The 57,671-nt window shown below is 45.0% G+C and carries 42 protein-coding genes (1 of these 42 running past the window's edge); 15 read left to right on the plus strand and 27 right to left on the minus strand.

Annotated features, from left to right (window positions below; translation table 11 throughout):
• Positions 1 to 251 precede the first annotated feature (251 nt).
• Genes LAY57_RS16635 through LAY57_RS16645 form a run of 3 tightly spaced genes read right to left on the minus strand, consistent with a single transcriptional unit; the run spans position 252 to position 1,810 of the window.
• Positions 252 to 764, minus strand: coding sequence for a Spy/CpxP family protein refolding chaperone (locus tag LAY57_RS16635; RefSeq protein ID WP_249067905.1), 513 nt, complete (start codon positions 762 to 764; stop codon positions 252 to 254).
• A gap of 6 nt (positions 765 to 770) precedes the next feature.
• Complete coding sequence (locus LAY57_RS16640) at positions 771 to 1,238, minus strand: hypothetical protein (RefSeq protein ID WP_249067906.1); 468 nt, start codon at positions 1,236 to 1,238, stop codon at positions 771 to 773.
• Positions 1,235 to 1,810 carry a sigma-70 family RNA polymerase sigma factor gene (locus LAY57_RS16645; protein WP_420839093.1) on the minus strand — a complete coding sequence of 192 codons (576 nt, stop codon included), beginning with the start codon at positions 1,808 to 1,810 and terminating at the stop codon, positions 1,235 to 1,237. The genes LAY57_RS16640 and LAY57_RS16645 overlap by 4 nt, the downstream gene beginning before the upstream one ends.
• A 145-nt stretch (positions 1,811 to 1,955) precedes the next feature.
• Between LAY57_RS16645 and LAY57_RS16650 the strand changes: the two genes are divergently transcribed.
• The gene (locus tag LAY57_RS16650; RefSeq protein WP_249067907.1) at positions 1,956 to 3,203 is read left to right on the plus strand and encodes an FAD-dependent monooxygenase; all 1,248 of its coding nucleotides are present in this window, start codon (positions 1,956 to 1,958) and stop codon (positions 3,201 to 3,203) included.
• A 67-nt stretch (positions 3,204 to 3,270) separates the two neighbouring features.
• Here LAY57_RS16650 and LAY57_RS16655 read toward each other — a convergent pair whose 3' ends face one another.
• Complete coding sequence (locus LAY57_RS16655) at positions 3,271 to 7,422, minus strand: HEAT repeat domain-containing protein (protein ID WP_249067908.1); 4,152 nt, start codon at positions 7,420 to 7,422, stop codon at positions 3,271 to 3,273.
• Positions 7,423 to 8,075: 653 nt separating this feature from the next.
• The gene (locus LAY57_RS16660) at positions 8,076 to 8,366 is read right to left on the minus strand and encodes a type II toxin-antitoxin system Phd/YefM family antitoxin (RefSeq protein ID WP_249067909.1); all 291 of its coding nucleotides are present in this window, start codon (positions 8,364 to 8,366) and stop codon (positions 8,076 to 8,078) included.
• Positions 8,367 to 8,434: 68 nt separating this feature from the next.
• Here LAY57_RS16660 and LAY57_RS16665 point away from each other — a divergent pair, with 68 nt between their 5' ends.
• Positions 8,435 to 9,280, plus strand: a complete 846-nt coding sequence (locus tag LAY57_RS16665; RefSeq protein ID WP_249067910.1) for an RpnC/YadD family protein — start codon at positions 8,435 to 8,437, stop codon at positions 9,278 to 9,280.
• Positions 9,281 to 9,325: 45 nt separating this feature from the next.
• On the opposite strand, the gene gor is transcribed toward LAY57_RS16665, so the two are convergent.
• Positions 9,326 to 10,723, minus strand: a complete 1,398-nt coding sequence (gene gor / locus LAY57_RS16670; protein WP_249067911.1) for a glutathione-disulfide reductase — start codon at positions 10,721 to 10,723, stop codon at positions 9,326 to 9,328.
• Between the two features lie 46 nt (positions 10,724 to 10,769).
• Here gor and LAY57_RS16675 point away from each other — a divergent pair, with 46 nt between their 5' ends.
• From LAY57_RS16675 to LAY57_RS16700, 6 genes are all read left to right on the plus strand, one after another.
• The gene (locus tag LAY57_RS16675) at positions 10,770 to 12,359 is read left to right on the plus strand and encodes a mechanosensitive ion channel family protein (RefSeq protein ID WP_249067912.1); all 1,590 of its coding nucleotides are present in this window, start codon (positions 10,770 to 10,772) and stop codon (positions 12,357 to 12,359) included.
• A gap of 12 nt (positions 12,360 to 12,371) precedes the next feature.
• Positions 12,372 to 13,181 (plus strand): SAM-dependent methyltransferase, encoded by an 810-nt coding sequence (locus tag LAY57_RS16680; protein ID WP_249067913.1) that lies wholly within the window; start codon positions 12,372 to 12,374, stop codon positions 13,179 to 13,181.
• Between the two features lie 146 nt (positions 13,182 to 13,327).
• Positions 13,328 to 14,206, plus strand: a complete 879-nt coding sequence (locus LAY57_RS16685) for a tetratricopeptide repeat protein (RefSeq protein WP_249067914.1) — start codon at positions 13,328 to 13,330, stop codon at positions 14,204 to 14,206.
• A 73-nt stretch (positions 14,207 to 14,279) separates the two neighbouring features.
• On the plus strand, positions 14,280 to 14,558 hold the full coding sequence (locus tag LAY57_RS16690; RefSeq protein WP_249067915.1) for a hypothetical protein: 279 nt from the start codon (positions 14,280 to 14,282) through the stop codon (positions 14,556 to 14,558).
• Between the two features lie 134 nt (positions 14,559 to 14,692).
• Positions 14,693 to 15,073 (plus strand): nuclear transport factor 2 family protein, encoded by a 381-nt coding sequence (locus LAY57_RS16695; protein ID WP_249067916.1) that lies wholly within the window; start codon positions 14,693 to 14,695, stop codon positions 15,071 to 15,073.
• A gap of 131 nt (positions 15,074 to 15,204) precedes the next feature.
• On the plus strand, positions 15,205 to 21,957 hold the full coding sequence (locus LAY57_RS16700) for an ATP-binding protein (RefSeq protein ID WP_249067917.1): 6,753 nt from the start codon (positions 15,205 to 15,207) through the stop codon (positions 21,955 to 21,957).
• Here the strand turns inward: LAY57_RS16700 and LAY57_RS16705 are convergent.
• The 3 genes from LAY57_RS16705 to LAY57_RS16715 all read right to left on the minus strand — a co-directional run bounded on the left by LAY57_RS16705 (position 21,944) and on the right by LAY57_RS16715 (position 24,381).
• Positions 21,944 to 23,203, minus strand: coding sequence for a cation:proton antiporter (locus LAY57_RS16705; protein WP_249067918.1), 1,260 nt, complete (start codon positions 23,201 to 23,203; stop codon positions 21,944 to 21,946). The two genes, LAY57_RS16700 and LAY57_RS16705, sit on opposite strands and share 14 nt — an antisense overlap.
• Positions 23,204 to 23,408: 205 nt before the next feature.
• Positions 23,409 to 23,615 (minus strand): hypothetical protein, encoded by a 207-nt coding sequence (locus LAY57_RS16710; RefSeq protein WP_249067919.1) that lies wholly within the window; start codon positions 23,613 to 23,615, stop codon positions 23,409 to 23,411.
• Positions 23,616 to 23,763: 148 nt separating this feature from the next.
• The gene (locus LAY57_RS16715; protein WP_249067920.1) at positions 23,764 to 24,381 is read right to left on the minus strand and encodes a WG repeat-containing protein; all 618 of its coding nucleotides are present in this window, start codon (positions 24,379 to 24,381) and stop codon (positions 23,764 to 23,766) included.
• Between the two features lie 119 nt (positions 24,382 to 24,500).
• Here LAY57_RS16715 and LAY57_RS16720 point away from each other — a divergent pair, with 119 nt between their 5' ends.
• The gene (locus LAY57_RS16720; protein WP_249067921.1) at positions 24,501 to 24,779 is read left to right on the plus strand and encodes a hypothetical protein; all 279 of its coding nucleotides are present in this window, start codon (positions 24,501 to 24,503) and stop codon (positions 24,777 to 24,779) included.
• A 54-nt stretch (positions 24,780 to 24,833) separates the two neighbouring features.
• Here LAY57_RS16720 and LAY57_RS16725 read toward each other — a convergent pair whose 3' ends face one another.
• The 10 genes from LAY57_RS16725 to miaA all read right to left on the minus strand — a co-directional run bounded on the left by LAY57_RS16725 (position 24,834) and on the right by miaA (position 37,630).
• Positions 24,834 to 25,421, minus strand: coding sequence for a Uma2 family endonuclease (locus tag LAY57_RS16725; protein WP_249067922.1), 588 nt, complete (start codon positions 25,419 to 25,421; stop codon positions 24,834 to 24,836).
• Positions 25,422 to 25,642: 221 nt separating this feature from the next.
• On the minus strand, positions 25,643 to 26,989 hold the full coding sequence (locus LAY57_RS16730; RefSeq protein WP_249067923.1) for a (Fe-S)-binding protein: 1,347 nt from the start codon (positions 26,987 to 26,989) through the stop codon (positions 25,643 to 25,645).
• A gap of 50 nt (positions 26,990 to 27,039) precedes the next feature.
• Positions 27,040 to 28,365 (minus strand): FAD-binding oxidoreductase, encoded by a 1,326-nt coding sequence (locus LAY57_RS16735; protein ID WP_249067924.1) that lies wholly within the window; start codon positions 28,363 to 28,365, stop codon positions 27,040 to 27,042.
• A 2-nt stretch (positions 28,366 to 28,367) separates the two neighbouring features.
• Positions 28,368 to 29,027: an HD domain-containing protein gene (locus LAY57_RS16740; protein WP_249067925.1), complete on the minus strand. Its 660-nt coding sequence runs from the start codon at positions 29,025 to 29,027 to the stop codon at positions 28,368 to 28,370.
• Between the two features lie 41 nt (positions 29,028 to 29,068).
• A complete protein-coding gene (gene glcD, locus LAY57_RS16745) occupies positions 29,069 to 30,541 on the minus strand; it encodes a glycolate oxidase subunit GlcD (RefSeq protein WP_249067926.1) in 1,473 nt (490 codons plus the stop codon).
• Positions 30,542 to 30,760: 219 nt separating this feature from the next.
• A complete protein-coding gene (locus LAY57_RS16750; RefSeq protein WP_249067927.1) occupies positions 30,761 to 30,985 on the minus strand; it encodes a hypothetical protein in 225 nt (74 codons plus the stop codon).
• A gap of 138 nt (positions 30,986 to 31,123) precedes the next feature.
• Entirely contained in the window at positions 31,124 to 33,112 is a 1,989-nt protein-coding gene (locus tag LAY57_RS16755) for a serine/threonine-protein kinase (RefSeq protein WP_249067928.1), read from the minus strand.
• Between the two features lie 234 nt (positions 33,113 to 33,346).
• Entirely contained in the window at positions 33,347 to 34,051 is a 705-nt protein-coding gene (locus tag LAY57_RS16760; protein ID WP_249067929.1) for a carbonic anhydrase, read from the minus strand.
• A 269-nt stretch (positions 34,052 to 34,320) separates the two neighbouring features.
• Positions 34,321 to 36,576 carry a tetratricopeptide repeat protein gene (locus LAY57_RS36260; RefSeq protein WP_249067930.1) on the minus strand — a complete coding sequence of 752 codons (2,256 nt, stop codon included), beginning with the start codon at positions 36,574 to 36,576 and terminating at the stop codon, positions 34,321 to 34,323.
• Positions 36,577 to 36,715: 139 nt separating this feature from the next.
• Positions 36,716 to 37,630, minus strand: coding sequence for a tRNA (adenosine(37)-N6)-dimethylallyltransferase MiaA (gene miaA / locus LAY57_RS16770; protein WP_275994082.1), 915 nt, complete (start codon positions 37,628 to 37,630; stop codon positions 36,716 to 36,718).
• 165 nt (positions 37,631 to 37,795) lie between these two features.
• Between miaA and gyrB the strand changes: the two genes are divergently transcribed.
• The 3 genes from gyrB to LAY57_RS16785 all read left to right on the plus strand — a co-directional run bounded on the left by gyrB (position 37,796) and on the right by LAY57_RS16785 (position 43,264).
• Positions 37,796 to 41,038: a DNA topoisomerase (ATP-hydrolyzing) subunit B gene (gene gyrB / locus LAY57_RS16775; RefSeq protein ID WP_249067931.1), complete on the plus strand. Its 3,243-nt coding sequence runs from the start codon at positions 37,796 to 37,798 to the stop codon at positions 41,036 to 41,038.
• 526 nt (positions 41,039 to 41,564) lie between these two features.
• A complete protein-coding gene (locus LAY57_RS16780; RefSeq protein WP_338022427.1) occupies positions 41,565 to 42,353 on the plus strand; it encodes a methyl-accepting chemotaxis protein in 789 nt (262 codons plus the stop codon).
• A 188-nt stretch (positions 42,354 to 42,541) separates the two neighbouring features.
• Positions 42,542 to 43,264, plus strand: a complete 723-nt coding sequence (locus LAY57_RS16785) for a biliverdin-producing heme oxygenase (RefSeq protein WP_249067932.1) — start codon at positions 42,542 to 42,544, stop codon at positions 43,262 to 43,264.
• A gap of 164 nt (positions 43,265 to 43,428) precedes the next feature.
• Here the strand turns inward: LAY57_RS16785 and LAY57_RS16790 are convergent, their stop codons facing one another.
• The 5 genes from LAY57_RS16790 to LAY57_RS16810 all read right to left on the minus strand — a co-directional run bounded on the left by LAY57_RS16790 (position 43,429) and on the right by LAY57_RS16810 (position 51,985).
• Positions 43,429 to 43,755: a Mo-dependent nitrogenase C-terminal domain-containing protein gene (locus LAY57_RS16790; protein WP_249067933.1), complete on the minus strand. Its 327-nt coding sequence runs from the start codon at positions 43,753 to 43,755 to the stop codon at positions 43,429 to 43,431.
• Between the two features lie 457 nt (positions 43,756 to 44,212).
• The gene (gene mfd, locus LAY57_RS16795) at positions 44,213 to 47,863 is read right to left on the minus strand and encodes a transcription-repair coupling factor (protein WP_249067934.1); all 3,651 of its coding nucleotides are present in this window, start codon (positions 47,861 to 47,863) and stop codon (positions 44,213 to 44,215) included.
• 159 nt (positions 47,864 to 48,022) lie between these two features.
• Positions 48,023 to 48,418 (minus strand): response regulator, encoded by a 396-nt coding sequence (locus LAY57_RS16800; protein ID WP_249067935.1) that lies wholly within the window; start codon positions 48,416 to 48,418, stop codon positions 48,023 to 48,025.
• A gap of 11 nt (positions 48,419 to 48,429) precedes the next feature.
• Entirely contained in the window at positions 48,430 to 49,866 is a 1,437-nt protein-coding gene (locus LAY57_RS16805; protein WP_249067936.1) for a hybrid sensor histidine kinase/response regulator, read from the minus strand.
• A 133-nt stretch (positions 49,867 to 49,999) separates the two neighbouring features.
• Positions 50,000 to 51,985 (minus strand): ATP-binding protein, encoded by a 1,986-nt coding sequence (locus tag LAY57_RS16810; protein ID WP_249067954.1) that lies wholly within the window; start codon positions 51,983 to 51,985, stop codon positions 50,000 to 50,002.
• A gap of 236 nt (positions 51,986 to 52,221) precedes the next feature.
• Between LAY57_RS16810 and LAY57_RS16815 the strand changes: the two genes are divergently transcribed.
• Positions 52,222 to 53,550 carry a hemolysin family protein gene (locus LAY57_RS16815; RefSeq protein WP_249067937.1) on the plus strand — a complete coding sequence of 443 codons (1,329 nt, stop codon included), beginning with the start codon at positions 52,222 to 52,224 and terminating at the stop codon, positions 53,548 to 53,550.
• A 302-nt stretch (positions 53,551 to 53,852) separates the two neighbouring features.
• On the opposite strand, the gene LAY57_RS16820 is transcribed toward LAY57_RS16815, so the two are convergent.
• Positions 53,853 to 54,044, minus strand: coding sequence for a DUF1816 domain-containing protein (locus tag LAY57_RS16820; protein WP_249067938.1), 192 nt, complete (start codon positions 54,042 to 54,044; stop codon positions 53,853 to 53,855).
• 142 nt (positions 54,045 to 54,186) lie between these two features.
• Here LAY57_RS16820 and csaB point away from each other — a divergent pair, with 142 nt between their 5' ends.
• Entirely contained in the window at positions 54,187 to 55,239 is a 1,053-nt protein-coding gene (gene csaB, locus LAY57_RS16825; protein ID WP_249067939.1) for a polysaccharide pyruvyl transferase CsaB, read from the plus strand.
• A 141-nt stretch (positions 55,240 to 55,380) separates the two neighbouring features.
• Here csaB and LAY57_RS16830 read toward each other — a convergent pair whose 3' ends face one another.
• Complete coding sequence (locus tag LAY57_RS16830; protein ID WP_249067940.1) at positions 55,381 to 55,824, minus strand: type II toxin-antitoxin system VapC family toxin; 444 nt, start codon at positions 55,822 to 55,824, stop codon at positions 55,381 to 55,383.
• Entirely contained in the window at positions 55,824 to 56,129 is a 306-nt protein-coding gene (locus tag LAY57_RS16835; RefSeq protein WP_249067941.1) for a hypothetical protein, read from the minus strand. Before LAY57_RS16835 ends, LAY57_RS16830 begins: the two co-directional genes overlap by 1 nt.
• Positions 56,130 to 56,644: 515 nt before the next feature.
• On the opposite strand from LAY57_RS16835, the gene LAY57_RS16840 reads away from it, so the two are divergent.
• Positions 56,645 to 57,671 carry the 5' portion of a hypothetical protein gene (locus LAY57_RS16840; protein ID WP_249067942.1) on the plus strand. 461 nt of this gene lie beyond the right edge of the window, so 1,027 of the gene's 1,488 nt are visible here — the first part of the coding sequence; the start codon lies at positions 56,645 to 56,647; its stop codon lies off the right edge, out of view.

Here is a 57,671-nt window from a genome sequence, read left to right on the forward strand (position 1 = left end):
ATTGCCGCAAGGATAGTGGGTTTTAAAGTCGTTCGTAGAGCCAAGAATCCTCGTGCGTTCACGCCGAGGAGTGTCAAATAATTTATGGTTGATAAGAATCTGGCTCTTCCGTACTTAGTGCGCTAAGTATGGAAGAGCCGAAATCGCTTCTAAGATGGGCGTCTCGCCCATCCCACAAGAAGTCGTTAGATATTTTGTTGTTTGGAAGTCCCTATATGCGATCGCATACCGACGCTATTCCAGCATACCTCCTACCTAGTCGGTGGAGTTTGAGGAGAAGGCATTGGGCCTCTATTACCTGGGCGGTTCCTCATACCTCTCCGCTGGTTTTGCATACGTTGGGCAAACTGACGGCGTTGTTCTGGAGTCAGTACTTCTCGCATAGCAAGCATACTTTCAAACCTTAGCTCCCTAACCTGCTGATCTATTGCTTCAACTTGGCGATGTTTGTCGCGCAGTTGGTCTTGGGAAGCCGTACTCGCCATCATAGTTTGCAACTCTTGCTGTGCTTGGCGTAGGGATTGTACGCTTTGGGACATTCGGTCTTTGTATTGGTTGTGAATTTGCTGTATACGCTGGATTTGGGCTTGGCTGAGATTGAGTTCCTGAATCCATCGGGGCATTTGTCGATCGGGCCGATTGGTAGGATTTACATCTTGGGCAATGCTTTGTTGTGATAGCCAAGGATTGGGATTGATAAAAACAGCAGCGCTTCCAATCGATAGAGTTAAAGCGGCTATAGTAGAAGCGCGGTTCAAAAACATGGGAATTTATCTCCTTGTTGTTTCTCTTAAAGTTGATTTAGTTGAATTTTGCGCGGTTGTATTGGCGAGTTGCATCCAATCGGCTGAAGTATTTTCGAGTTCTTCTTCCGTTTGGCTACTGGCTACGACGCTATTCCAGTTATTCTCTAAAAAGGATTCGAGCTTAACGAGTTCGGCGTCGTTTGGCATTGTGGTTGTTGAGGTTCGGCTTACTTGCAAAGGAAGCTGGAAGGGTAATGTATTGAGGCCCGATCGCAGCATATTGTTTCCCCAAACCAACATCAAACCGGCAGCAATGGCGGGTGGAAACAGCCACAGTCGCTTAGAGAATCGGCGCACATTTAGCGAAGGTTCTGACTTCACAGCTTGGAAAATTCGTGCTTCTAAATCCGGTGCTGCTGAGGGAACATCTGGACGGTTAGCCTTGAGGAATTCCACTAAGCGTTCATCATCATCTGTTGGCAGCTGTTTCATAGGTGGACTCCTTGTGACTGGAGAAATTGCCGCATAGCCGCACGGGCATGAAAAAGGCGAGATTTGACGGTTCCCACCGGAATACCCAAAATTTCAGCCATTTCTTTTTGAGGGATTTCTTCGAGATCGTGCAGTACTATTACAGCGCGATGGTCTAAACTGAGTTGAGCCAGTCCGCGCTGCACTAGATCTTTATAATGCAGCTGCATGAGATCCGGGGCTGAGGATTGTTCTGAGTTTTCAGTTTTTAGTTTGGTGTCAAAGGTGCGCTGCTGAGCAAATTTCCGCCGTTGGTCGCAGGCTACGTTCCAACTGATACGATAAAGCCAGGTGGAAAATTGCGATGTTTGCCGCAGTTGGGGCAATCCCTTCCATACTCGCATAAAGACTTCTTGCACTAAGTCGTCGAGGGAGGATGGGCCACACAGCTGGTACATGGTTGACCTAACTCGCTGATGGTAGCGCTGATAGAGTTGTCGAAAGCGTTCCTGGTTTCCCTGGATACTCTGCTGGGCTAGATAGGAGTCGGACCGATCGCTTTCTGGCACATTTACCCCTGCATCAAGATACACCTCTGGTTTCTCCCTCAACGGCTAGTTTCGCATGGTTTAGACTGGGTAGGTTGGGCAAAGGTTCAAATCGATCGCCAATAACTTGTCGGTTTTGCTGTTTAGGATAATGATAAGTGCGATCGCACCCATAGGATAAGAAACAGCAATGCAGAATAACACCAGCAAGGCTACAAAACAGGAAGCTTTAAAGGCGATTATCATCGGCGGAGGAATTGGGGGATTAACTTGTGCTATAGCTTGTCTCGATATGGGAATGCAGGTAGAACTCTACGAAAAGCGCGACCTTGATTCCATGTTATCTGGGCCTGGGGGCATTTTCATCCAACGCAATGCCATGCGCGTTTACGAACTGCTGTGGGAAGGAAGGATACGATCGCAGTTGTACCAACAAGGAGCTAAGATTCTCAAAGGCGGTTTTTTCAGCAAACAAGCAAAGCCTTTGTATATTAACGCGCCGGAATTTGTCAAAGCAGAAGATTTGGGTATTTGTATTCTACGCCCGGAACTGCAAAGTATCCTTTACAATGCGCTTCCAGAAGGAACTGTCAGGAATAAGGCAGCTTTTACAGATTTTGTGGAAACAGCAGATGGGATTCGCGTTTCCTTTGCGGATGGAAGAGAAGCTTGGGGCGATGTTCTGATTGGCGCGGATGGACTTTACTCGCAGGTAAGGGCGCGTTTAAATGGAAAGGAACAAATGGAACCACCCATTTATAGTGGAATGTCTTGCTGGCGAGGATGGTTTTACAAAGATAATTTACCTCTAGATCCGCGTTACAGTTGGGGAGAATTTTGGGGACGAGGTAATCGGTTTGGATATTTTGATGTTGGTGGTGATCGATTTAGTTTCTATGCTTTTAGTCAGGCGGAAGCTGGTGGGAATGATGAAGCAATGGGTGGTTCTAAAAAAGCATTGCAAGCTCTTTTTTCATCTTATGCCCAGCCAATTCCAGCTATTATTGAAGCATTGTCGGAAGGAAGTATTTATCGGGATGATATTTTCGATCGCGAACCGCCTGGTATGCAATGGGGTCGCGGTCGAGTAACGTTAATTGGAGATGCGGCCCATCCAGTGCAACCAAATCTGGGGCAAGGGGGGTGCATGGCGATCGAAGATGCTTTTGAGTTAGTTAAAATGTTAATTATTGGAGAAGAAAAAGGAGAAGATATTCCTGCTAGTTTGCGAGAATTTGAAGTAAGTAGAAGTAAGAGAGTTGAAAAGGTTTTTACTACTTCTAGACAGGTAGGAAATTTAGGTCAGACAGATTCAGATTTTGGTTGTTTTTTGCGAAATTTGATATATTGGTTGATTCCGACTTGGTTAGGTGATTTACAGTTTAAATGGCTGTTTAATTATGACCCTAAAAAGCACCTCAAATCTAAGCTTAGTTAAATCTTGTTCTCCCCAAAATTGGGTTTTATATAGATGATCGCAAAGTATTTCTGGCGATTCGCATTTCCTAATCCTCCATCATTTTCTCCTCGATCCAGGCCACAATATCGGCAATCAAATTTGACCGATCGGGTGAAAAAGATTGCAAAGGAATATTAGCCTGTTCGCTCACAACACAAATTGCACCATCAAATCTGCTTAAATCGTTGAGGAAAATATCGCTAAATCCCTGGGGTGCAGGTGGCTTTGGATTTTCGTAAAATACCAAAACTAAATTCCGTTGCCATTTGCGTCGCAGCCAGTGAAAATAAAACTTAAGTTCCTGCATCGTTTCCGGTTCGCGATGTTCTCGTTCTAGACAACCAGCATCCAGCATTTGATCGTAAATCTCCAAAGCCGGATTATCCGGCTCAACAAATTTGCTGCCGTCTATACAAATTAGATGTATGGATTGACTAAAATTAGGATGATTGGAAATAGCATCAGCCAGAATTTCGGGTAATTCTGAAAGATTAAAGTTGGGAGCGATCGGCAGATTTTTTTGACTGTGCCAAGCTTCATAAAAATCTGGATAACTCATATTTTGAACCCAGTGCCAAATCAATTCGTAGCAACGCCAGTAGAGATCGAAATCGTTTTCGTAAAAGTGATTTGAGAGAAAAAATTTTAAAGCAGAAACTCCGGCTTTACACAGATTATCCTGAATAATTACTTTTAAACTATGAACAACTCGTCCGCGAGTTTCTTCATCGCCAGAACTGTGCAACAACTCAATTAAAGCGGTGTGAGCCCGATCGTTTCCCGGATCGACTTGCCCCAAACTGGTGGCGGCTTGCCAACAAGTAAATTCATCCTGACTGGTTTGCAACAGGTGTATGAGCGCATCGCGAGCTTGTTCGTTACCAGGTGCGATATGCCCTAAAATCCTGGCGCAGCGTCTGCGTTTATCTTGATTGTGACTATTTTGAACTAGCTCGACTAGAGCAGATATCGCTTCCTCATTTCCAGGATCGATTTGCCCTAAGTTATGTGCGGCGAGGCGGCGAGTATCTTCATCTCTGGAAGTGCGGATCAACTCAAGCAAAGCCGAGTGAGCTTTGTGGTTTCCCGGAGCGATTTCTCCTAAATTGTAGGCGGCGAGGCGGCGGGTGTTTTCATCTCCAGATGTGCGAATCAGATCGATCAATGCGTCGCGAGCTTCTGGGTTTCCAGGATCGATTTGCCCTAAATTGTAGGCGGCTTGTCTGCGAGTGTCTTCATCTCCAGAGGTGTGGATAAGGTGTATCAAAGCTGCGATCGCTTCTGGGTTCCCAGGTTCGATTTGCCACAAGTTTTGGGCGGCTAACTTGCGCGTGTCTTCATCGCCAGAAGTGTGAATTAAATTAATTAAGGCGTTACGAGCTTCTGGGTTTGTTGAATCGATTTGTCCCAAATTTTGCGCGGCTACTCGGCGCGTGTCTTCATCCCCAGAAGTATGGATTAAATGGAGTAAGGCGTTGGTAGTTTCGAGGTTTCCCGGTTCGATTTGCCACAAGTTGACAGAGGCTAATCGGCGGGTATCTTCATCGCCAGAAGTATTTATTAAAAGGGTAAGAGCGGCGATCGCTTCCAAATTACCAGGATCGATTTGCCCCAAGTTGTAGGCGGCTAACCGGCGCGTATCCTCATCCTCGCTATTTTGCAGCAGTTCGCTCAAAGCAGCGCAAACTTCTGGATTGCCAACACCAATCTGCCCCAAGCTTTTGATAGCTCGCCTGCGAGTTTCTTCATCTCTAGAAGTTTGGAGCAGTTCGATTAGAGCTGCGATCGCTTCTGAGTTGGCAGAGCCGATTTGTCCCAACATTTGGGCGGCTCGTCTAATAGTTTTATGTTGCTGACAGTGGTGTAATAAGTCGATTAAGGCTGCGATCGCTCTAGAACGCTCAGTCTTTTGGAGAACAGTTTTTGCTTCCTTTTCTATTGCTAACAGACAAGTGCGATCGATTAAGGTGGGCAGTACTTTTTTTCCTGAAAATTTGCGCCAAAGAGAGATATCTTTCCTTTCCATTCCCAACAAAGATTTGCACCATTTCTGCTTTTCAACTTCATAAGCAAAACCCCAATGGACGATCTGCGCCAAAATCCCATCAGCAAAGCTACAATCTTTAAACTCCGCTATACCTGCGGCGGCCAGAAAGTAAGCGCGATACTCATAAAAATGGTGACAGTCATCTTCAAATTCTAATAATGCCTTGATAAACTCTTCTTTCTGTGTTCTTGGCACATCTTCCCTTCCCAGCCACAGCAAAATCGTTTCCTGCCACTGGGGTTCAAAAATACGATAATGACCTATGTCAGGGTTGTGGGGAATGTGGTTGAGGAAGTAGCGCCAATTGTGAACTGCCTGCGCTGCAAAATATTCTTGAAATGTGGGATGAAAGAAAGCGTAAACTTCTTCGTGGGGTTGTTCTGCTGTCACCCCTACATTATTCAGCCAACCTAAATTTAAAGCTAATTGAAACTGTTCGTACTGGTTTCCCAAGACATTAAATACAAAACTATGGCGCAGCCGAAACCGCGATTCTTTGGCATTAATTGCTTCTAGGGCTAATTGGCCAAGACATTCATTAAGAGTCTGACGCTGTTGCAATGTGGTGGGAAATCGCTCTTGTTTCCACTCGTAAAGCCCTTCGACAAACTGCTGGTAAAGTCCCGTTTTGGTATTGGGCAATTCTCCTGCGCCAAATTGCCAAGTGCGGCACAAAAGCGCCAAGCGCAGCGGATTTTTGACTGCATCCCCGATCCGTTCTCGTTCGGGTTTATTTAGTTCTCGGATTAAGCAGTTGCCCCACTGCGGGTTATGGTTAAACCAATGGCGGATGAATTGATTCATCTGCGAGGGGGGAAAATCCAAATTGCGATAAGTGGCAAAGGATTCTAAGGCGTTTTTACCAGCGTCCCAAACATTTAGCCGACAAGTTAATACTATCTGCGCGCGATCGAGCCAACCTCCCAGCTGGTTAACTATTAATGTCAAGGGAGAAATACCTTCTGCTCCTTCATCCATTTCATCTGCTCCATCGAGGAGCAACCACACTCGACCCTGGTTAAACTGCTCGACAAAATCATCCTCAACTTCTGGTGCTACTCGCAGTTTGCAGATGGCGTCTTTGAGCCAATCTTGTAGTAAATACCGATCGAGTTTGAGGTCTTTGTCTTTATCTTGCCAATCGGCTAGCGAAATCCAAATTGGTAAACCTTCGGTGTGATCTAATACCCAAAAAGCAATCTTTTGTAAAAGGGTGGTTTTCCCGGAACCAGGTTCTCCAATAATGGCGATTTTTTTGTTTTGTCCAGGTTTGAGAACTTGCTCAAAAAATTGATCGTTCTCAAATGTCCGCCCCATTTCGCGTTGTGGGGAAACAAGCTCTATTCCTACAGGTTCGTATAACTGGGAACCTCTTTCTGGACGAACATTAGCGCTGAGCCTGTCTCTCTGTTTTCGCTCTACCAATCCCAAGGGGGTGTAAATTTCATCTAGATCGAATTTTATTCCTTCTCCAGCTGTAAGCGGATTGGTGGTGAGCCGTTTCTGGGACTCAAGTCTGTCTCTGCTTATCTTTCGCCAAAAGTCAATTCCTGCTTTGATACCATCCTTGAGGGGTTTGGGTTCTTTATTGTCGCTGTAGAGAACTTCTAAGATGGGGACGCGCCCGATGCCTTTTAAGTCGCGATCGCCGTGGGGATGCAGCCCCAACTCAGCGATTTGGGCATCGCACAATAATGCGGCTGTCACTTCCGAGAGCAGGATTTGCTCGGCGCTCGCAAGTGCGGCGACGCGGGCGGCATAGTCTACTTCTTGCCCGATGAAGCGATCGCCATCTGGAAGCGGACTACCTGTGTGCATCCCGATTGTGACTTGCAGTAGCCCAAATGGTGTGAGAATTGGGTCGGTGATGTGGCTATTTTGGATCGCGATCGCACACTCTACTGCTTGAATTGGGTTGGGGAAGACGAGAAAGAAAGCGTCGCCTATGGTTTCGACTTTGCGCCCACCGTATTTCTTTACCGTGACTTCAACTCGGTGGCGATGGGGCATCAAAATACTGTCGCGGTATATGCGGTTGCGTGCGCTGATATCGCTGCCTTCTAATTTAGATTTGATGGCAGTGGAATTTACTAGATCGGTGAACACCAAAGTTAGCGGGTTTTCAAACATGGCAATACTTGGTGGCTTCAAAACGATAAATCTTTCCTTAGAGGGAGGGCGATAAAGTAACTATATGTACTTGCACGCGCATTTGCGTCGCCCATCTGACTATCTATCAATATTGCGATCGCACCTCGCCCAACAATGATATCGACAAGAGCTTGGGGCTAACCCACACAAAGGGGTCAACTCGGTAAGATAGCTCTTAGTTTAGCCACACAATTCAACCTATAACAAACTCTTCTGTTGTCTAAGCATTAATCTCAACTGTAGCGATCGCACTTTGTTTATGTTTGTAATCCAAACAGCAGCCACCTCAAAGAACGTAAAGTTTGGTTTCATTCTCTTGCCTCTCTAAAAAAGAGTGCTAAATTAAAAACATGAAGCAAACAAGCTTCTCCGACAGATACCACAGCGAAGTTCACGTTTGTAGCAAAGAGGTAAAAGACGCTGTTAAATCTAGCATCTGTCTCATCCAACAACAACACCCAACCAAAAGTCTGATATTTCCTCATTTATCGCCAAGGGAGATAGGGAACTGGATTTTATATATCAGTGCAACTCCAGGCTGAAAAAAAATGAGAGGAGATTCCTCAGAGAATATGGCTTGGGTGTTGTTGTTTGCAATATTTATAAAAATAAAGCTGTAAAGCATTATCACTGAATTTTCCGACATACACCTTTTATTCGTCTTCGCTAAGTCCGAATTCTTTACGCAATTCCTCTATAGTTCGAGGCTTATTAGTTCGTGCTTTGGCACGTTGTAAAGCATCCAGTAGGCGCATGGCATTTTCATGTGACTGGAACAGATATACTGTTTCCATGATGCTGTTAAGTTCAGCAGTAGGAATGACAGACACGCTTTCAGAACCTTCGCGAATAATAACTACAGGTTCGCGGGTAGAAATTACCTCATCGTAAATTTTGTCAAAATTATTTTCAGATGTGGTATATGTTGTTTGATTGGCGAGCATTGCTACCTCCAGTAATGTATTCAATTATAGAATACCGCCGCAATTAAAATCAACGCATTTACTCACCTATGGCTAAAGCCGCAGATATTAGCAGCAAGCGTTTAATCAGCCTAGCACCAAACACTTGGATAAAATGGGCAACCCAAATCCCCGACATTGTAGCAGGAGAGATTATCAGTTCCGAATTCCAGTGGATAAGTCGCGAAAATGACGTGCTAATTCGAGCCAATAGTCCCCAGTATGGCGATTTTTTGGTACTCAACGAAATCCAACTACGCTATAAGCCTAATATGCCCAAGCGAATGCGGGCTTATGCAGCGCTGGCGGAAGAAAAATATAACCTGCTAACTTATCCAGTACTGATTAACGTCTTACAAGAGGGTAATGTCGAAATTCCCACTCGCTATGAATCCGAATTGGCAGGATTGCAGGCGCGACAAGACTACCGCGTGATTAATCTTTGGGAAGTCGATTGTGAAATCGCTTTTCAACAACCAGCTTCACCTCTTATCCCATTTGTACCAGTGCTGAAGGGTGGCGCATCAGAATCTACAGTACGGCGAGGATTGCAAGTTCTACGCGCCGATGAGCAATTGAGCCAGTTTGAAACAGTCATGGCCTTTTTTGCTACTTTTGTATTGGAAAGTCGTTTAGTTCAGCAAATCATGAGGTGGGATATGGCAATATTAAGCGAGTCTCCTTGGTATCAAGAAATTTTGCAACAAGGAATACGTCAAGAACGACTCTCGTCAATTGAACTGATTTTAGAAATGAAATTCGGCAGCGAAGGACTGGAGTTGATGCCGCAAATATCTCAAATGTTAGATTTGGAGCAATTGAAGGCAATTCAGATGGGACTCAAGAGGGTGAATAGTTTGGAGGAATTACGGCAAATCATCTCAAATATTGATTAGATTGAAAACCGGGTTTCTGACAAAGAAGCCCGGTTTATGGCATATCTATCGCAAAGTAACAAACTCCTCAGCTGTAGAAGGGTGAATCCCGACTGTGGCGTCGAAGTCTTTTTTGGTAGCACCCATTTTGACGGCTATTGCTATGCCTTGAATAATCTCCGCCGCACTTTCGCCTACCATGTGAGCGCCCAATACTCGATCGGTATTACCGTCAATAACTAATTTGATGGTAACTTTTTCATCAGCGCCAGTCAAACTGTGGAACATGGGACGAAAACGAGCGCGATATGTCTTCACCGCGTCGCCCAATTTTTGTCTGGCTTCCGCTTCGCTAATACCAACGCTAGCGGCTTCCGGTTGGGAAAATACCGCAGATGCTACATCTTGGTGACTGAAGATGCGGGAATTATTGCCAAATTCAGTATCGGCAAAAGCGCGACCTTCGCCAATAGCAACTGGCGTTAAATTGATGCGGTTGGTGCAATCGCCGACAGCAAAAATATTGGGCTGACTGGTGCGGCTGTATTCATCGACTGTGATGGCACAGTTGACGCTGTAGCCGTGCAACCTGGGCATCTCTTCATCTTCGCAGAAGATAGTTTCAACACCGGCTTTTTCTAAACCGAGTCCGGCTAAATTAGGTGCGCGACCGATTGCCGTTAAAACCGCATCTGCGGTGATTGTCGATTCGGTATCTTTGCCTTGTTCGGAAAAGGTAATTTTAATACCTTCCGACACTTTCTCAAATTTCTTTGCTTGGCTATTGCAGATAATGTTGATACCGTGTTGCGTCATCGCATCTTGAATGCCGCTACGAACATCTTCATCGAAGCCTTTTAAAATGCGATCGGTCCGAATCATCAGACTTACTTGAGAACCAAGTCCCTGCATAATACAGGCGAATTCTACGGCAATGTAGCCAGCGCCAATAACTACCAAATGTTTGGGTTGTTCTTGGAGGTGAAACATTCCGCGAGAAGTGAGGGTATATTCTGCGCCTGGTATATTCGGTTTGACGGCTTCTCCTCCCACAGCAATCAAAATTTTGTCGGCGGTGACTTTGCGCCCATCTACTTCTACCGTATGAGGATCTAATAAAGTGGCACGACTTTTAATTAATTCGACGCCTGCTTTTTCCAAGAAGTTAATATGCAGCTGATTCAGACGCATCACTTCATTATCGACAGCGGTAACGAGTTTTTGCCAATCAAAACTGCTTTCGACTTTACTCCAACCGTAGCTAACTGCGTCTTCGTATAGATGCGAAAACTTAGAGGCGTATACCATTAATTTTTTGGGAACGCAGCCGCGAATTACACAGGTGCCGCCGACGAGATCGCCTTCTGCGATCGCAACCTTAGCACCGTAGGAAGCCGCCCGTTTGGAAGCCGCCAGCCCCCCGGAACCTGCACCTATCACAAAGAGGTCGTAATCGTATGCCATGACTTGCTATGCTCCCGTAGTGGACGTTTGTACAATTCTTATCCTAATGAGTTGCATAAAAACTAAATCTCTTCGGATAGTTGCCCTCAGCTTTATTCTGGGTTATATCCTTAGCCTGACGCCAGTGTGGGCGCAAGAAAATCCTACTGCGCCGATTACCCTAGATGGACGCCAGTTATTTAAAGTCAGCCAATTGGAGGGATTTGAAGCTCAGCCACGAGCCGATTATGCCAATCAAATGCTGAATCGGGTAGTACAGTCGGGCGATCCCGTACAGGTGAAGGTGGTGGAGATCAAAGATCTGCCAGTGATCCGGGTGAATGGGCTTAATTTGCTGACTGTGACTGAGAAAGACGCCCCAGAAGGGATGTTGAAGGAAGAACAGGCTGAACTCTGGCGCGATCGCATTGATGTAGCGATTAAGCTAGCACAGGAACAGAGGCGTCCTGGGTATATCCGCCAAGCTTTGTTAATTTCGGTTGGGTGTGTGCTGGTGGCGATCGCCCTTACCTCCCTTTTAGGTTCAATTTGGCATCGTTTGCTACAACGATTGAGTCGCCAGCAGGAGACGCTTCCAGAGGCTGTTGCGCCAACGCGCAGTCTTGAGTTGTTCCTCAAGTTTACACTTGCCCTCCTGCGTACCGGGTTGTGGTTGTTGGTTGCACTTTACACCACCAACCAGTTTCCCCAAACGCGGGTATGGAGCCAAGAAATAGCTGACCTTGTTGTTTACAGTCTGGCTTCACCAATCATTCCTCTGGGAGATAAATCTTACTCTGTTATCCAGGTAATTATCCTGATTGGGCTGTTTTACGGTCTTTTAATTGTAACCAAAACCGTTAAGAATGTGTTGCGATCGCGTGTGTTGCGGTTGACAGGCATGAATCGAGGCGCTCAAGAAACGATCGCCATAATTGCCAACTACACGCTAATTTTGCTCGGTAGTGTATTGTTGCTACAACTGTGGGGATTAGACCTCAGTTCTATTACTATTTTTGCTGGAGTTTTGGGTGTAGGAATTGGTTTGGGATTGCAGGGAATTGCCAAGGAATTTGTGAGCGGTTTGGTAATTATCTTTGAGCGTCCGATTCAAGTGGGAGACTTTGTAAATGTGGGCGATTTCATGGGAACTGTAGAGCGCATCAGCGTCCGCAGCACCGAAATTCGCACCCTCGATCAAGTTTCAATTATTGTGCCCAATTCCCGCTTTTTAGAAAACGAGGTTATGAACTGGAATCACAGCGGTTTTGTAACCAGAATCAAATTACCTATAGCTGTAGCCTATAGTTCTGATTTGACTAAAGTGAGGTCAGCGCTGATTGATGCCACAAAAGATTATGAGGAGGTCGTGTCCGAACCACCTCCTCTTGTGATTTTCAAGGGATATGGCGACAATGGCTTGAATTTAGAGTTACTTGTTTGGATTAGAGAACCGCGCAAACAGTTTCTAATCAAGAGCGATTTATATTTTATAATTGATGCTATTTTGCGCGATCGCAATATTGAAATTCCTTTTCCTCAACGAGATTTGTACGTCCGTTCTGGCAGTTTACCGATCGAACTCTCGCCCCAGTTGGAAGCTTCCTTAGCTAAATTGCTCAAAAAATACGACAATGGAGCCAATCAAAGAGACTAGAAACTGGGAGAATTGGCAATTTTGAGTTTTGAGGATAACTTGCAAGCAGGTTCGTTAACTATTGTCGGTACAGGTATTCAACTGGTGGGTCACCTCACTTTAGGGGCGCAAGCTCATATTGTGCAAGCGGATAAGCTATTGTTCGCCGTAGCCGACCCACTGACTGCCAAATGGCTGCGATCGCTCAACGCCACTGCCGAAGCCATACCTTATAATACCGATCGCACTCGGCGAAAGGAAACCTATCGCGAGATGGTGGAGCGAATCCTCACCGAAGTGCGTCAAGGTTTGAATGTATGTGCTGTTTTTTACGGTCATCCCGGTGTATTTGCCGATCCAGCACATGGAGCGCTGAAACAGGCGCGTCGCGAAGGTTTCAAAGCCCAAATGCTGCCAGGAATCTCCGCCGAAGATTGCTTATTTGCCGACGTCGGACTTGACCCAGGTGTCAACGGATGCCAAAGTTTTGAAGCCACGGACTTCCTGATCCGACGGCGCAAATTTGACCCAACCTGTGCCTTAATTTTGTGGCAAATTGCGATGATCGGCAATCTTGGTTTCTATAAAGAAGGAAGTCATTTGCACGGATTAACTGTGTTAGCAGAGGTTTTGCAAGAGTATTATAGTTTCGACCACGAAGTAATTGTCTACGAAGCCGCCGTTTATTACCCAGTTTGCGAACCTGTAATCAAACGCATTCCTCTCTCTAAACTGCCAGAAGCCAACGTGACGCCAGTTTCCACTCTTTATGTACCCCCATTAGGCCCAGCACCGCTCGATCGCGAAATGATGGCGCGTTTGGGAATGGAAAATAGGGGCTAGAAAAAGTCAAAAGTCACTCATTCAAAAGTCAAAATTTCCCCCTTTCCCAAAATGTTTGATAATCCTGAATTTACGATCTTTGAATCGCAGGCGGGCTGTGTTGCTTACGACAATAAAAAATTGTAGATAACATTTACGATCGCATTATGAACCACGCCGATGAAATACCCATCGCCCAAAACCCCACCAATGCCAAAGGTTTTGCCCAACGGGGCGAAACCTACCGTCAGATGAAACGCTATACGGAAGCCTTGGCAGATTTTAACCGATCGATCGGACTTTCCCCCAATTACGCTTGGGCTTACGCGCACCGTGGCGTGGTTTATCGGCGGTTATTGCGCTATGAGGAAGCTGTGGCCGATTTTAACAGAGCGATCGAACTCAAACCCGATTATGCTTGGGCTTATGCTTACCGGGGCGTTATGTGCAGTATTGCCAATCGCTATGCTGAAGCGGTGGTGGAATTCGATCGCGCGATCGCTCTTGATGAGACGATCGTTAGCTATTGGGGTAACGAACGCGGCTTTCCCCTCACGCGCCTGGGACGGTACGCCGAAGCAATGAAATGTTACAAACAAACCTTGACAGCAAGACCAAATGACCCTCTCGCTGTATATTGCATTGCCGTCAATCAGACTCTTTGGCAAGGATTGGAGAAAGCTCAAGCCGAAATCCACCAAGCGCGGACTGTATTGCAGTCAATGGTGGATGCCGAAGAAACCGGGTTTCTGTCTAACTCCGATAACCCCCAAGAAACCGGGTTTCTGTCTAACTCCGACGAAACTGCCAATCCAAAATCCCAAATCCCAAATCCCAAATGGTATGGTGGAAGCGATATCGCCCTTTACGGATTGGGTGGTTTGGCTGCATTGTCGGGCGACTTTGACAAAGCATTGAACTATTTGCAAGCAGCCATATCCTTTGAATACGACCTCAACGTCGAGATGGTGCGTAATGACCCAGCTTGGTTTAACCTACACAGCGATTCGCGCTTTAAAGTGTTAATTAATTGCAAAAATTGTTGAAATTGAAGATTAATGGTGGTATAACTCCAGCAATACATTGAAAAATTTGCAGCAACCTAAAGAGGGACTAATTTTGAGCAAGCTATACGAGTTATTGACCGATTTAGCCACAAATCCCCACAAACAGGCAGCATTTGCCCAGTCACCCACAGCAGTGATGGATGCAGCCGGGTTAACAGAAGTTGAGCGGGCCATAGTCAAGAGCGGCGAAAGAGCTAAAATTATTGCTGCTTTTGCAGACGAACTGCCTGTGTTATCGATCGCTTTTCGGGAACCCGATCCAGATCCTTCACCCGATCCAGATCCTACACCTGATTCAGGCCCAGATTCAGAACCTTCAGAGGGAAATTAGCCGTGCCTTTGATTTTTTAGCAATAGTTCGCACGACTATTAGCGAAAGTTTCTCATTCTTGGCAATAGCCAAGCGCTGCTGTTAAGCAGCAAGTTCGTTGAAGAAATCAGAGATTAGCAAGGGTAGAGATACTTATGACAGAAGAAGAAAATTTGAAAATAGTGCAGACAATAGTCGAAAACTATGAAAAGGGTACTGCCCTAACACCATCAAAAGAATACTTGGCAGAAGATATAGAGTGGATTGTATCTGGATCGATCGACGATCCCTTAACTGGTCGATATCTTGGCTGCGAACAAGTAGATGAGCTTTTTGCAATATTCAATCAGATAGTAGATGGAGGAAGTCACGAGGCAAAAGAGTACATCGTTCAAGGCGACAAGGTTGTAGTATGCGGGGAGGAAAGAATCCAGTTCAAGAACAACGGTCGTAATGTGCAAAGCAGTTTTGTCTATGTGATTACTCTGCGTGAAGGCAAAATCGTCCAGTGGCGAGTAATTTATGGGTATCCCTAATGGGAGACACTTTCTGATTTAGTTCGTTAAAGTAACGTTTAATCAAGGTTGGCTTTATTGATCAAACCAACCTTATTTTTTCATTATTAATTTTTCTACTTGTACTTTAAGTTAATTAGGAAGAAACGGTGATGAACATAACATTTTCAGGCTACCAAATAGCCAAAAAACTTCACGAAAGCGATCACTCGTTGGTCTATCGCGGACTTAGGCAAGTAGATAAGCAACCAGTTATCCTCAAGATACTCAAGGAACTTTACCCACCGCCGGAAAAAATTGCGTGGTTCAAGCGAGAGTATGAAGTCATTTGTAACTTGAATCTAACTGGGGTAGTAAATGCCTACAGTTTGGAAAGGGATGGCGACCGCTGGGTGATGGTATTAGAAGACTTTGGGGGTAAATCCTTAGCACAGTTGATGCAAGCAGAAGAAACCTCTCCCCCAACCCCTCTCCTACAAGGAGAGGGGAGAAATCTTCCTCTTCCCCCCTTACCTCGTAGGGAAGGGGGGTTAGAGGGGTTAGGTTCTTTGGCAGATTTTTTAACAGTAACTATTCAAGTTAGCGAGATTTTGGGTCAAATTCACCAGCAAAATATTATTCACAAAGATATTAACCCAGCAAACATTATTCTGAATCATACAACCGGGCAAGTAAAACTCATTGACTTTGGAATTTCTACAGTTATTTCGCGAGAAAATGCAACTTTTCGCAATCCAAATGTCTTAGAAGGAACGCTGGCCTATATCTCGCCAGAGCAAACCGGACGCATGAACCGTCCCATCGATTATCGCACAGATCTTTACTCGTTGGGAGTCACATTCTACCAGTTACTAACAGGTCAATTACCCTTCCCCACCGACGATGCGATGGAATTGGTGCATTGCCATATTGCCAAAGTTCCTTTACAGCCGCACCAACTCAAACCAGATATTCCCCAGGCAATTTCAGAAATTGTGCTGAAATTAATGGCAAAAAATGCCGAAGACCGCTACCAATCAGCATCCGGTCTGAAAGCAGATTTAGAACAATGTCTGCATCAATGGCAGCGGAAAAAGCAGATCGATCCCTTCCCTCTGGGGCGTGCCGATGCTTCCGATCGCTTTCAAATTCCGCAAAAGTTGTATGGGCGAGAAAAAGAAATTGAAATCCTATTGGCATCCTTCGAGCGAGTTAGCTTAGGAGCCTGCGAATTAATGTTGGTGGCAGGGTATTCCGGTATTGGCAAATCAGCTTTAGTACAGGAAGTCTACAAACCGATTACCGAATCGCGAGGCTATTTTATTGCTGGTAAATTTGACCAATTTCAGCGCAATATACCCTACGCCTCCCTGATCCAAGCATTTCGCTCCTTAATTCTACAGCTAATCACAGAAAGTAAAGCCCAAATAGCCGCTTGGCAAGACAAGTTGCTGGTTGCCTTGGGTTCAAACGGTCAGGTGATGATAGAAGTCATCCCCGAATTAGAACTAATTATTGGACAGCAACCGGAAGTACCTGCTTTAGCAGCTGCGGAAGCAGAAAATCGCTTCAATTTGGTTTTTGGTAAATTCATTAAAGTATTTACCCAGCCCGAACATCCGCTCTGCATTTTCTTAGACGATTTGCAGTGGAGCGATGGTGCTTCGCTGAAATTAATTGAACGTTTGATGACAGCGGCGGATACTAAATATCTATTTTTAATAGGAGCTTATCGGGACAACGAAGTCAGCGAAGCCCATCCCCTCATGCTGACCTTGGCAGAGATCGAGAAGGCTCATGCAATCATAGCTCGGATATTTCTTTCACCATTGGAATTGTCCGATGTTAATCAGTTGATAGTCGATACCCTTAATTGCGACTCAGAGACAGCTTTACCGCTAGCAAAATTGGCAGTTGCTAAAACAGGCGGTAATCCTTTCTTTCTGAATGAATTCTTAAAAGCTCTCTATGCAGAAGGATTAATTACTTTTGAGTATCAGCAAGGCAGTTGGCAGTGGAATTTAACACAAATTGAGAAGCGAGGCTTTACTGATAATGTAGTTGAACTGATGGCAGGCAAGATACAGAAATTGCCAGAGCAAACACAGGCAGTATTGAAACTCGCCGCTTGTATTGGCAATCAGTTCGACCTGCAAACTCTAGCAGTAGTCTATGAAAAACCTCTCAGAGAAACAGCAGGCGATCTATGGGAAGCGATCGCAGAAAACTTAATCTTACCCTTAAACGATGCGTACAAACTACTCGACCTCGACGTACAAGATTTTTTAGGTCAAGTAAATGTTGAATATAAGTTTGCCCACGATCGCATTCAACAAGCAGTTTACTCCTTGATTCCTGCGGAAGACAAGCAAGCAGTCCATTGGCAAATCGGACAATTGTTACTGCAAAATACCCCAGCAGACAAGCGAAACCAAGAAATATTTGAAATTGTCAATCAACTGAACCAGGGTAGAGAGTTAATTCAGCAACAAGCTGAGGGCTATGAACTGGCAAAATTAAACTTGCTAGCGGGACAGAAAGCCAAAGCCTCGGCAGCTTATCAATCGGCATTTAATTATTTGAAACTTGGCATCGAATTTTCGCCAAAAAATGCTTGGAAAACTGAGTATAACCTGACCTTAGATTTATATCTGGAAGCGGCAGAGTCAGCATATCTAATCGGCAAATTTGAAGAGATGGATCGGTTAGCTGAAATAGTCCGCCAAGAAGCTATCTCCTTGCTGGATAAAGTAAAAGTTTATGAGGTTGAGATTCAAGCCTACATTGCCCAGAACAAGCAAATAGAAGCAATGCAAGCTGCTCTCCAAATTCTTAAAATGTTGGGCATCACGTTTCCAGAGCAAATAACGGATTCCGATATAATGCTTGAACTAGAGCAGATACAGTTTACTTTGGGAGAAAAACGAATTGAAGATTTAGTATATCTAGCCGAAATGACAGATAGGAACAAACTTGCAGCAATGCGTATCCTCAACAATTTATTTGCTATTGCTTTTAAAGTTGCTCCTCATTTGCTAGCAATATCTGTATTTAAACAGGTCTATTTCTCACTCAAATACGGAAATGCTAATGAATCTGCTTTCACCTATGCCTGTTATGGGCTAATTATTGGCGGCATAATGGGAAATATTGATTCCAGTTATGCCTTTGGGCAACTAGCGTTAAATTTATTGTCAAGGAGCAATGCCAAAAAATTTAAAGCAGGAACAATAAACATCGTTTGCGGCGCGACAACCCATTGGAACGAGCATATAAGTAAAACATTAAAACTTTTGCTAGAGGGCTATTATAGCGGACTGGAAAGCGGAGCTTTGGAATACGCAGGCTATTGTTTATTAGTTTTTTGCGTGCATTCCTATTTTATTGGTAAGGAACTAGCTGGACTGGAACGAGAAATGGCTTTATACAGTGAAGCCATACGTCAAAACAAACAGCAAACTATCGTTAATTATTCTGAACTGTGGCGACAGGTAGTCTTGAATTTGCTGAGCAGAAATCAAAACCCTTGTCAGTTAATAGGTGAAGCTTACAATGAAGAGAAAATGCTACCACTTCAATTGACGGCAAACGATAGATCGGGAACTTACTACTTATTTTTTAACAAAATGGTTATCAGTTATCTCTTTCAGGATTACTTGCAAGCCGTTGTAGTTGCAGCTAGAGCAGAAGAGTATTTAGACGGAACCATAGGAATGACTCCTTTCTACCAATTCCATTCTTGGGATTCCCTAGCTCATCTCGCCGTATTTCCCGATGCCGACGAAGTAGAAAAAGAGCGCATCCTCTCAAAAGTCGCCGCCAACCAACAAAAATTAGAAACATGGGCAAATCATGCCCCCATGAACTACCTGCACAAATTCTATCTAGTCGAAGCCGAACGCGCCCGCGTCTTGGGCAAATACGGCGATGCCAGAGAATATTACGACACAGCCATCGCATTAGCCCACGAAAACGAATACCTCAACGAAGAAGCCCTCGCCAACGAACTTGCAGGCAAATTCTATCTATCCAAAAACCAAAATCATTTCGCCCGTCACTACCTGCAAAACGCACGCTACCTCTATCAGCAATGGGGCGCTGTCGCCAAAGTCAAACATTTGGAAACCAAATATCCAGAATTCTTAACCGCCGCCTCAGCAACTTCTTGGCCAACCAAAACCACCATTTCCACTATCATCACCACAGGTGGAACAACCTCCAGTCAATTAGATTTAGCCAGCGTCCTCAAAGCCTCCCAAGCCATATCCGGCGAAATCCGCCTGGACAAACTCCTCTCAAAATCGATCAAAATTTCGATCGAAAATGCTGGCGCACAAAAAGGCTTTCTCATTCTCCCCACCCAAAAACAAAGAGAAAACGAAACAAGTAACTGGGTAATCGAAGCATCCGCAACAGTAGATTCCGACGAAGTAATCACCCTCCAATCCATTCCCATAGACTTTGTAGACCCCACCACCCAAATACCCCTTCTGAGTACCGCCATAGTCAACTACGTCGCCCGTTGCCAAGAAACAGTAGTTCTCGACAACGCCGTCAGCGAAAGCCAAAATCCATTAGCAAAAGTCCAATATCGCAACGACTCCTACATTCTCGCCGCCCAACCAAAATCCATCCTCTGTCTTCCCCTCCTCAATCAAGGCAAACTCAACGGCATTTTATATCTAGAAAACAACCTCACCACCGGAGCCTTCACCACCGACAGATTGGAAATCTTAAACCTATTATCTTCCCAAGCAGCCATCTCCATTCAAAACGCCCAACTCTACGAAGAAACCACCGCCCTCAATGAAGAATTGAAGAAACTCGACAAACTCAAAGACGACTTTTTAGCCAACACCTCCCACGAACTCCGCACCCCCCTCAACGGCATCATCGGCATCGCCGAATCCCTCATCGACGGCGCAGCTGGAACCATGTCCCAACCGCAGATTGCCAACCTTTCGATGGTGGTTTCCAGCGGCAGAAGACTGGAGCGTTTAGTCAACTACATCCTCGACTTCGCCCAACTCAAAGGCCAAGAAATCGAAATCCAAACAAAGCCCGTAGACTTCGGCCAAATCACCGAAATCGTCCTCGCACTTTCCCAACCCCTTCTAGCTGGCAAATCCCTTCAACTCAAAAACGAAATCAAAGCAGATTTACCCCCGGTACAAGGCGACGAGAACCGCTTGCAACAAATCATACACAACTTGGTCGGCAACGCCATCAAGTTTACCAAATCCGGCTCCGTCACTATATCGGCAAATGCGGTCAACAACATGATGGAAGTAACAGTTACCGACACGGGAATTGGCATTCCATCTGAAAAATTCGACAAGATCTTTAAATCCTTCGAGCAAGTCGATGCCTCCATCTCCCGCGAATACGGCGGCACAGGTTTGGGCTTAAGCATCACCAAACAATTAGTAGAATTGCACGGCGGTACTATCCGCGTCGAATCCGAATTGGGCAAAGGTTCCCAATTCATCTTTACCCTCCCCATCAGCACACAAACAATAGATTTGAAACCGGATACAATCCAAACCCTCAGTAAAGTTCGCGAAGAAGCAGCATCCCCTCTACTTGTACCTTTAGAAACATTTCCTTCTCAAAGCGAATTCAATATTTTAGTTGTGGACGACGAACCCGTTAACTTGCAAGTAGTCGCCAACTACTTATCCCTGCATAAATACGGCATCATGCAAGCCAGTAGCGGGTCAGAAGCATTAGCCTTAATCGAGAATTGCCGCCCGGATTTGATTATTCTGGATATCATGATGCCCAAAATATCCGGTTACGAAGTCTGCCAAATAGTTCGCCAGAAATACAGCCCCAACGAATTACCCATTGTCATGTTGAGCGCCAAGAATCAAGTTTCTGACCTCGTACAAGGTTTGACCGTTGGCGCTAACGATTATATCACCAAACCCATCTCCAAAAACGAACTCATAGCTCGCATTCAAACGCAAATCAAATTGTGCAATTTGGAAGCATTGCGACAAAGCGAAGCGCGAGAAAGAGAGAAAGCTCGGCAGTTGGCAGAAGCGATGCAAACACTGCAACGCACTCAAGCCCAAATGATTCAAACCGAAAAAATGTCCAGTTTAGGTCAGTTAGTTGCTGGCGTCGCCCACGAAATCAATAATCCCACCAATTTTATCTACGGCAATATTACTTATGTCAAGCAATACAGTCAACAATTGCTCCATGTTTTGACTATTTATCAGCAACACTATCCCAATCCACCGGCAGAAATTGTAGAAGCGCTTTTAGATAACGAAATCGAATTTTTAAGCGAGGACTTGGATCGAATTTTGTCATCAATGGAAAACGGCGCACAACGCATTCGCACAATTGTCTTGGCACTGCGAAACTTCTCCCGTCTGGATGAATCCGACATCAAACCTGTGGATATTCACGAAGGTCTGGAAAGTACGTTGATGCTCTTACAAGCGCGTCTCAAACCAGAGGGAGGACGTTGGGAAATCCACGTGATTAAAGAATATGGCAAACTACCCAAAGTGACTTGTCGCGCTTCTCAAATCAACCAGGTGTTTATGAATATTTTCGGCAATTGTATTGATGCTTTGGAAGGGTATAGTAAATATCAAGTAGCTAATCCAAAAGAATCCCAGCCACTACCCACCATTCGCATTCGCACGGAAGTTACTACGTCCAACTCTATAATTATCCGAATTGCCGATAATGGCCCCGGCATGATACCGGAGGTACTTGACAAAATATTCGATCCTTTCTTCACGACAAAGCCGGTGGGGTCTGGGAGTGGCTTGGGATTGTATATTTCTCATTCTATTGTGGTGGAGTCTCACGGCGGGCAGTTAAATTGTATTTCGACACCGGGAGGGGGAACGGAGTTTGCGATCGAAATTCCCCTCCAAGCCCTTCAAACAATCAAGTTTTATTAACCAAATTTTCTACAGGTTTTACATTCGCATAGCGGCTTTTCATATTACGCTCGTACCAGTTCATTAATGGGGTGGCACTAATGCCATGCAAAATTACGGAAATGACGATAGTAATGTACGTAATCCAAGCGATTTGTTCACCCAATTCGTCTTTTAAGCCATTTCCAAAAGCATAGCAGAGATAATAGATGCTCCCCACACCGCGAATGCCAAACCAGCCAAACAACCAGCGGGTTGCGGTAGGATAGCGGCCTATTGTGCTAATCCAAGTACCCAAAGGACGGATGACAAAAATTAACAATCCTGCCACCAACAATGCTTCACCAGCATGAGCCTGGATTGCTTCCCATCGCAGAAGCGAACCAAGTAGTAAAATTGTCCCGACTTCCATCAGTTTTTCAATTCTTTCTATAAATTCTAGCTGAGAATTTCGCTTGTCTGGATCGCGATAACTGCGCTGTGCTACAATTCCGGCTACAAAAACAGCCAAAAATCCATAGCCGTTGACAAATTCTGTTAGGGAATAGGTGAGCAAAATGATGCCCAGAGCTACGAAATCCTCCATTAATTCATCGACTGGGCGGTGTTTTTGCAGTCGTTTGTCAATCCAGACAATAGCCTTTGCTACCACTATTCCCATGACAATGCCAGCTGCAATAGCCCAAATTAAATCAACGGCAACCCATTGTTTAAACCAGTTTGACCAATTATTATCTTTTAACGAGTAAATCCCGAAATAGACAAAGGGAAAAGCCAGGGCATCGTTTAAACCGCCTTCCGAGGTTAACCCAAAGCGCAATTCATCTTTATCTTCGACATCAGATAGCTGAACTTCTGAAGCCAATACTGGATCGGTTGGTGCGAGAATTGCTCCGAGTAAAATTGCTGGCCCCCATTCCATTTTTAATAGCCAATGACCTACGGCGGCGATGGCAAAAATTGAAATCGGCATCAAAAACCCAATTAGCCGCACTGTTGAACGCCAAGACCACAAATTGAGACGGCGATTCATTTTTAGTCCGCAGCTGAATAAGGAGACAATGACAACAAATTCTGTCAGTCGCTCTAGAAACTTGGCATCGGGTCGCAATTGAATTAAATGTACTCCATAGGGGCCAAGGAAGATACCGACGAGCAGGTATATGAGGGCGAAGGAGAGGGGTAATCGGGCAATCCAGCCCGATCCTAATGTAACAATGAGCAGGAGCAAGCCAATAACAAACAGGTCAATTATATAAATATCCATATATAGCTAGGGACTAGGGACTAGGGGCTAGGGACTAGGGGAAGAAGGGACTAGAATCAAGGCTTCGGCGTGAGCGCTCAGTCGAACGCTCAGCCGAACGGTTTGGTGGAATTAAGAACCTCGTAACGGCCTTGGCGGTTGCTATATATTAATTGGATAAAATTCAAAGCTGTCCTTTGAACTTTACTGAGCTTCCTCTTAGTTACTAATAACCTTTGGGTAGATTATTGTACATTTCCTTATCTGTCTGTTGGTTGAGGTTTTTGGAGGGGAAAGGGGCAGTGGGAGAGTATAACTGATGGATTATTTCTGCTTTCCCTGCACTAGCCCCTAGAGCGCCAGTCCAGTAAAAGAGGTTGACAAAAGCAACATGGTGCGATCGCTTATACAGACAACGGCGCAGGCGTTGCATTCGGGCAGAAAAATTGTTGCAGATTGCGTTCGCTTACTCCCCGAATGCTAATGCCTCCGGCACGCTTTGCGCGTTCGCCCCTACCCACACATCAGATTGTTTTTTTGTCAATTTATTCTACTGGACTGGCGCTCTAGCTCCTCTTAAATTACTTTGTGGGATTCCAAACAAACTTGCCGGTTTTGTCGATATAGCCCCATTTGTCGCCAATTTTTACCCCGGCAAGCCCTTCGGAGAAGTTCTCAGTCTCATTAAACTGCGGCGAGATGACTGTTTCCCCTGCCTTGTCGATGTAGCCCCACTTGTCGCCAATCATTACTTCTGCTAGTCCTTCGGAGAATTCGTCGGCATCATCAAATTGGGGTGCGATCGCCATTTTACCCGATGAGTCGATATAGCCCAACTTTTCGTCAATCTCTACCGCTGCAAGCCCTTCGGAAAAGTCATCAGCATCATCAAACTGGGGCTCGATCGCGATTTGGCCACTCCGATCGATATAGCCGTATCGATCGCCAATTTTTACCCGTGCCAGCCCTTCAGAAAAGTCGCTAACTTCATCAAATTTTGGCGAAATGACTACTTTTCCCGTCTTGTCGATATAGCCCAGCTTGCCATTCTGTCTAACGGCAAACAGTTGGGTTAAATCTTGCTTTGGCGGCGGTGAGCCAGTTGACGCCTGCGTCTGCTCTACCGGGCGACAGGATACCAAACCTGAAAGGGTAAGGCAGAGAAAAAGAGAAATGGATGTGTTGACTTTTAGTTTCATCTGTGATTTGTAAGCTCGCTCCCACAGTTTACCGAATATAATGTAGCCCAGTTTTGAGATGCGATCGCTTTATCTGTTGCTCAGCAATAGTATAGCTAGCCCCTAGTCCCTAGCTATATATGCTAAAAAAGATATGGTTTGGGGTGGCAGAAGTGAGCAGAGAAGCACTTTCTTACGAAGTTGTCAGACAATTTGCATTATCTGCTGAGGCGGTTGAATGCCTCTGGAGGACGAGCGATCGCTCTTTTTCGGGTTGCGTTGCGGAAGTTTGGTTTAGCGACTTGAGAACTGCGGGAGAATTTGCGGGGGTGTGTAGCGATCGTCTGGGGGTAAATTGCAAGGTTCGGGCTACTTCAGATGGGCCAGCACAGTTTTATGTATCGGTTCCCTGCGTGTGAAGATGCGATCGGGTGCGATATGCCTTATGCTGGCTAGGCCAACGCATTTTTTTGTCAGAGAGAAGGAGTGCGATCGCCTCCCAGTTTTAACCAACCAAACAAATCTCCTACCGTTAACCGTAATTCTGCTAAAAAATCTGGCATGGGTAGCACCTCTTCAGCTTTCTCCAAAAATTCCGGTTGCTTTCCGGCTGGATAAGCTAACACCGATTTTTGTTCTGGATCGAGTAACCAGCCTAATTTGCTACCGTATTTGAGGCAGTGCAAAATATTTCCGGTTACTTTAGTTTGGTTTTGGTCAGGAGATAAAATTTCGATCGTCCAATCTGGATAACTCTCGAAAACATTCGCCACATCGCCATTATGATCGACAGGTATTCTTTCCCAAGCAAACACCGCCACATCTGGCACGATCGAACGTCCGCCAAAAGTACAGCGCAATTCTGGAAAAGCCATAGCAATTCGCCGCTCCTCCACCACTTCGTTAATAACAGTGACTAGCTTTCCCTGTAATTTGCTGTGCTTTCCCTGTGGCATAGGTTTTTGGATAATTTGATTGTTGATGTATTCGCTAGCTGGTTTTGTTTCTGGCAGTTTCAGAAACTCTTCTAGAGTGAGTGTTTTTGTCGGTGTTTGTACCATAAATAATTGCTATTGGATATTGTTCCATTATATGGTATAAGGGCGGTTTTTTGGGAAAATTTTATGATTATAACCCGTATGTTGGATAAACCCGCCCCTACCAGATTATCTGCTAAACCCGCCCGTAAAGTTGGCCTGTACCCAAACCCGCCCCTACTCTACAATCTGTAGCAAACATTTAGGTATTCGATATTAGTAGGGTGGGCATTGCCCACCTTCTTTTACTCGTAGAGTTTCACACCTCGAATCGAATAATCCAACAACTCCATCGGGTGCATAATCGGAACTTCCTTACCTTGCAACTGCAAATGCTTGCTAATTTGCAAAGTACAACCAGGATTGGCAGAAGCAATTAACTCAGCACCAGTATTCAGCAAATTGTCAACCTTTTGCTGACCCAATTCATCAGCTACTTCCGGTTGCAGCATATTGTAAACACCAGCACTACCACAACACAAAGCCGCATCAATTGGTTCTCGCAACTTCACCCCCGGAATTTGCCGCAATAGCTGACGCGGTTGCACGCTAATCTTTTGTCCGTGCAACAAATGACAGGCATCTTGATAAACTAAAGTCAGTTCCCCATCAGTCAGCGGTGATAATTTTGTCGTCAATCCAACCAAAGCCAAAAACTCTTGAGCATCTTTTACCTTTCCGGCAAATTCTTTTGCTTTTTCCCGATAATTCGGGTCATCTTCTAAGATGTGAGCATATTCTTTCAAAGTATGACCGCAACCAGCAGCATTGATAATTACAAAATCCACTCCTGTGCCTTCAAAACTATCAATCATCTGCCTAGCAAGCGCTTGTGCTTGTTCTTTTTGTCCTTGATGTTCTGGCAATGCGGCACAACAACCTTGAGATTTAGGAATCACAACTTCGCAACCATTGGCTGTTAAAACGCGCACAGTTGCATCATTAACTTTGGAGAAAAATAGACGTTGTACGCAACCTAAAATTACCCCAACCCGATAGCGTTTCTTACCTTCAGCCGGAATAACTTCTGGCAGAGTATCTCGAAACGCTTTTAGAGTTACATTTGGCAGAATAGATTCCATTGCCCCCAATCGGGGAGATATCTGTTTAAGTAATCCAGTAGCGCGAAAAAATTTGGGAAATCCCAACTTTTGATATATCAACAAAGGCGCTAGCAAAACCCGCAACCGATTGGGATAGGGAAATAAGTTAAAGATGAGTTGCCTAACCAGTTTATCTGGCAAACTGCGCGAATAATTTCTCTCTATCTGCGGACGAGTCGCGGCAATCAACTTGTCATATTGTACACCCGACGGACAGGTAGTTACACAAGCGAGACATCCCAAACAACTATCAAAATGCTGCACCGTTCCCTCACCAAGAGGTGCTTCACCTTCATTGATAGCATCCATCAGATAAATCCGCCCTCTTGGCGAATCCATCTCTTTACCAATTACGCGATAACTGGGACAAGTGGAAAGACAAAATCCGCAGTGAACGCAAGTATCAATGAGTTTCGGGTCGGGCGGATGATTAGCATCAAACCCACCTAAATTATCTGAATTTATGCCCGGTTTTTCGGAAATTTGCATCTTCTCTCTTTCTTCCTTTGCGCCCTTTGCGTATTCGTGTTTCGTTTAAACTAAATTCCTGCCACAAAACGATGTGGGCTTAAAATATTTTCTGGGTCAAATTGCTGTTTGATTTGCCGCATTAAATCGAGGGCGTTGCCGGAATAGCCCCAGACATCCAGCTGTTGTTTGAAGGAAATTGGTGCTTCAAGAACAGTGAGGAAACCGCTGTGAGATTGACAGTGCGATCGCATTTTTGTAACGCAATTCAGCGCATTTTCTGGATTAAACCGCAATAACCCTAACCCACTACCGGCGTGAATCAATCCAATTCCCTGCTGATGGGAAATGTTATCCAACAGAGTGAGAGTGGCGACGGCAGCAGTGGGTAGCATTCCTATTTTGCAAATAATTTCGGGTTCTTGACCAGATGCCCAGATTTGTTCTGCTAACTTCTGCCATAATTCAGCCTCATCATTTCCGGTATAGCTGCTGCATTGCAAACCCAGTGTTTGCCCTACTTCTAGAAGTCTAGTTGATTGTTGTTTGATACTTTCTGTGATGTTTTGGAAGCGAGTAATTAATCCCATGCCTTTACCAAGTCCCAGGTTAGTTACCACAGCCGTCGATCGCAAATCGACTGCTGTGGGGGTTAAGGCGGAGGCGAGAAGGGTTTTGGTGGCAAGTGCGATGGCATCCCCGATACCAATCAGCACGACTGTCTGTGACGCTTCTGGCAGGGGATAAACGCGAAACGTGGCTTGCGAGATCATGCCCAGGGTGCCAAACGAACCAGTGAATAGTTTCATCAAGTCGTATCCGGCAACATTTTTTACCACGCGCCCACCGGCTTTGGCGATTTGACCATCGGCACGGACAAAGGAAATTCCCAGCAACATATCCCGCACGCCGCCATATCGTTGCCGCAGAGAACCGGCGTCAGCAGTAGCTACGATGCCGCCGATGGTTGCTGTTTGGGGATAACTTGGATCGAGAGCGATAAATTGTCCAGATGCAGCCAAAATTGCCTGTATATCGGATAATTTCGCGCCTGCTTCGACGGTGATGGTTAAATCGCCGACTGCGTGTTCGATGACGCGGTTGAGGCGTGAGGTGCTAATTACTACATCGACTCCTTTAGCTACACCACCCCAACTCAGTTTGCTGCTGCTGCCGCAAGGTAAGACGCGCCAACGCTGCTGGTAGGCGCAGGCGATGACTTGGGCGAGTTCTGACTGGGTGTTGGGATAGACGATGCAGGTAGAAGTGGTGCCGGATGATACTGTCTCAGATATGTGTTTTTGCTGAGAAACTTCGATGTTTTCCCAGTCGCGGACTGCTGCTGGGCCAAGGATGTCGGTGAGAGTTTGTGCGATCGCTTTCGTTTCTTGAATCACTATTATATTTTATTACTGTTTCCTGACGATAAATATTTTATTTCTTCTTGAATATTCTGTCTAGCCTTCTCTTCTAATGCGGTAAACATTTGCTCTGTGAAATATATTCTTTCTCGTTTCAAAAAATTCTGCAAGACTTGTTTACGGCCCGATCGATATTCTCCCTCTGAAAGCCAGGAATATTCTTGACGTATTGCTACTGCATAATTTCGATATTCTGTCTCAAACGCACCTAATATGGATAAGTCTGCATCCAAAAATATTTGGCTATCAATACTGTTTTCAATGGCTTGATGGGTTTTCGTTGTTAATATTAAGTTTACAGCATTATCTATCGTTTCTGCTGAAATTCCTATATTTGTCAAAACATCTGCTGCATAAGCAGCGCTTTTTTCTTCATTATCTTTAGCTTTGGGATCGTAAATGACATCGTGAAACCAAGCAGCAAATTCAAGTGCGGCGAAATTTTGGGATTGCGATCGCATCAAGTCTATTGTATCTAAAACTTGCTGTATGTGCGCCAGATTATGATAAAATCTATCCGTGCTAGCATAGGCTGCTGTCAAGTCAAAGAATAACTTATATGCAGCGATTGGTGCAACTCGAAACGGTTGCAGTAAAGACTGCCATCTTGAGAATGCGATCTGCGACTGCTTTACCAATTTTATATCACCTCGCTCAGAATGCTCAGCCTATCTCTAAATTAAAAACGTTCTACCGATTCAAACTGTTTTGCACTTTGAGCATTGGCAGCTTCCCCACAAGTGCGAGGAGTAGGGAAAATTTTCCCAGGATTTGCTAAACCTTTAGGATTAAAAACTTGCCGCACCCATTGCATTGTTTCTAAATCTATCTCGGTAAACATTTCTGGCATATAGCATTTTTTATCTGCACCGATGCCATGTTCTCCAGAAAGACTGCCGCCGACTTTTACGCAGAGTTTGAGAATGTCTCCGCCTAATTCTTCTACTTTTTCTAATGCCCCTGGAACAGAGTTATCGTAAAGAATTAGTGGGTGCAAGTTACCATCGCCTGCATGAAATACATTGGCGATGCGATATCCGTATTTCTGACTTAAATTTTCAATCTCTTGCAGCACAAAAGACAACTGCGTGCGCGGAATTACGCCATCTTGTACGTAATAATCGGGACTCATGTGACCGGCGGCGGCGAATGCTGCTTTACGTCCTTTCCATAATTTTAACCGTGTTTCTAAGTCGTTAGCTGTGGTGATACTGCGTGCGCCGTTTTTGGTGCAAATTTCGGCAATGCGCTTTTTATTAGCGGCGACTTCTACTTCTAAACCATCTACTTCTACTAGCAAGATGGCAGCAGCATCGCGGGGATAACACCCGGTTGCAACGACATCTTCGACAGCGTTAATGCTGAGGTTATCCATTATTTCCATACCAGCTGGAATAATGCCGGAACCGATAATATCTGAGACGGATGCACCAGCAGCTTCTATGTTAGTAAAGTCTGCCAAAAGAACGCAAATTGATTCTGCGGTTTTGAGAATTCTGAGGGTGATTTCTGTGGCGATGCCAAGGGTTCCCTCAGAACCGACAAACAAACCTGTGATATCGTAACCTGGCATTTCTGGAACTGAGCTACCGACATCAACAATTGAGCCGTCGGGAAGGACTAATTTTAATCCTAGTACGTGGTTTGTGGTGACTCCATATTTGAGGCAATGGACGCCGCCGGAATTTTCGGCAACGTTACCACCTATTGAGCAAACAATTTGGCTAGAGGGGTCGGGTGCGTAGTAGAATCCTGCACCGCTGACGGCTTGGGTTACCCAGTTATTAATCACTCCTGGTTGCACTACGACTCGCTGATTTTCTAAGTCTATTTCCAGTATTTTTTTCATTAATGCGGTGACGATGAGGACGCAATTTTCTACTGGCAATGCACCGCCAGAAAGTCCTGTTCCGGCACCGCGTGCGACCCAGGGGATTTGATTGCGATCGCATATTTTGACCGCTTCTGCCACTTGTTCCGTCGTTCGCGGCAGCACCACCACCGCCGGTCGCTGTCGGTAGCTGGTCAGTCCATCGCATTCATAGGTCAGCAATTCTTCGCGGCGCTGAACTACACCATTTTTACCAACTACATCTTCAAATTGTTTGATGATTGGTTGCCAATTTATTTGTTGTTTTTCTTGGATAATCATGGGTGGTTTCCTAAAATAGTGGTGGATATTTAAGCTGTGATGAAATGGGGAATTTACAAGGTGCGTAACTCGGATATTACTTCCTCTGATAGCGTTATAGCTGTGATTGTAATCCCAGCTAATCCTGGGAAAAAATCGACATAATCTGCTTGTCTGCGAAATCTTCGCAACCGAGTTAGCTTTTCTGCGACTGATTTACGCACTGGGTCAGGACTAAAGTCATGCGGGTATTCCAAAGTGATAAACATTTTGCTCCGCACCTCGTATGGCATATCTGGAATCTGGAAAGTAATGCTTAACCTTGTCGGGTGCTTCCAGCAGTACTGGGACGAGAAAGGGATACTTGGCAATAAACTGTAATATTTCCTCTCGCCCTCTGAAGGTGTATGCTCCCTCCAAGGCTTCAATGTCAGCTTTAGGGATAATTACTGCTGTTTCTGTCATGGCGTAGTCAGTCTCCTGCGATCGCTCTGAATAATATTGTTGCAAAAAATCAGGTCAAAATGGGATATACAGCAGTTTTGATTTGAGTTAACTACAGTGGTGCGTTAGCCACAAGGGTAATGCGCCTTACCCTTGTGGCTATCGTCCCAATTTAGTAAGCAGTTGCTTTCTATTTTCTATTGCTTCTTTATTTGCAGGCCAGATTTCAATAGCTTTGTTGTAAGCTGCGATCGCATCGTCGTTCTTTTGCATTTTCTCTAAAACTATACCTCGCTGATACCAAGCTTCTGTGTAATCTGGCTTAATTTGAGCGGCTTTATCATAGGAAGCGATCGCCACATCGTATTTTTTCAATTTATCTAGAACAACGCCTCGGTTATACCAAGCTTCGGCGTAATCTTGTTTTATTTTAACTGCTTTTTCCAAACAGGCGATCGCTTCTTCGTACCGGCTTAATTTTATCAGCACGTAACCTCTTCCAGACCAAGCTTCCGCAGAATCAGGCTCGATCGCCAAAGCTTTGTCAAAAGATGCGATCGCATCATTATATTTTTGCAATTGCCCCAACGTCGAGCCGCGTTCTACCCAAGCTTCCGCATAAGCTGGCTGAAGTTTTACAGCTTTTTCCAAAGATGAAAGTGCTTCTTTATAGCTTTGTAATTTATTTAGCACAATTCCTTTATTATACCATGCTTCCGAATAATCAGGCTGAATTTCCACAGCTTTATCTAGGGAACTTAAAGCTTCTTGGTAGCGCTGTAATTGATTTAACACTACCCCCCGATCGTGCCAAGCTTTCGGATAGTTTGGCTGGATTTCCACAGTTTTATCTAAGGATGTTAGCGCTTCTTCGTAGCGTTTCAATTTTTCCAGAACGACACTCCTATCGTGCCAAGCTTGTGAATAATCTGACTTAATTTTGAGCGATTCATCATAGGCTCGCAGTGCTTCTTCATACTTCTGTAATTTTGACAATGCTTCGCCGCGTTTCACCCAAGCTTCCGAGTGGTTTTTGTCGATTTGAATTGCTTTTTCTAAAATTCCCACTGCTTCTTCGTAACGGTGCAATTCTATCAATATTTTGCCTTGATTTAACAATTCAACGGCTTCCGGTATTTGGGGTAAAGGCGTTGAGGTAACTGATGCTATAGAGTTTTGACTATCCGTTGGTGTAAATTGAAATAACTTTGAGATACCCACACTAACAACTGCTGTTAACACTACGAGCAAAAGTTGGGAATACTTTACAAGCGAGCGCTCATGGGAGCTTGGAAGAAAAAAGCGTTGAGTATAACCAGCAATAGTAATTTGTAATTTTTGCAGATCGTTGAGTACTTCCGGTGCTGATTGGTAGCGATCTCTGAAGTGCGATCGCACCATTTTGTCTAAAATTGCGGCCAACTGCTTGCTAACCTGTGCGGATTCGCGCCAGCTAATTTCGCCCGTTTCTGGATCTTCCTTCAATTCGTCTGGGGATACACCAGTTAATGCTTGAATTGCTGTCATCCCCAAAGCATAGATATCGCTGTTAAAACGCGGCTTTCCTCCCAGTTGTTCGTTTGGCATATAGCCGCTCGAACCAATGAGAATAGTGCCACTCGTTTGTCCCTTTGCGTTAGTTATTAAAGTACTGATTTCTTTGACCGCTCCAAAGTCAATTAAAACGAATTTGCCATCCGATCGCCGTCTGATTAAATTTGAGGGTTTAATATCGCGGTGAATAACATTTTGTTGGTGGACAAACGTCAATACTTCCAAAATATCTTGTAAAAAAACAATAATCTCAGCTTCGCTGAGTTGTTTATCTGGGGTGAGTTCTTGGCTGAGATCTTCTCCTTCAATAAATTCCTGAACCAAATAGAATTCTTGGTTTTCCTCAAAGTGTGCAAGCAACTGGGGGATGCGATCGTGCTTCCCCAAGCGATACAGAACTTGTGCTTCTGTGTCGAACAACCGTCTCGCCGTCTGCAAAAGCGGTGGGTCTATATCTTTCGACTTAAGTTGCTTAACGACGCACTGGGGTTTACCAGGGAGGTCTCGATCTTCAGCGACGAAGGTAGCACCGAAACCCCCGCTTCCCAGCAGACGAATGATTTGGTAGCGCTCACGCAGTGTTTGTCCAAGCATCAGGTTCGTGCCCTGTAGCAGTGCTGGTACAGATTGTTACATGGATTTTGCCACAGAACTACACATTTGTAAAAAACAACTTTCTATGAGGCGATTTTTCTGCTTCCCGTAAAATCGAAATGAAAAGAGCAGGGGAGGGATAAAACCCGGTTTCCTGCTCAATTAACCTGTTTTTATTTTGCGCCTTTGGTTGCGTTGTCTGCTCTGAAATACCGACTCAGCCTGCTAAAAGTTTTAAATTGGCAATGAAACTGTTCCCTTCTCCTTCAGATCGGGCGATGGCTCAGCTTTCTGTTTCGGCACTTCGTAAATTTGACTAGCCTCGTGTTCGGCTTGGATACTGCATCGCTCCGCGCTGTAAACAAAAACTTCTCCAGTGTCAATTATATAAACCCAGGCGTGGAGGTTAATCTGGCCTTTGTGGAGTTTGGATCGAATCACTGGGTAGGTTCGCAAATTTTCCACTTGAGTGAGAACGTTTTCTTCAATTGTGGCATTTAAAAGTGCCTCCCCTTCAAGATATTTGTAGTTTTCTTTGATGATACGACGAGTTGCTTCCGCGTACTTTAACCAATCATAAAGCAAAGGCATTTCTTCAGAAATAATGTTCAGTTTCAGCAGTCCTTTCATCGCTCCACAATCTGAATGACCGCAGATAATAATATCCTTGATGCCAAAAGCCTGGATAGCATACTCTATGGTTGCACCTTCACCGCCATTTGTTGCACCATAAGGCGGAATGATGTTCCCAGCATTGCGAATAATGAAGAGTTCACCAGGCTCAGTTTGTGTAAGCAGATTGGGGTTAATCCGGGAGTCGGAGCAAGTGATGAAGAGGATGCGGGGCTGCTGATCGCGAGACAGTGCTTGAAACATCTCGCGGTGGCTTTTGAAGTAGTTTCGTTGAAACTCATGGACACCTTTAGTTATTTTTCGCATTGTTAGAGTCCCTGGCCTTTAAAAAACAAGAATATAGTTTCTTACTCTAGTTGATTCGGCGGGAAATAGTCAAATTCAGATCTGGCACTTTTCTCTATAATACTTAATAAACCTGGTTTCTGAATGAAAAATTAAGTATTTTCCCTTGACTTATTGACAATAAACAAAGGTGATGACAGTGGTGCAAGATGTGAGCAAAGCGTAATCTTTGGCGATCGCAGTATCGCTAAAATGCTATATATACATAAGCCAGACAAAACATAGCCCACCTACTGCTGAACAACCTGTCGATAAAATTCTTCCAGTGCTTTGACACAAGCTTTGTCGTCATAAACATAATCCTGACGAGCTTTGATTCGTTCTGCTATCTGGCGTCGCCAAACCGGATCTAAACCCAATTTGATGGCAATCTCAATATATTCAGCTTCGGTTTGAGCGATCGTATCCGTTACTCCTAGCATTCTGAGAAAGCTATCAGCGTGACGACCTCGCATAAATTTGCCCGGACAGGTAACAATGGGTAAATTGCAAGCGATCGCCTCTAGCGCTGTATTCCCACCCGACCAACTTAAAGTATCCAAAAATACATCTGAAAGTAAATTAATCATCAGATAATCCGGTCGAGTCGGAATAGTGAGAAATACACAGTAATCTTCGCTGTTCAAACCCACCGCAGCAAAGGCACGAAATAGCCGTTTTTTCAATAACTCACCCCGCAGAAAAATAAACTTGGCTTGAGGCACACGACGCGCAATCTCAGGCAAAATATAATCATATTGCGGCAAATATTTAAAAGGAGCTTGGCAACATAAATATAGAACAGAATCATCCCGCAATCCAAAATCTGCACGATTCTTTGTCAGCACCGGAATATCTTCTGGTTTCGGGTAAGCAACGCCAATATTAGGTAAACGAATCAGCGTCTCAGAATAATGCGATTCTGCATTTTCCGGTTCCATCAACTCGCTGGATAAAAAGTAGTCGATCGTTGGTATTCCCGAAGTAACCGGATGTCCCCACGCAGTGCATTGAACTGGCGCAAGACGTAACCCAGCCATTTTAACTGTTTGCGAATCCATGCCTATTTCTGGAAATACAATAATATCTAGTTTATCGGTAAGTATCTGTTCGCAGACTGCTTCCATATTTCCAGGAATATGATGAAAGAAATCACTGTAATCTTGAAACTGTTTCGTGATATAATCTGGCTCGTTACCTGTGTAGTAACAGTGAATTTCAAAGTTTTGTTTATCGCAGTTACGCAACCACCCAACTAGCCATAAAGTGCCGCTATAAGAGTGCAGATAATTTGAGACGTACCCGACGCGAATTCGATCCCCCGATCCCCCCTTGTTAAGGGGGAATCTTCCCATTGACAAAGGCTGAACCCAATTCGGGTAGTTAGCCGCCATAATTTGATGCACTAAATTTCCCCAACTTCGCTGCAACTCTAAAACGTTTAGTCCTTGATGTCCTAAATAAAAGGTTGTGACGCATACTAAACCCGCCAGAGTATTTTTTTTATCTTCTGGGGTTTCGAGAGATGTCTGCTCAATTAAATCTTGCAGTCCTTGTTCGTATCGCTGACGATAAAACCTGATTTCATCTTCAGTATCGTAGACAAGAGGCAGCATTAATTTATCGAGAATTTGGAAAGTATAATCGTTTGGCAAGAGGCGCGATGCAGTTGCAGCGCTTGCGATCGCTTCTTCCTTCTTTCCCCTTGTCTGAAAGAAGGTTATCAGTGCAAAATGCAGTTGACCTGCTGTAGGATAAAGGCGGATACCTTCTTGCAGCGTGCGGATAGCTTCTTCCGCTCGATTGAGATTTCTAAAACATTCGCTGAGGTAAAAATAAACTTCTGGATTTTTAGTACAATTTTCTAGGAAATGCTGATATTTGTCTATGGCAATTTCATATCTTCTCTGTTGATATAATTTATTGGCAGAGTCTAGGATATAAGCTGGACTTTTTTGGAGATTTAAGGCAACTTCCAGGTTATTCAATACATTGATATTGCCAGGATTGAACTTAAGCGCTGTCTGATATAGTTCGATCGCTTGCTCAATCTGGTTTTGTCCCATTAAAAGATTTCCCAAATTGATGTAACTACCGAAGTGTTCGGGATTGGCAGAAATTGCCTGTCGGTAAACTGTTTCAGCTTTGGTTATTTGGCCTATCTGTGCTATAATATTGCCTAAGTTATTATAGGCGTCGAGTAAGTTGGGGTCAAGTGCGATCGCGTCTTGGTAAGCTGATATAGCTTGGGGAATCTGATTGGATTTTTCTAAACTACAACCGAGTACATAATACGCCTGTGCGTTTACAGTATCAATCTTTAAAGATTTAGAAATAGCTGTTTGTGCAGCTTGATAATTTTCGGTTTGATAATAAAGTATGCCCAAGTTTAGCCAAGCTTCTGCATTATCGCCGTTAGCGTTTAAATACTCTCGGTATTTTGACTCGGCGGCTGCGAATTTTTCTTGATGGTGTAAGTTTAAGGCTTGTTGATATAGGGTGTTCACGGTTTTCTCTGTTTATGGTAATGTCGGGATTTTGCATTAGATCATTTTACCAGTATCCAGCAGATGCGATCGCGTTAGGCAATTATTCCTCTTTGAGCAAGCTTAACTTTATTGTTTGTTAGTCTTCGTTTTTATGACATTATCCTATAAACTCTTGAACTCGTAGCCAGACTTTTTCTACCAAATCAGGCTGTTCTACATCAAACCATTCAATTTCAGGATATGCCTTAAACCAAGTGCGTTGTCGTTTGGCAAATTGCCGCGTGTGTAAAACAGTTAAATCTTTGGCTTCGGCAAGCGAAATTTCTCCAGCTAAATATTGTTTCATTTCTCCATAACCCAGTGTATCCAACAAAGGTAAATCGGAACCATATTTTTGGCAGAGAGTTTCTACCTCTTTCACCAAACCATCTGCTATCATTTTTTCGGTACGCTGTTCGATGCGCTGGTTTAGATGCGAGGAATCGCAATCTAAGCCAATTTGTAAAATAGGATAATCCGGGGGATTTTCTCCCTGTTGCTGAGAAATCGGTTTGCCAGTGACGTAAAATACTTCTAAGGCTCGTAACGTCCGCACTGGGTCATTGGGGTGAATCTTTTGGGCAGCAGCAGGATCGACTTGTTGGAGGAAGGCGTAAAGTTGAGTTTGACCGAGGGATTCGAGTTGCGATCGCAATTCCTTCTGCGGTGCCACCCTGGGAATTTTCATACCCCGCACGATCGATCGAACGTATAAACCCGTACCGCCAACTAACAAGAGTGGGGTCGGGGGAGAGGGGGACAGGGGGGGAGAAGCGATCGATGTTTGAGCCTGCTGCTGGTAGTCAGCAACAGTCAAAGTCTCCGTAGGATCGCAGAGATCAATTAAATAGTGTGGCACTAACTGTTGCTCGGCAGATGAAGGCTTAGCAGTGCCAATATCAAACTCGCGGTACACCTGACGGGAATCAGCACTTAGAATTATAGAACCCAGCCGTTGCGCTAATTCCAAAGCCAGCCCCGACTTACCCGTCGCCGTAGCTCCACAAATTGCAATCAGTTTTGTAGTATTCAATGCGATCGTCCTAAATCGAAAATCTGTAATGGGTTAATCACCCAGATAAACTTCCCTTAAAATTGCCCTACAGTCGCCTCCAACCCTTTTGTGTTATAATTCTGGAGTGTTTTTTCCTTTTCGGGCCATTTCACGGCTCAACGCCTTTATCGGAGAACTCCTTTTATGACGAGCAGTTACAGCGCCGATCAGATTCAAGTTCTGGAAGGTCTGGAGCCGGTACGCAAACGACCGGGTATGTACATCGGTTCAACGGGTCCGAAGGGACTCCATCATTTAGTTTACGAGGTGGTGGACAATTCCATCGATGAGGCGCTGGCTGGCTACTGCACCCACATCGAAGTTGACCTCAACGCCGATGCTTCCGTCACGGTGACAGACGACGGGCGGGGCATCCCCACAGATATCCATCCTCGCACCGGCAAATCCGCATTAGAAACGGTGATGACGGTTCTCCACGCCGGAGGTAAGTTTGGCGGCGGCGGTTACAAGGTTTCTGGTGGATTGCACGGCGTCGGTATCTCAGTAGTTAACGCCTTGTCCGAGTGGGTAGAAGTGACGGTATGGCGGGACAAAAAGGTTCACAAGCAGCGCTTTGAACGCGGTATCCCCGTCACGGAACTGGAGGCCCAACCCAACAAAGAATCTCTTACTGGCACTTCAGTTACTTTTATCCCTGATACGCAAATCTTCACCAGTGGCGTCGAGTTTGATTATACGACTCTGGCGGCACGCCTGCGGGAATTGGCTTATCTGAATGCTGGGGTAAAAATTACCTTTACCGATCACCGCCTGGAATATCTGAAAAACAGTACCCCCAGGATAGAAACCTACGAGTACAAAGGTGGCATTCGCGAATATATCGCTTACATGAACCGCGATAAGCAACCTCTGCATGAGGAAATTATCTACGTGCAGGGAGAGCGAAACAACGTTCAGATAGAAGTAGCGTTGCAGTGGTGTATTGACGCTTACACAGATAATCTGTTGGGCTTTGCGAATAACATCCGCACGGTTGATGGCGGTACTCACCTGGAGGGGCTAAAGGCGGTGCTGACGCGGACGATGAATGCGATCGCCCGCAAGCGCAATAAACTCAAAGAAGCCGATGCCAACCTCGCCGGAGAAAACATCCGCGAAGGATTGACAGCCGTGATTTCGGTCAAAGTACCAGATCCAGAATTTGAAGGTCAAACTAAAACCAAATTGGGTAACCCCGAAGTGAGGGGAATAGTTGATTCCTTGGTAGGGGAAACATTGACGGAGTATCTAGATTTTCGCCTCGCTATTGCCGACGCTATTTTAGAAAAAGCAATTCAGGCATTTAAAGCCGCAGAAGCAGCTCGTCGCGCCCGCGATTTAGTGCGACGAAAATCGGTTTTGGAATCTTCACCTTTACCAGGAAAATTAGCAGATTGTAGCTCCAGAGACCCCTCAGAATCAGAGATTTACCTCGTGGAAGGCGATTCGGCCGGGGGCTGTTGGGTTGGAAATACGCTTGTTTTATTAGCAGATGGACGTTCTCTTAGCTTCACAGAAATCGTATCTGAACAAGCGTCAGGAAAAGAGCATTTTTGCTACACAATTCGGGATGACGGAAACATCGGGATAGAGCGCATTATTAATGCCAGAATGACTAAGGCAAATGCTGAAGTTATCAAACTGACATTAGATAACGGTGAAACTCTTATCTGCACGCCAGATCACCCTTTCATGTTGCGAGATGGGACTTACAAACCAGCAGCATTGCTAACAGATGAAGACTCCTTAATGCCATTGCATCGTAAGCTTTCTCAAAAGAACGAACGAGGGACGGGACTTAACGGTTACGAAATGGTTTGGAATACCAAACATGAGAACTGGTTTTATACCCATCTTTTGGCGGATTTCTACAATCTCCGAAATGGCGTTTACCTGGCATCAGATGGCAACCATCGTCATCATGTTGATTTCAACAAACTCAACAATAATCCGACAAATATCAAGCGGCTTCCCGCTGAAGAACACCTAGCATTACACCGCGCAAATCTTCAATATGGTTTGCATCGACCGGATGTGATTGAAAAGAGCCGTCAAGTTCATACGAGCGAAGAGTTTCGTATTATGATGAGCCAACGGATGCAGCAACCGGAAACACGGCAAATTCTCTCAGAACAGGCTAAGGTTCAGTGGGAAGATGAAGAGTACAAAGCCTACATGGTGCAAAAATGGCGCGAGTTTTATGAGAACAATGAAAACTACCGCGATCAAAATCACGAACAGTTGAACAAGGCACAGCAAGAGTATTGGAGTGATGAAGAAAATCGGTTAGCTCAATCTGAAAGGGTTCGAGATTATTTTGAAAATAATCCTGAAATGCGTGAAGTTTATTCACAAGTTGCCAAACAACAATGGGAAGATGAAGCTTTGTTGCAGTGGCGGCGTGAAAAAACAAAGGAACAGTGGACAACCGACTTTCGGGCTAAACGTAAGGCTACGCTGCACCAAACCTACTACCGCAAAACTATTGAGACTTTGAAGAAAGTCGAAATTCTACTAGGCTGTTTGGATTTAGAAGCTTACGATCTTTACCGTCGCCAAACACGAGATAAGTCTATTTTGAAATTTCAGACTTTCTGCGATCGCTATTTTAGCGGTAGTCGGGTACAAGCGCGTCAAGCGATCGCCAACTACAACCACCGCGTTGTTTCCATCGAACGCTTAGAGGAACGATTCGACGTTTACGACATCGAAGTTCCCAATACTCATAACTTTGCTTTGGCAAGTGGGATATTTGTCCACAACAGCGCCAAACAAGGACGAGACAGGCGCTTTCAAGCTATCCTGCCTCTACGCGGTAAAATCCTCAATATTGAGAAAACCGACGACGCCAAAATCTACAAAAATAATGAAATTCAAGCTTTGATTACAGCTTTGGGTTTAGGCGTCAAAGGCGAGGAATTCGACGTTTCTCAACTCCGTTACCACCGCATCTGTTTAATGACCGATGCTGATGTGGATGGGGCGCACATCCGCACGCTGTTACTAACCTTTTTCTATCGCTATCAACGAGCGCTAATCGAGCAAGGTCACATCTACATTGCCTGTCCGCCACTGTATAAAGTAGAGCGAGGAAAAAATCACGATTATTGCTACAGCGATCGCGAATTGCAAGAGTTAATCCGCCAATTCCCCGCCAACGCAAAATACACTATCCAGCGCTTCAAAGGTTTGGGTGAAATGATGCCAACGCAACTCTGGAATACCACTATGAACCCAGAAACCCGCACCCTCAAACAAGTGGAAATTGAAGACGCTGCTGAAGCCGATCGCATCTTTACCATCCTGATGGGCGATCGCGTCGCACCCCGCCGCGAATTCATCGAAACTTACGGCCCCAAACTCAATCTCACCGATCTGGATATCTAAAATGTAGCTTCACAGCAAAGCTGTCCATTTTTGGCCAATAGTGAACAATTTCACATAATAATGCGGCTATCTTAATTAAGATAGCTGCATTATCTTTTTGTCCCTGTCCTGTCATTTTCTAGTTATCTCATTCGTAATTATATTTTTTTTACCCAGAAGTACGCAAAGGATAGCGCAGAGGTAGGCGGACTTTTTTCGAGCCAATAGAATTTGCAGGCAGAAACTAATACCTATAAAGATTTCGTAAAACTAGGTGATTCGATCCGGAAAATGTGGCATATTACCAGAATAGGCTAAATTAGGTGTAAACAAAAAAAGGTTGTTATACGTCCCGATCTGTGTGTGCAGAGAAATACATTTTTGGTCTTCTTATTCATGAGAGGCCCATAAAAATTTACGAACTTGAATTATTGCGAACCAATCAGGGATATGCGTTACAAGCAACTAAGGACTCAAATGCAACTATTAACAGTGCCAGAATAATCTCTATTGTGGCACTGTTAATAGGGCTATTAGCTGCTATTTTTTGGCGATATTCTTTATTAAAATTGTCGCCGACCCGCTTGATAAATTGCTTTCAAGAGTGCAGCAATCTGGCCTTCAAATCACCAGTTCCACTACCCAAATCGCCGCTTCTGGTAAAGAATTAGAAATTACCATTGGCAAACAATTGGTTAATACCATGAGTAATATAACCTCAATGGTAAATAACACTGCTCACGAAAGTCAAAAAGGGTATGAAAGCTTGGAGCGCATGGAGAATACCATGAACCAAATGACATCATCCACCAGTTCCGTTTCTGGTCGATTGGGTGGTATTAGCGAAAAAGCTAATAATATTAACAACATTATCACCACGATTACTAAAGTGGCCGATCAGACGAATTTGCTGTCGCTCAATGCCGCGATCGAAGCCGAAAAAGCTGGAGAATACGGACAGGGTTTTGCGGTAGTTGCCAGAGAAATTCGCCGCTTAGCAGATCAAACTGCGATCGCCACTCTCGATATCGAACAAACAGTCAAAGAAATGCAAACTGCGGTCGCTACTGGCGTCATGGAAATGGACAAATTTACGAAAGAAGTTAGCCTAGCGGTGCAAGACGTTCGTATTATTAGCTCTCAGTTTAAGCGAATTATTGAAGAAGTGCAAAACCTCACCCCTCGCTTTGAAGTAGTAAGTCAAAGTACATCACAAACTGCCGAAACTTTAGGACAGATTAACGAAGCAATTCGCCACCTCAATGATGTTGCACAGCTACTCAGAAAGGAGATGCAGAGTTTTAAATTAAGGAATTCGGAGGTGATTCGCACTTAGTTTGCTAAAGTTCGTAAAAACCGGGGAGTGGGCAATCCCCACTTCCCTTACTGCTGAGCTTTTAGAGTTTTGTAAAAAATCTTAATAAAATTTCTCATCAAATCAGTCTACTGTTACCTTTTAGGCGGGTTTTAACCGTTAGCAAACTTAACGCGCTCCTCAGTAGATTTAAGGGACAGAAATTTAGCATGAGTACTAATTTAGCGACCAAATTGCGTGAAGGCACCAAAAAAGCTCACTCAATGGCAGAAAACGTCGGTTTTGTCAAGTGCTTTTTAAAAGGCGTGGTGGAAAAGACCTCCTACCGCAAACTGGTAACCAATCTCTACTTCGTCTACACAGCCCTAGAAGAAGAGATGGAAAAGCACCGCGAACACCCCATCCTCTCCAAAATTTATTTCAAAGAGCTGAACCGTAAAAAGAGCCTAGAGCAAGACCTTTCCTTCTACTACGGCCCCAACTGGCGCGAACAAGTAGCCCCCTCGCCAGCAGGTCAAGCCTACGTGCAGCGGATTAGAGAAGTATCTGACAAAGAACCAGAACTTTTGATTGCCCAATCTTACACCCGCTACCTGGGCGACTTATCTGGCGGTCAAATCCTCAAAGGCATTGCAGTACGGGCCATGAACCTCGCAGAAGGAGAAGGCACCGCTTTCTACGAATTCAAAGATATTCCCGACGAAAAAGCTTTTAAAGCGACTTATCGCCAAGCTTTAAACGACCTACCGATCGATGAAGCTACAGCCGATCGCATTGTGGACGAAGCCAACGCCGCCTTTGGCATGAACATGAATTTGTTCAAGGAACTGGAAGGCAATCTGATCAAAGCGATCGGTGTGATGCTCTTCAACACCTTAACCCGCAAACGCACTCGCGGCAGCACCGAAACCGAGTTGGCAACTGCTGAATAGATAAGAGGCGTTTCCCCTTCAATTCCGATTCGTTAGACAAGAATACATTTCTTTTCACAATCCTGGAGGCTGGATGGCTGTTAAATTAGCTGTCATCAAGCCCCCAGGATTGTACGCTTTTAGGGGGGAATTGTCAGAAAAATTGCCGATTTTCTCGACTTTGCTCAGGAGTACGACATAATATCGATACCACACTCATCGACTAAATAACAAAGGGCGCGAAAACGCAAGCCAACTAATTGGTCGTAAAGCGGGTTAAGCTTGCACAACGGTGGAATATGGGCTATTTTGCGCTCGAACAGCTTGATATCGCGCTCAAACGGACACTGAGCCGGAATAGCCTTGTAGAGTAACTTAGCAAATTTGGCATTACGAATCTGGATTTGGTCAAGCCATTGACGCACTGGGTGCAGTATATCGAGTTGGGGCGTGGAATTGGCGGCTTGACCAAGTAGAGTAGCATCCCGATCGTTTGTCAATATCTTAGTCATAAGTTTAGCTTTTGGCCTTGCTAAGTGTCTAACAACTTTACTTATCCATATTTCCACTATACAAAGGCTAAAGACTTATTAGGTAAAGGAATCAATAAAAAGGTTTAATGTTTTGATGAAGCCCTGGTTATGAGCGATCCGAACAGTATTGAGTCATATCGTGTCCGTTTGCATCGTTAGTGTAAGAGTGATACAGGAAATTGTCTGTTGGAATTGAGGGTTGAATTTTTACCACAGATGAAGACAGATGAACACAGATGAACACAGATAAGAGAACGATTTTTTTAGGCAAAATAAACGCTGGATGAATGAAGATTCAGTTGAGGGTTGGATCGATGAGAGTTCAGTTTCAGCGACAAAAATAAGTTCATTCTACGTTCGATTTTGTTTCTTACTCTACTATCAATGTTTGGAGTTGGCTCGTGTTATAGTTTTGAGGGGTTGATTAGCTAATAATTTAGACCAGTGCAGGTTCTGGCAATGCGCCTTGCATTTTACTTAGATAATTAATTAAATTATCTAACTGTTGATCGGCACTCATAACCCCCAATCCCCGAATGGTCACTTTGCTGCGAGAGTAGACAAAACGCGACTGAAGATGATCTGGCAAATTAGTGGCGAGTAAGTTCCAAGCTGGTTCCTCCATTGGCGTTTCCAGAATAACGTGCTGTTTGCCTTCTGGTTTGATGCGGGAGAAACCGAGTTTCTTCGCCAGATGCTTGAGTTCCATCACTTTTAATAACTGTTGAGCGGGTTTGGGGATCGGGCCATAGCGATCGCACCAATCTGCCGCAATCTGATTCAACTCCTGCTTAGAACTAGACACCGCCACAGACCGATAAGCACTCATCTTCTGATCCAAATCAGTAATATAATCAGCTGGGATAAAAGCGGTCAGACTGAGGTCGATCTGCGTATCGTCAACCTTGGGAATTTCTTGACCGCGAATTTCGCGAATTGCCTCTTGCAGCATTTCCGTGTAGAGGTCAAAACCGATCGCATCCATTTGACCCGACTGTTCCGCACCCAACAAATTGCCCACACCGCGAATCTCCATATCCCGCGTCGCCAGCTGATACCCAGATCCCAACTGGGTAAACTCCTGAATTGCCCGCAAACGCTGTCGTGCCGTATCAGTTAGCTGACTTTGTTTGGGATAAAATAACCATGCGTGAGCTTGAATCCCCGCCCGACCAACCCTACCGCGCAGCTGATATAGTTGACCCAGACCGAATTTCTGGGCATCTTCAATCAAAATTGTATTGACTCGCGGAATATCTAAACCAGACTCAATGATAGTAGTGCAGAGGAGGATATCCGCCTCACCATTACTGAAAGACAGCATTGTGGTTTCTAACTCAGATTCGTCCAGTTGACCGTGTGCGATCGCCAACCTTGCCCCCGGCACCATCTCCCGCAGTTTAGCACCAGTCTCCTCAATACCCTCAATCCGTGGCAGCACATAAAACACCTGTCCGCCGCGATCGAGTTCTTGACGAATCGCAGTACGTACCGCCTCTGGATCGTAGGGAGAAAGATGAGTTTTAATCGGACGCCGCGATGGTGGTGGCGTCGTAATCAAACTCATTTCCCTAATTCCCGACAGCGACATATAAAGAGTACGAGGAATAGGAGTAGCTGTCAGCGTCAGCACATCCACCTGCGTTTTCAGCGTTTTAATTTTCTCCTTCTGATTAACTCCAAAACGCTGTTCCTCATCTATCACCAGCAACCCTAAATCGCGGAAATTCACGCCTTTTCCTAATAACTGCTGCGTTCCCACCACCACATCCAATTCACCAGTTGCCAATCGCCGTAAAATGTCGCGCCTTTCCTCTTCACTGCGAAAACGATTCAGCAATCCCACATTAACTGGATAAGGAGAAAAGCGTTCTTTGAGCGTATGATAATGTTGCTGCGTCAAAACCGTTGTCGGCGCAAGTACAGCGACCTGTTTCCCAGCAGTAACCGCTTTAAATATCGCTCGAATGGCTACTTCTGTTTTCCCAAAACCAACATCCCCACATACCAATCGATCCATCGGTCTGGACGATTCCATATCCCGCTTGATATCTTGAGTTGCCTTCAACTGATCGGGAGTTGGTTGGTAAGGGAAAGAATCTTCCAATTCTTCCTGCCAGGGGCTATCCGACGGATAAATAAAACCTTGTTGTTGTGCGCGTTTTGCATATAGTTTCAGCAAATCGACTGCCAATTTTTTGATCGATTTTCGGACTTTATTTTTGGTATTTTCCCAGGCTTTGCCAGACATTTTATTAAGTTCTGGAGCCTGATCGCCCGTACTGCGAAACCGCGACAATGCGTTCAACTGATCTGCCGCCACGCGCAGCAAACCATCTGCATATTGTACTACCAAATATTCGCGAGTTTCATTATTAATCGTCAGCTTTTCCAACTTAATAAACTTACCGAGGCCGTGGTTTCTGTGAATTACATAATCACCTGGTTGGAGTTTGTTGGGGTCAACTTGTTTCGAGGCGGCGCGACGACGTTTGCGGACATAACTGGAGGTGGCGAGGCTATGCTGTCCGTAGAATTCTCGATCGGTTACTACCACTAGCCGGAAAGTGGGCAGAATAAAGCCTTCTAGTTCTGCCAATCCCGAATATTTCAATGCGATCGGCGTATGTTGGATTTGCAGCTTGTCAATAGCTGGGTAGTCGCGGGGATTGGGGATAAACTGGGCTGGGCAATCGTGTTCTTGCAGTAAGGAAACAGAACGGGAAGGCTGAGCGGATACAATCCAGATAGAGTAGTTTTTGGCTAGTTCGCCCCGCAGAATTTCGGCAATTTTGGCAAACTGATGGGGCGTTGTCGGCACTGGGCGACTGGCGAGATTAAGGCCGTTATTTTCTTCTGCCAATTCGGATAAATAGACGCAGTTAAAACTTTCTGTCCCAGCTAACGAATCTTCAAAAGAACGATGAACTTTAGGTAATTGGGTATTCTCTTCCCTATGCCCAATGCCCAATGCCCCATTCTCAATTCGCCATTGTTCTTCTGCGTGTCCGATCCAGACGCTACTATGGGCGCGACATTGTTCTGGTTCATCGATCGCAACTAAGGTATTTGGCGGTAAGTAATCAAGTAGGGAGGCGGGTTTGTCAAAGGCGATACCCAAGAAGCGGCGATTGCCCTCCGGCGGATTGTTAGCGTCGAATTTCTCTTGTTCTTCTGGAGATAGATAATTTTTAATCCGATTGCTTTTTTCTGCCGTCAGCGATGCCATCACGATCGGGCCAAAATCCGTGGGCGTCAAAACCAGCTGGTTAATGCGATCGAGCGATCGCTGCGAGTCAGGTGCAAACTCCCGCATCTTCTCCAGTTCATCGCCAAACCATTCCAACCGCACCGGCAACTCAGCCGAAACCGGAAACACATCAATAATATCGCCGCGCCGACTCCATTGGCCCTCCATTTCCACCAACGGAACCCGTTCGTAGCCCAACTTAGCTAACTTTTGGCTAAATTCGTCTAAATTCCAAGTTTGACCGCCCTCCAGAGTCAAGCAATACGGTTTGAAAGCATCTACTGGCGGCAGGTGCGGTTGCAGGGCGCGTTCTGTCGCTACGATCGCCCAATTCGATTTGGGATTTTGCGCGAAGTGGGCGTCTTGGCGGTTCCCGTCACGATGCCCACCTTCGCAAGAGAGGATTTTAGATTTTAGATTACCAGACTGTTCCTCCGATCGGGCTATCTCTGAATTCTCACCAGCAGACCCCAATCCAAAATCTAAAATCGAAAATCTAAAATTAATTAAATCTGCCAACACCTGCATCTGTCCCCAGGTCATTTCTGATTCCGGGTCGAACGGTTCGTAGGGCGATGCTTCTGAAGTAGGGTAAAAATGTATTGTCTGCCAACCCATTGCCTCCAGCTGGGCAGCCCAGCGTCCGGCTTCTGACAAAGTTGCCGTTACCACAAACAAATTCCGCCCCTCTGTTTGCGCTAAAGCAGACGACACCAACCCTTTCGGGATGCGGGGGATGCCATTCAGTCGCACGCATTGCGTGCGATTTAGCTTAGTGAGGAGTTCTGTAGTGAGGGCCGATCGCCCTAATGCCCTAATGATGGAAGAAAAGGCCATGAGTTCTAGAACTGCTTAACTCGTTGGGAAACTTAGTGAAGACGCATAGCTGCCTACCTTTACCATTTTAGATGACTTCCCCTTAACTTTGACCAAATCCATAAAACGTACTTCGGAGTCCTGTGAATTCATCAACAACACAGCTAATTACCTGTTTGCTCAAAGCTTAGTTAAACTCGATTTAATAGTGTCCACTAATTCTGCTTCAGACCAAGGTTTAAATAAGCAGGTATGGAGATTCGCCTCCGCTTTCGCCCGATTAATTGCTGATTCATCGGCTTGACCCGTCAGCATCACTTTAATAATATTGGGAAATTGTTGATGAACGCGAATGAGAAACTCATCCCCCTTCATCCCAGGCATTAACCAATCCGAGACAATTAAAGTAATGGTGACGCCCTCTTGGGCGAGTTCGTTAATCACCTCTAAAGCCTCATCGGGATCTTCAGCCACTTCATAACTATAGGCATCCCCAAATGCTGCTCTTAGTTGCGTCTTCAAACTGTGTAATATGACTCTCTCATCATCAACGCACAAAATTACTGGTTTAGACATCTAAATCTTTCCTAACTAAGCTTAATTGGAATAAAAACACTGAATGTAGTCTGCCCTGGTTTGCTTTCTACCTCTATTTTACCAGAATGCTTTTCCACAATCTTTTTAACAATATCCAGACCCAATCCGCTACCTTCTCCCGCATTCTTTGTGGTAAAAAATGGCTCAAATATTCTGGATATAATCTCTTCTGGTATTCCCTTTCCGCTATCGGTAATGCTAATTTTAACCATTGGGTCAATCCGAGTTAAATCAATTCTTAAAATGCCTCGATAATCCATCGCTTGTAAGGCATTGTGAATGAGATTTGTCCAAACCTGATTGAGTTCGTCTGGATAACATAATATAGGTGCTAATTCAGCATAGTTCCTAATTACCTCTACACCCTGTTTGAGTTGATTATGATAGAGTGTTAAAATAGTTTCAATCCCTTCAATCAGGTCGGCTGCAATCATTTTACCCTCATGGTCATAACGGGCATAAGTTTTGAGGGCAAACACCACTTTCGAGGCTCGTTCTGTGGCTATTTCGATGGTATTTGTGCTTCTTTTTAATTCAGAAAGTTTATAAGCAATTTCTAATATTTCAAAACTGTCATGTCTTTTTAACAGCGGTAAAAATGTGTTGATTTCATCATAAATTCCCATAATTACCAGGAGATCGGCAATAGGATCGGCGTTATCAATCTCTAATTCTTCCAATTGGCGTGTTAAGGCTCTCCTTAATTGACGCTCTTCTTTGGTAGATAAGGTGATTTCTTGTTGGAGCGATCGCTGCAATAAAGCCAAAAAATCCTGTCCTTCCTCTGGAGAAAGAGATTGAAAAAGTGCCGGTAAATGTTCTATAATTTGACTCAAGAACTTGGAAATATTTCCAGCAGAGGAACGAATTGCTCCCAAAGGAGTATTGACTTCGTGGGCAATCCCTGCAATCAGTTGTCCCAATGCGGCCATTTTTTCGGCTAGAATCAGTTCTTCTTGGGTCGCTTTCAATTCTTGCAAGGTTTTTGCCAATTCCTCATTAGTTTTGGCTAAGTCATCATTTTTCTGAACAAGACTCTTTTGCAGAGAACGTAAAGCCAAATGCGTTTCTACGCGAGCTAAAACCTCTTCTACCTGAAAGGGTTTAGTGATGTAGTCTACTCCGCCAACTGCAAAAGCTTTCACCTTATCTAGCACATCATTGATAGCGCTGATAAAAATCACCGGAATTTCGCGAGTTAGTTCATCTGATTTTAGATGATTGCAGACTTCGTAGCCATCCATCTCCGGCATCATTATATCCAGCAAAATCAAATCGGGAAGCGATTGGCGAATACCCGTCAGTGCCAGTTTTCCACTAGGTACGGCTCGAATTTTGTAACCTTGTTCGGTCAATATGCCGACTAACAGGCGCAAGTTCGCCGGTGTATCATCGATCGCTAAAATATTGCCTTTAAAATTGGTCATAGTCAGAAGGGGCTAGGGGCTAGGGGCTAGGGAAGAGGGCAGAGTAGCACTGGATATAATAATTATTTTCCGACTTTCCCCTAGTCCAAGTGCCCCTTTTTTATTTTGACTTTTGAATGAGTGACTTTTGTCATCAGCCATTGCCATCAGCAATTAACCTCAAAATTTTGTCGTACTCAAAATTGTCAATACAACTTTTAATGGCATTGGCAAGTGGGGCATTTTGGGTACGGATTTGTTCTGTTATTGTGGCAATTAAATCTAAATCGCCTTGAGGAATCGCCTCTTGCAGGTTAGCCACCCATTCCACAGGTAACGCTGCTATAGCCGCAGCGGTGAGTGCATTTTGCTGTTCCTGCTTTGCGATCGATGAATCGTGAGTTGAGTCTTCATAAACATAACGCACGCCGATATGTTTGTACATAGCATGAAATATATCGGCCTCGCGAAATGGCTTACGCATAAAGTCATCGCAACCGGCTGATAGCACAACGGCGCGTTCTTCTTCCAAAACGCTAGCAGTTAAAGCAATAACGGCTGTGGCTTGACCTTTGGTGCTGGCTTTGATATGTTTAGTGGCTTCATAGCCATCCATTACTGGCATTCTCATGTCCATCCAAATTAAGTGTGGTTCCCAAGAGTCCCATATTTCAATTGCTTCTTTGCCGTTGCTAGCTTCTTTGAGTTCAAAACCAAGAGGGTTGAGCAGCTTAATTAACAGTTGACGATTGTTCCATTTGTCATCGACAATTAAAATCCGATAGCGGGGTTGGTTGGGTTCTAGGGCAATCACTCTGCGCTTCGTTTGCTTGCTTTCTATTTCACTTTTTTCAACGACGCTGACTGGAATCTCAAATCTGAAAGTAGTGCCTTGTCCTACCTGGGAACTGACGGTCATTTTACCGCCCATCAATTGTACGAATTGGCGACTGATGGGCAATCCTAAACCCGTTCCCTCTTGTGCTTCTCTGCCTGTTTTGCTTTGTACGAAAGCTTCAAAGATGCTATTTATTTCTTCTGGGGCAATGCCTGCGCCTGTGTCTTGGACTTCAAATGCGATCGCTAATTTTTCGTTACTAATTTTTGGGCTTTTGCCATTAGCTATTAAGGATTGACTGTCAGCAATTCCCACTCGGACTGATGCCCCTCCCTCTTGGGTGAATTTGAGGGCATTGTTAAGCAGGTTAATTAACACTTGGCGCATTTTTACTTCATCGGTTCGCACATATTGAGGAACATCGGGAGTGCGCTCGCAGATTAACTGCAAACGCTTATCGTCAGCTTTCAGTTGGAACATATCTTCTATGTCATCCAACATTCGATAGAGGTCAAAGTTTTTTTCGTTGAGGGTAGTGCTACCTGCTTCAATTTTGGATAAATCTAGGACGTTGTTGATCAGGGTAAGGAGGTGTTCGCCGCTGCGGTTAATAATGCCGAGATTTTCTATCTGTTCTGGTGCTAAGGTTTGAGAGCGAATCATCAGTTGAGAAAACCCAAGAATGGCGTTGAGGGGCGATCGCAATTCGTGGCTCATATTGGCGAGAAAGATACTTTTCGCTTGGTTGGCTACTTCGGCTTTCTCTTTGGCTTGGGCCAGTTCGGCGTTTAACCCATCCACTTTCCGAGCCGCAAGACGCAGCTCGATCTCATCCATGACGATCCCCGCTAAGTCGCTCAAGATTGCCATCTCCTGTGGGGAAATGGGGCGTGCTTGTTTGTCGATCGCGCATAAAGTCCCCAAACTATAGCCGTCGTGGGTTTGCAGTGGCGCTCCTACATAGAAGCGCAATCCGAACTCGCCAGCTACAAGAGGGTTTGCCAAAGAACGTATATCTTTGGTAGCGTCTGTAACGACGTAGATATCGGGAGAAAGAATTGCCGAAGCGCACAACCCTGGGGAACGGTCAATTTGGTGAACATCTAAACCGTGACGTGACTTAAACCAAATGCGATCGTTATCTACTAAACTAACGACCGCAATGGGGACTTGCAGAAGTCGAGCCACAATTCCAGTAATTCGGTCAAAAGTACCATCGGGAGGCGTATCCAGAATTTCATAACGGTGAAGCGCTTTGACACGCTCAGTTTCATTGTCAGGAATAAATTGCCGTGAGGACATATTCTTACCAAACCGTTTCAGAGATTTATTTATGGTTTCTTGTGATTCATTGTTCAATAGCTATTCAAATGCACCTGATGGCTCTGGAGTTTTGTTACCAATACTGTCTTCAGGAAGTGTTTCCACTATATTAGACTAAGGAGCGAGTCCTAGAACACCGATTCAGTATTCGCGATAGGCGATGAGAAACCGGGTTTATTAGCACAGTTCGCCTTTATCCGCACCCACTTTTAGGAATGTCTTTTAACTTAGAAATTCTGATTGTTCTCTTACTGATTATCCTCAACGCCCTGTTTGTGATGTCAGAGCTAGCCATCATCTCCGCCAAGAAGGTGCGCCTGCAACAAATGGCCGAGCAGGGGGATACCAAGGCACGCATTGCTTTGGCACTGGCAAATCACCCAAATCAGTTCTTGTCCAGCGTTCAGGTAGGCATGACACTTCTGGCCATCTTGTCGGGTGCCTTCGGCGAATCGGTGATATCTAAGAGAGTTGCGCCTATTGTGGGTCTGATTCCCTGGATAGCACCATATAGAGAAGCGATCGCATCAACAATCGCGATTTTGATCGTCACCTATCTGACGCTGATTATTGGCGAACTGGTGCCCAAGCGGCTGGCCCTCAACAACCCAGAACCGATCGCAGCTGCCGTCGCCATCCCGATGCGGACTTTGGCTAAAATTACCTCTCCCATCGTTTATCTTTTGGCCGCTTCTACAGATATGGTAGTGCGGCTCTTGGGCGTCAGACCGTCCGGTGAGCCACTGGTCACAGAAAGAGACATCACAATTTTGATCGCGCAAGGCACCGAGGCGGGAACGTTTGAGGAAGCCGAACAAGACATGGTGGAGAGGGTGTTTCGCTTAGGCGATCGGCCCGTCAGCGCCTTAATGACCCCACGACCCGATATTGTCTGGCTCGACCTTGACGACTCCCTTGACGCCAATCGGCAAAAAATCATGGTGTGCAGCCATTCTCGCCTCTTAGTCTGCCAAGGGCAGCTGGATAACGTCTTGGGCGTAGTGCAAATGACAGACTTATTATCCCGTTCTCTACTAGGTCAGCCAATTGACTTAACCGCAACTTTGCGACGACCGTTATTTGTGCCAGAAAGCACGCGGGGATTAAAAGTATTAGAGATGTTCAAACAATCCGGCACCCACATTGTGCTGGTGGTTGATGAATATGGCGTCATTCAAGGATTAGTCACACTCAACGACATTTTAGTCGAAATCGTCGGCGATATACCCTCTATGTATCCGCAGGACGAACCGCAAGCCGTACAACGCGAAGATGGTTCCTGGTTATTGGATGGAATGTTGCCCGTGGAAGATTTGTTTGAACTTTTTGCAATCAAAGAATTACCAGAAGATCGGAGAGGCAATTATCACACTATGGGCGGTTTTGTGATTACCCATCTGGGACGTATCCCCACTGCTGCCGACAATTTTGAGTGGGGAGGCTACCGTTTTGAAGTGATGGATATGGATGGCAACCGCGTCGATAAAGTTTTGGTGATGCCAATACCGAAAGCATCATCACACGATGCGACTGATTCTGCGTGAACTAACGCCATTGCTCCACTAAGTACGGAAGAGCCGTAATCCGCAGTCGGCTTTATGACAACTGTTGACAACTTACTTTTCGTATTGAAGCTTTTCTCGGCACTAAACTATCACCCATCTAAATCGAATAGAAAGACGGGCTTTCCTGCCCATCCCACAAGAAGCAAGAGAAAAACTGACTGTCAAATAGGATTCTAGAACTTGGAGTTTTGTGATGTAAAGTAATAGATTTCTATGCCTTTTCAAGTGCGATCGCAGGTGTTTCCTAGCAAATCAGATTTTTCCCTTCGGCTCATTCTCAATTAATCCTGGCAAATAGTTAACTCCACAGGATTAGACAGCTTAATCTGAGCATAAATTTCTTCTGCACCCTCCTGTTTTAAGTCTTCAATATAGCCACCTTGTTCGAGTTGAGCTTCTTTTAAGCTATCGAAAGGCCCAAAGTAGTATATACAGTAAGGTTCTTTGGTAATAATCTCTAACCACCAAAACATCTACTACCTTCCCTTTTTTCAACTGATTTTTGACAAAAACTAATGATTATTAAGAGAATGATTAAACAGATGTGATATTATCCCAACAATTATGCCTCAGCCAGAAAGGAAAAACTGATAACAAGAATACATTTGAGAAAATATGGGACAGATTCGGGCGGTTTTGTGCGGCTACTACGGTAAGGGCAATGGGGGGGATGAAGCGTTGTTAGCCTCGCTACTGCAAATGTTACCGGCTGACGTGACGCCCTTGGTTCTTTCTGGCAAGCCAAGAGAAACACGCGATCGCTACAATGTGGAAAGCTGCGATCGCATGGCACCCGTCCAAGTTCTCCAAGCGCTACGCCAATCGGACGTTCTGATTTGGGGCGGTGGTAGTCTGATGCAAGATGCTACCAGCGCCGCCAACCCCTTTTACTACGGCGGATTGATGGGATTAGCTCAGCAGATGGGCTTAAAAACGATCGCTTGGGCTCAGGGAATTGGCCCTTTGAAACGTCGCCTGACTCGTTCTGTGGCACGACGAGTATTCGCAGGTTGCTCGGCGGTGAGCGTGCGCGATCGGGCCAGTGCTGCCCTATTATTAGATTGGGAAATTCCATGTTGGCTGGCTCCCGATCCGGTATGGGCGTTAGACTCCTTACCAGTCAAGGGGCTGTGGGATTTACCGGCACCCAGAGTGGCAGTGACATTGCGATCGCATCCCGAACTCACGTCCGCTCGACTTGACAACTTAACTCGTGCCTTAATTCACTTTCAAAAAGCAACTCAAACCTGTATTTTATTAGTTCCGTTTCAGAAATCTCAAGATTTAGCGATTGCCCAGTCAATTCACTCGCACTTGCCAGATTCTAGCCATATTATCGCGCCAGAAGACCCCAGACAGCTGAAAGGCTTGTTTCGAGGCGTGGAAATGGCGATCGGTATGCGTTTGCATAGTTTAATTATGGCCGCAGCAGCCGAATGTCGCTGTTTCGCCCTTAGCTACGACCCCAAAGTTAGTCACTTGATGGAGGAATTGGCAATCCCCGGATGGGATTTATCTCAAATGCCAGATGACCCCAACTCGATCTGTCAAACTTGGTTAGAATGTTATGCTAATGGCGATGGGTTAGCGCCTGCTCAAATTCAATCTTTAGTAGACCGGGCTTTGATTCATCGCGATTTGTTAAATCAAGTTCTAGTCGCCAATTGATTTGGTAAGTTGTTGAGCGATCGCATATCCGAAACAAAGTGCGATCTGCCGACCGCAGGCTACGCGATCGCATTTTACCTAAAGTACCAAAAAGCGATTGCCTACGGCACGCTGCGCGAACGCTGTGGGATTTGGAACAATTCAAACCCAAGACTCTAAAGCGAAAGGTCGCACCTGCTGGATACGTTGGAAATCATTGTCTGTTGATACTACTGTGAGGTTGTAGTGAATTGCAGTAGCCGCGATCCAAAGATCGTTATCTCCAAAGCCGAGAGTTTGGATGTTGAATTTTCGCCGCTCGGCTTTTTCTTTAGGCCCAAATACATTGAGGAGTTTGCCTTTGAGATCGCCGTAAATGTCTGAGATTGGTAAATTAATTGGGTAAAGGTCGATCGTGTTTAGAAAAACTTTAATTTGTTGGAGGTTGGCTGCTGTTTGTTCGGATTTGGCAGCCATATAAAGTAGTTCCCCACGCACAATAACGCTGGTAGCAACACCCGCTTCGCTGTGGGCTTGTAGCTGTTGGATGAGATTGAGTTCGCCGAAGATGATGCGGCTACAGTGGTTTGTGTCGAGCAGATACATCAGAATTCAGCCTGGGAACGGGTGTCGTACACAAGTTGAAGACATTTCTCAAAGTCATCACCTTGCCAAGTGCCGGCAAATTTTAGCAAATCTTTGGCTTTAGAGCCGCGTAAGATCGGTTCACCATCTTGGATAGGGAGATCTGCTGGTTTAATAGCGGAGGCATTTTTTCTGGTTTGGAGGTATTCGAGCGTTTCCTCTAGAATCGATTCGGTCGCGGTTTCGATCGCGGCGAGGAGTTGTTCTTTGATGGTGGTCATGGTAACAAGGTTGGATTGATTGTGGCTATCTTGATTCTGCATCATTCAGCGATGTTAATTTCGTCCTGCATCTGTTTTGATATTCTAATGGAAACGTCCACTTCTCAATTTGTCTTGGCCAAAATAATTAAAAATTATTCTCAATTACTTCACGTAATTTCGCCATTTGACAGATTTTATAGATTTTGCTAAATTTATAAACAATGATATGCTGGCCTTTTTTATAACTATAAATGTAAAAAAGCCCAGCGATCGGCCCAGAAGTTATAGCTCGAAAAGCCTGTGATACTGGGATAAGTGGGGGAAATGAGTGGAGGGAGTATAGAATAACGGGCAGTAAAAGACGAGAAATTAAGACCAACTGAAATCACGAGTTTTTTGCAAGTTAGATAAGCCGCCCAGCCGGGGGGATTTACAAAAAACCAAAAGCATGATATAGAAGATTGGTCGCCGTGAAGAAGGATCGAGACAAACACAAAAACGGCGGATATGAGGTAGGCTATTGACAAGCAGGCGACCAGTACGCGAACCAGCATTCCCAACTCTCAGAAGCAAGAGCGATGAGTGAAGCCCAAAACCCTAACGACAGAGCCCTAAGAGATGAAACCGATCCGCTTGACGGCATCGAATCAGCTTTAGTGGAGCCTGAAGCTGATTTGACCGATGGTAGAGCAATATCAGTTAACCAGGCAGAAGAATATCGAGAAACAGATCTACTGCTAGTTTCTGAATCTTCAGAAGATCCAATAGACGAGGCCATTACAAGCAACCCGATCGCAGAGGCGCTGGCTTGGCAATCAGACGCCGACGTAGTAGAACTGGTCAGCCTAAGCGAAGCCCTGCGGCAACAAAATACCCAGCTAATCGAGCATACAGAGCAGATGGAAAAACTGCTCGATGAATGCCACAGTGCCTTGCAATTGCAGATCGAGCGATCGCAAAGCGCAGAAACCAGGTTAGCCGAACAGACGATCGAGCTGCAAACAACCCAAGGGCAATTGACACGCCTGTTCCGCGAGATGGAAACTTCCCATCAAGTCGCCCAGCGCCAGCAAATTTTAATAGAAACTTTAAACGAGCAGTTGCAAAGCAGCCAAGAGCGACTAGCGCAATTGGAACGCCAATGTGCCCTCACTCAACAACGCTACCAGGAACAATCTCAGCTGCTCTTACAAAGCGAGACTGCTTGTGGGGAATTGCAAGATCGTCTTGGGCGCCAACAACGTTACACCCTGCAATTCAAAGCGGCATTAGACAAGTGTCTGGATATGCCTACCATCAAAGAATCTGTCAGCAGCAACATTGCTACGACGGCCCGATCGGAAAACCAGCCCCAAAATATATCAGAATTGCCAAGAACTCCGTTTAAACCGCAACCCATTCAACCGTGGTCAGCAGCACCGGAATCGTCAGACCAAGATATAGATTCTGACCGCCTGAGTTTAGATGTGGGATTGCCGATTTTGGATGAAGAGCAATATTCAGTACAAGCGCCTGCTTTCAACTATGGAACAAATCCAAAATCCAAAGACGATCGCGATCTGCGTGACGCCACCCCCCGATTATCTAAAATAGATGCAGATATGG

Origin of the sequence: Argonema antarcticum A004/B2 (assembly GCF_023333585.1) — a bacterium.
GTDB classification, from domain to species: Bacteria; Cyanobacteriota; Cyanobacteriia; order Cyanobacteriales; family Aerosakkonemataceae; genus Argonema; species Argonema antarcticum.

Bases quoted from the DNA above. Each gene is read 5' to 3' on its own strand.
- LAY57_RS16820 (WP_249067938.1), bottom strand. From the start codon at position 54,044: ATGTTTTGGTGGTTAGAGATTATTACCAAAGAACCTTACTGTATATAC.
- LAY57_RS16810 (WP_249067954.1), bottom strand. From the start codon at position 51,985: ATGTCCTCACGGCAATTTATTCCTGACAATGAAACTGAGCGTGTCAAA.
- LAY57_RS16720 (WP_249067921.1), top strand. From the start codon at position 24,501: ATGCTAAAAAAGATATGGTTTGGGGTGGCAGAAGTGAGCAGAGAAGCA.
- LAY57_RS16715 (WP_249067920.1), bottom strand. From the start codon at position 24,381: ATGAAACTAAAAGTCAACACATCCATTTCTCTTTTTCTCTGCCTTACC.
- LAY57_RS16660 (WP_249067909.1), bottom strand. From the start codon at position 8,366: ATGCTCGCCAATCAAACAACATATACCACATCTGAAAATAATTTTGAC.
- LAY57_RS16790 (WP_249067933.1), bottom strand. From the start codon at position 43,755: ATGACTAAGATATTGACAAACGATCGGGATGCTACTCTACTTGGTCAA.
- LAY57_RS16830 (WP_249067940.1), bottom strand. From the start codon at position 55,824: ATGTATCTGCTCGACACAAACCACTGTAGCCGCATCATCTTCGGCGAA.
- LAY57_RS16635 (WP_249067905.1), bottom strand. From the start codon at position 764: ATGTTTTTGAACCGCGCTTCTACTATAGCCGCTTTAACTCTATCGATT.
- gor (WP_249067911.1), bottom strand. From the start codon at position 10,723: ATGGCATACGATTACGACCTCTTTGTGATAGGTGCAGGTTCCGGGGGG.
- csaB (WP_249067939.1), top strand. From the start codon at position 54,187: ATGGGACAGATTCGGGCGGTTTTGTGCGGCTACTACGGTAAGGGCAAT.
- LAY57_RS16805 (WP_249067936.1), bottom strand. From the start codon at position 49,866: ATGACCAATTTTAAAGGCAATATTTTAGCGATCGATGATACACCGGCG.
- LAY57_RS16705 (WP_249067918.1), bottom strand. From the start codon at position 23,203: ATGGATATTTATATAATTGACCTGTTTGTTATTGGCTTGCTCCTGCTC.
- gyrB (WP_249067931.1), top strand. From the start codon at position 37,796: ATGACGAGCAGTTACAGCGCCGATCAGATTCAAGTTCTGGAAGGTCTG.
- LAY57_RS16650 (WP_249067907.1), top strand. From the start codon at position 1,956: ATGCAGAATAACACCAGCAAGGCTACAAAACAGGAAGCTTTAAAGGCG.
- LAY57_RS16755 (WP_249067928.1), bottom strand. From the start codon at position 33,112: ATGCTTGGACAAACACTGCGTGAGCGCTACCAAATCATTCGTCTGCTG.
- LAY57_RS16710 (WP_249067919.1), bottom strand. From the start codon at position 23,615: ATGCAACGCCTGCGCCGTTGTCTGTATAAGCGATCGCACCATGTTGCT.
- LAY57_RS16730 (WP_249067923.1), bottom strand. From the start codon at position 26,989: ATGCAAATTTCCGAAAAACCGGGCATAAATTCAGATAATTTAGGTGGG.
- mfd (WP_249067934.1), bottom strand. From the start codon at position 47,863: ATGGCCTTTTCTTCCATCATTAGGGCATTAGGGCGATCGGCCCTCACT.
- LAY57_RS16640 (WP_249067906.1), bottom strand. From the start codon at position 1,238: ATGAAACAGCTGCCAACAGATGATGATGAACGCTTAGTGGAATTCCTC.
- LAY57_RS16750 (WP_249067927.1), bottom strand. From the start codon at position 30,985: ATGACAGAAACAGCAGTAATTATCCCTAAAGCTGACATTGAAGCCTTG.
- LAY57_RS16835 (WP_249067941.1), bottom strand. From the start codon at position 56,129: ATGATGCAGAATCAAGATAGCCACAATCAATCCAACCTTGTTACCATG.
- LAY57_RS16665 (WP_249067910.1), top strand. From the start codon at position 8,435: ATGGCTAAAGCCGCAGATATTAGCAGCAAGCGTTTAATCAGCCTAGCA.
- LAY57_RS16695 (WP_249067916.1), top strand. From the start codon at position 14,693: ATGACAGAAGAAGAAAATTTGAAAATAGTGCAGACAATAGTCGAAAAC.
- LAY57_RS16685 (WP_249067914.1), top strand. From the start codon at position 13,328: ATGAACCACGCCGATGAAATACCCATCGCCCAAAACCCCACCAATGCC.
- LAY57_RS16760 (WP_249067929.1), bottom strand. From the start codon at position 34,051: ATGCGAAAAATAACTAAAGGTGTCCATGAGTTTCAACGAAACTACTTC.
- glcD (WP_249067926.1), bottom strand. From the start codon at position 30,541: ATGATTATCCAAGAAAAACAACAAATAAATTGGCAACCAATCATCAAA.
- LAY57_RS16700 (WP_249067917.1), top strand. From the start codon at position 15,205: ATGAACATAACATTTTCAGGCTACCAAATAGCCAAAAAACTTCACGAA.
- LAY57_RS16815 (WP_249067937.1), top strand. From the start codon at position 52,222: ATGTCTTTTAACTTAGAAATTCTGATTGTTCTCTTACTGATTATCCTC.
- LAY57_RS16675 (WP_249067912.1), top strand. From the start codon at position 10,770: ATGAGTTGCATAAAAACTAAATCTCTTCGGATAGTTGCCCTCAGCTTT.
- LAY57_RS16725 (WP_249067922.1), bottom strand. From the start codon at position 25,421: ATGGTACAAACACCGACAAAAACACTCACTCTAGAAGAGTTTCTGAAA.
- LAY57_RS16785 (WP_249067932.1), top strand. From the start codon at position 42,542: ATGAGTACTAATTTAGCGACCAAATTGCGTGAAGGCACCAAAAAAGCT.
- LAY57_RS16800 (WP_249067935.1), bottom strand. From the start codon at position 48,418: ATGTCTAAACCAGTAATTTTGTGCGTTGATGATGAGAGAGTCATATTA.